At 72.2% G+C, this 57,671-nt stretch carries 44 protein-coding genes (2 of these 44 cut by a window edge); 14 read left to right on the top strand and 30 right to left on the bottom strand.

The genetic code is table 11. The annotated features are described in order from the left end of the window. On the bottom strand, nucleotides 1-1,220 hold the 5' portion of the coding sequence (locus tag EV562_RS30875) for a pitrilysin family protein (RefSeq protein ID WP_133890153.1). The gene continues 130 nt to the left of window position 1, outside the view; only the first 1,220 of its 1,350 coding nucleotides appear in the window; it begins with the start codon at nucleotides 1,218-1,220; its stop codon lies off the left edge, out of view. 358 nt (nucleotides 1,221-1,578) lie between these two features. Between EV562_RS30875 and EV562_RS30870 the strand changes: the two genes are divergently transcribed. After that, nucleotides 1,579-4,035, top strand: a complete 2,457-nt coding sequence (locus tag EV562_RS30870) for a DNA topoisomerase IV subunit A (RefSeq protein WP_133890152.1) — start codon at nucleotides 1,579-1,581, stop codon at nucleotides 4,033-4,035. Here the strand turns inward: EV562_RS30870 and EV562_RS30865 are convergent. Then, the gene (locus tag EV562_RS30865; protein ID WP_133890151.1) at nucleotides 4,032-5,198 is read right to left on the bottom strand and encodes a GTP-binding protein; all 1,167 of its coding nucleotides are present in this window, start codon (nucleotides 5,196-5,198) and stop codon (nucleotides 4,032-4,034) included. The two genes, EV562_RS30870 and EV562_RS30865, sit on opposite strands and share 4 nt — an antisense overlap. Nucleotides 5,199-5,516: 318 nt before the next feature. Here EV562_RS30865 and EV562_RS30860 point away from each other — a divergent pair, with 318 nt between their 5' ends. Together EV562_RS30860 and EV562_RS30855 are read left to right on the top strand one after the other, a co-directional pair. Continuing rightward, nucleotides 5,517-6,047, top strand: a complete 531-nt coding sequence (locus tag EV562_RS30860) for a DUF6082 family protein (RefSeq protein WP_166662075.1) — start codon at nucleotides 5,517-5,519, stop codon at nucleotides 6,045-6,047. A 152-nt stretch (nucleotides 6,048-6,199) separates the two neighbouring features. Next, a complete protein-coding gene (locus tag EV562_RS30855; RefSeq protein WP_133890149.1) occupies nucleotides 6,200-6,436 on the top strand; it encodes a hypothetical protein in 237 nt (78 codons plus the stop codon). Between the two features lie 138 nt (nucleotides 6,437-6,574). On the opposite strand, the gene EV562_RS30850 is transcribed toward EV562_RS30855, so the two are convergent. Further along, nucleotides 6,575-7,771: a citrate synthase/methylcitrate synthase gene (locus EV562_RS30850; RefSeq protein WP_133890148.1), complete on the bottom strand. Its 1,197-nt coding sequence runs from the start codon at nucleotides 7,769-7,771 to the stop codon at nucleotides 6,575-6,577. Nucleotides 7,772-7,893: 122 nt separating this feature from the next. On the opposite strand from EV562_RS30850, the gene EV562_RS30845 reads away from it, so the two are divergent. The 4 genes from EV562_RS30845 (at nucleotide 7,894) to EV562_RS30830 (ending at nucleotide 12,654) form a co-directional block, all read left to right on the top strand. Continuing rightward, on the top strand, nucleotides 7,894-9,171 hold the full coding sequence (locus EV562_RS30845) for a citrate synthase (RefSeq protein WP_133890147.1): 1,278 nt from the start codon (nucleotides 7,894-7,896) through the stop codon (nucleotides 9,169-9,171). Nucleotides 9,172-9,225: 54 nt separating this feature from the next. Then, the gene (locus EV562_RS30840) at nucleotides 9,226-10,170 is read left to right on the top strand and encodes a sucrase ferredoxin (RefSeq protein WP_133890146.1); all 945 of its coding nucleotides are present in this window, start codon (nucleotides 9,226-9,228) and stop codon (nucleotides 10,168-10,170) included. Nucleotides 10,171-10,264: 94 nt separating this feature from the next. Then, nucleotides 10,265-11,977, top strand: a complete 1,713-nt coding sequence (locus EV562_RS30835; RefSeq protein WP_133890145.1) for a sensor histidine kinase — start codon at nucleotides 10,265-10,267, stop codon at nucleotides 11,975-11,977. Continuing rightward, nucleotides 11,974-12,654 (top strand): response regulator, encoded by a 681-nt coding sequence (locus EV562_RS30830; protein WP_133890144.1) that lies wholly within the window; start codon nucleotides 11,974-11,976, stop codon nucleotides 12,652-12,654. Before EV562_RS30835 ends, EV562_RS30830 begins: the two co-directional genes overlap by 4 nt. Before the next feature lie 60 nt (nucleotides 12,655-12,714). Here the strand turns inward: EV562_RS30830 and EV562_RS30825 are convergent, their stop codons facing one another. From EV562_RS30825 to EV562_RS30800, 6 genes are all read right to left on the bottom strand, one after another. Then, the gene (locus EV562_RS30825; RefSeq protein WP_133890143.1) at nucleotides 12,715-14,307 is read right to left on the bottom strand and encodes a cation acetate symporter; all 1,593 of its coding nucleotides are present in this window, start codon (nucleotides 14,305-14,307) and stop codon (nucleotides 12,715-12,717) included. Continuing rightward, a complete protein-coding gene (locus EV562_RS30820; RefSeq protein ID WP_133890142.1) occupies nucleotides 14,304-14,885 on the bottom strand; it encodes a DUF485 domain-containing protein in 582 nt (193 codons plus the stop codon). The genes EV562_RS30825 and EV562_RS30820 overlap by 4 nt, the downstream gene beginning before the upstream one ends. A gap of 69 nt (nucleotides 14,886-14,954) precedes the next feature. After that, nucleotides 14,955-15,638 carry a response regulator transcription factor gene (locus tag EV562_RS30815; RefSeq protein WP_133890141.1) on the bottom strand — a complete coding sequence of 228 codons (684 nt, stop codon included), beginning with the start codon at nucleotides 15,636-15,638 and terminating at the stop codon, nucleotides 14,955-14,957. Further along, nucleotides 15,635-16,789, bottom strand: coding sequence for a histidine kinase (locus tag EV562_RS30810; RefSeq protein ID WP_133890140.1), 1,155 nt, complete (start codon nucleotides 16,787-16,789; stop codon nucleotides 15,635-15,637). Before EV562_RS30810 ends, EV562_RS30815 begins: the two co-directional genes overlap by 4 nt. Further along, nucleotides 16,786-17,310, bottom strand: a complete 525-nt coding sequence (locus tag EV562_RS30805; protein ID WP_133890139.1) for a DUF1453 family protein — start codon at nucleotides 17,308-17,310, stop codon at nucleotides 16,786-16,788. Before EV562_RS30805 ends, EV562_RS30810 begins: the two co-directional genes overlap by 4 nt. 288 nt (nucleotides 17,311-17,598) lie before the next feature. Further along, the gene (locus tag EV562_RS30800; protein ID WP_133890138.1) at nucleotides 17,599-19,722 is read right to left on the bottom strand and encodes a DNA topoisomerase IV subunit B; all 2,124 of its coding nucleotides are present in this window, start codon (nucleotides 19,720-19,722) and stop codon (nucleotides 17,599-17,601) included. 440 nt (nucleotides 19,723-20,162) lie between these two features. Between EV562_RS30800 and EV562_RS30795 the strand changes: the two genes are divergently transcribed. Next, complete coding sequence (locus EV562_RS30795; protein ID WP_007445070.1) at nucleotides 20,163-20,393, top strand: hypothetical protein; 231 nt, start codon at nucleotides 20,163-20,165, stop codon at nucleotides 20,391-20,393. Between the two features lie 111 nt (nucleotides 20,394-20,504). On the opposite strand, the gene EV562_RS30790 is transcribed toward EV562_RS30795, so the two are convergent. The 7 genes from EV562_RS30790 to EV562_RS30760 all read right to left on the bottom strand — a co-directional run bounded on the left by EV562_RS30790 (nucleotide 20,505) and on the right by EV562_RS30760 (nucleotide 31,689). Next, on the bottom strand, nucleotides 20,505-21,362 hold the full coding sequence (locus EV562_RS30790; RefSeq protein ID WP_133890137.1) for a serine protease: 858 nt from the start codon (nucleotides 21,360-21,362) through the stop codon (nucleotides 20,505-20,507). 155 nt (nucleotides 21,363-21,517) lie between these two features. Continuing rightward, the gene (locus EV562_RS30785; protein WP_133890136.1) at nucleotides 21,518-23,050 is read right to left on the bottom strand and encodes an RNA polymerase sigma factor; all 1,533 of its coding nucleotides are present in this window, start codon (nucleotides 23,048-23,050) and stop codon (nucleotides 21,518-21,520) included. 432 nt (nucleotides 23,051-23,482) lie between these two features. Further along, the gene (gene whiH / locus EV562_RS30780; protein ID WP_133890135.1) at nucleotides 23,483-24,370 is read right to left on the bottom strand and encodes a sporulation transcriptional regulator WhiH; all 888 of its coding nucleotides are present in this window, start codon (nucleotides 24,368-24,370) and stop codon (nucleotides 23,483-23,485) included. Nucleotides 24,371-24,531: 161 nt separating this feature from the next. Further along, nucleotides 24,532-26,586, bottom strand: coding sequence for an ABC transporter ATP-binding protein (locus tag EV562_RS30775; RefSeq protein WP_133890134.1), 2,055 nt, complete (start codon nucleotides 26,584-26,586; stop codon nucleotides 24,532-24,534). A 124-nt stretch (nucleotides 26,587-26,710) separates the two neighbouring features. After that, complete coding sequence (locus EV562_RS30770) at nucleotides 26,711-27,469, bottom strand: NUDIX hydrolase (RefSeq protein WP_133890133.1); 759 nt, start codon at nucleotides 27,467-27,469, stop codon at nucleotides 26,711-26,713. A 366-nt stretch (nucleotides 27,470-27,835) separates the two neighbouring features. Then, complete coding sequence (locus EV562_RS30765; RefSeq protein ID WP_133890132.1) at nucleotides 27,836-29,401, bottom strand: DUF4192 domain-containing protein; 1,566 nt, start codon at nucleotides 29,399-29,401, stop codon at nucleotides 27,836-27,838. Nucleotides 29,402-29,529: 128 nt separating this feature from the next. After that, nucleotides 29,530-31,689 carry a DEAD/DEAH box helicase gene (locus tag EV562_RS30760; RefSeq protein ID WP_133890131.1) on the bottom strand — a complete coding sequence of 720 codons (2,160 nt, stop codon included), beginning with the start codon at nucleotides 31,687-31,689 and terminating at the stop codon, nucleotides 29,530-29,532. Nucleotides 31,690-31,978: 289 nt separating this feature from the next. On the opposite strand from EV562_RS30760, the gene EV562_RS30755 reads away from it, so the two are divergent. Then, on the top strand, nucleotides 31,979-32,593 hold the full coding sequence (locus tag EV562_RS30755; protein WP_133890130.1) for a hypothetical protein: 615 nt from the start codon (nucleotides 31,979-31,981) through the stop codon (nucleotides 32,591-32,593). Nucleotides 32,594-32,875: 282 nt separating this feature from the next. Here the strand turns inward: EV562_RS30755 and EV562_RS30750 are convergent, their stop codons facing one another. The 3 genes from EV562_RS30750 to EV562_RS30740 all read right to left on the bottom strand — a co-directional run bounded on the left by EV562_RS30750 (nucleotide 32,876) and on the right by EV562_RS30740 (nucleotide 35,007). Continuing rightward, entirely contained in the window at nucleotides 32,876-33,535 is a 660-nt protein-coding gene (locus EV562_RS30750; protein ID WP_133890129.1) for a hypothetical protein, read from the bottom strand. Nucleotides 33,536-33,603: 68 nt separating this feature from the next. Further along, complete coding sequence (locus EV562_RS30745; protein WP_133890128.1) at nucleotides 33,604-34,305, bottom strand: ribonuclease HII; 702 nt, start codon at nucleotides 34,303-34,305, stop codon at nucleotides 33,604-33,606. A gap of 81 nt (nucleotides 34,306-34,386) precedes the next feature. Next, complete coding sequence (locus EV562_RS30740) at nucleotides 34,387-35,007, bottom strand: TetR/AcrR family transcriptional regulator (protein ID WP_133890127.1); 621 nt, start codon at nucleotides 35,005-35,007, stop codon at nucleotides 34,387-34,389. Between the two features lie 187 nt (nucleotides 35,008-35,194). Here EV562_RS30740 and EV562_RS30735 point away from each other — a divergent pair, with 187 nt between their 5' ends. Continuing rightward, nucleotides 35,195-36,742 (top strand): MFS transporter, encoded by a 1,548-nt coding sequence (locus EV562_RS30735; protein ID WP_133890126.1) that lies wholly within the window; start codon nucleotides 35,195-35,197, stop codon nucleotides 36,740-36,742. Between the two features lie 368 nt (nucleotides 36,743-37,110). Here EV562_RS30735 and EV562_RS30730 read toward each other — a convergent pair whose 3' ends face one another. From EV562_RS30730 to EV562_RS30720, 3 genes are all read right to left on the bottom strand, one after another. Further along, nucleotides 37,111-38,016 carry an ADP-ribosylglycohydrolase family protein gene (locus EV562_RS30730; RefSeq protein WP_133890125.1) on the bottom strand — a complete coding sequence of 302 codons (906 nt, stop codon included), beginning with the start codon at nucleotides 38,014-38,016 and terminating at the stop codon, nucleotides 37,111-37,113. 12 nt (nucleotides 38,017-38,028) lie between these two features. Further along, complete coding sequence (locus EV562_RS30725; RefSeq protein ID WP_133890124.1) at nucleotides 38,029-38,688, bottom strand: histidine phosphatase family protein; 660 nt, start codon at nucleotides 38,686-38,688, stop codon at nucleotides 38,029-38,031. Nucleotides 38,689-38,795: 107 nt separating this feature from the next. Continuing rightward, nucleotides 38,796-39,410 (bottom strand): YdbC family protein, encoded by a 615-nt coding sequence (locus tag EV562_RS30720; protein WP_133890123.1) that lies wholly within the window; start codon nucleotides 39,408-39,410, stop codon nucleotides 38,796-38,798. A 156-nt stretch (nucleotides 39,411-39,566) separates the two neighbouring features. Between EV562_RS30720 and EV562_RS30715 the strand changes: the two genes are divergently transcribed. Continuing rightward, complete coding sequence (locus EV562_RS30715; protein ID WP_133890122.1) at nucleotides 39,567-40,100, top strand: TerD family protein; 534 nt, start codon at nucleotides 39,567-39,569, stop codon at nucleotides 40,098-40,100. A 134-nt stretch (nucleotides 40,101-40,234) separates the two neighbouring features. On the opposite strand, the gene EV562_RS30710 is transcribed toward EV562_RS30715, so the two are convergent. Beyond that, nucleotides 40,235-43,138, bottom strand: a complete 2,904-nt coding sequence (locus EV562_RS30710; RefSeq protein ID WP_133890121.1) for a vitamin B12-dependent ribonucleotide reductase — start codon at nucleotides 43,136-43,138, stop codon at nucleotides 40,235-40,237. Between the two features lie 167 nt (nucleotides 43,139-43,305). After that, nucleotides 43,306-43,854 (bottom strand): transcriptional regulator NrdR, encoded by a 549-nt coding sequence (gene nrdR, locus EV562_RS30705; RefSeq protein ID WP_133890120.1) that lies wholly within the window; start codon nucleotides 43,852-43,854, stop codon nucleotides 43,306-43,308. Between the two features lie 619 nt (nucleotides 43,855-44,473). Between nrdR and lexA the strand changes: the two genes are divergently transcribed. Next, entirely contained in the window at nucleotides 44,474-45,253 is a 780-nt protein-coding gene (gene lexA, locus EV562_RS30700; RefSeq protein ID WP_133890119.1) for a transcriptional repressor LexA, read from the top strand. Nucleotides 45,254-45,384: 131 nt separating this feature from the next. Here the strand turns inward: lexA and EV562_RS30695 are convergent, their stop codons facing one another. From EV562_RS30695 to EV562_RS30680, 4 genes are all read right to left on the bottom strand, one after another. Beyond that, nucleotides 45,385-47,415, bottom strand: a complete 2,031-nt coding sequence (locus EV562_RS30695; protein ID WP_133890118.1) for an ATP-dependent DNA helicase — start codon at nucleotides 47,413-47,415, stop codon at nucleotides 45,385-45,387. A gap of 236 nt (nucleotides 47,416-47,651) precedes the next feature. Beyond that, nucleotides 47,652-48,341 carry a GNAT family N-acetyltransferase gene (locus EV562_RS30690; RefSeq protein WP_133890117.1) on the bottom strand — a complete coding sequence of 230 codons (690 nt, stop codon included), beginning with the start codon at nucleotides 48,339-48,341 and terminating at the stop codon, nucleotides 47,652-47,654. A gap of 29 nt (nucleotides 48,342-48,370) precedes the next feature. Further along, nucleotides 48,371-50,356, bottom strand: coding sequence for an IucA/IucC family protein (locus EV562_RS30685; protein ID WP_133890116.1), 1,986 nt, complete (start codon nucleotides 50,354-50,356; stop codon nucleotides 48,371-48,373). A gap of 377 nt (nucleotides 50,357-50,733) precedes the next feature. Then, nucleotides 50,734-52,053, bottom strand: a complete 1,320-nt coding sequence (locus EV562_RS30680) for an aminotransferase class III-fold pyridoxal phosphate-dependent enzyme (RefSeq protein ID WP_243860267.1) — start codon at nucleotides 52,051-52,053, stop codon at nucleotides 50,734-50,736. Nucleotides 52,054-52,508: 455 nt separating this feature from the next. Between EV562_RS30680 and EV562_RS30675 the strand changes: the two genes are divergently transcribed. Further along, a complete protein-coding gene (locus EV562_RS30675; RefSeq protein ID WP_133890114.1) occupies nucleotides 52,509-53,735 on the top strand; it encodes a hypothetical protein in 1,227 nt (408 codons plus the stop codon). Between the two features lie 224 nt (nucleotides 53,736-53,959). Then, on the top strand, nucleotides 53,960-55,177 hold the full coding sequence (locus tag EV562_RS30670; RefSeq protein WP_133890113.1) for a hypothetical protein: 1,218 nt from the start codon (nucleotides 53,960-53,962) through the stop codon (nucleotides 55,175-55,177). Nucleotides 55,178-55,267: 90 nt separating this feature from the next. Here the strand turns inward: EV562_RS30670 and hflX are convergent, their stop codons facing one another. Together hflX and EV562_RS30660 are read right to left on the bottom strand one after the other, a co-directional pair. After that, nucleotides 55,268-56,761, bottom strand: a complete 1,494-nt coding sequence (hflX, locus tag EV562_RS30665; RefSeq protein WP_133890112.1) for a GTPase HflX — start codon at nucleotides 56,759-56,761, stop codon at nucleotides 55,268-55,270. A gap of 146 nt (nucleotides 56,762-56,907) precedes the next feature. Beyond that, on the bottom strand, nucleotides 56,908-57,671 hold the 3' end of the coding sequence (locus EV562_RS30660; protein WP_243860266.1) for a M1 family metallopeptidase. 796 nt of this gene lie beyond the right edge of the window; the window shows 764 of its 1,560 coding nt (coding positions 797-1,560); the start codon falls outside the window, past its right edge; its stop codon occupies nucleotides 56,908-56,910.

The following is a 57,671-nucleotide window of genomic DNA, read 5'->3' as shown; positions in this document are numbered from 1 at the left end:
ACCTCGAGCACCCGCTGCACGGCGGTGAGGGCGAGCTGCGGGTCGCCGAACAGGACGGCGTACCGGCACAGTTCGTCGGCGCGGCCCGCGACCGTGCCGAGCCGGTCCAGCCACTCGCGCTCCAGCTGGGCCTGGGCGCGCTCCATCTCCTCGGCCGTGGGCCCCTCCTCGGCGAACCGGGCCAGCTCCTCGTCGACGGCGGTCTCGATGACCGGCACCTCGACGTCGCCGGACGTCTTGACGTCCAGCCACCCCAGGGAGGGCGCTCCGGCGAGCCGCAGCAGGCCGAAACCGGCGGCGACGGCCGTGCGGTCGCGGCGCACGAGCCGGTTGTAGAGACGGGACGACTCGCCGCCGCCCAGGACGGTGAGAGCCACGTCGGCCGCGTCGCACGCGCGTGTGCCGTCCTCCGGCAGGCGGTAGGCCGCCATCAGGGCGCGGGCGGGAACCTCCTCCTCGACGACCTCGCGCAGCTGCCCGCCCATGACGTCGGGCAGCGAACCGTCCCGGGGAGGCTGCTTGCCGTCGTGCGAGGCGATGGAGCCGAAGTACTTCTCGATCCAGGCGAGCGTCTGCTCGGGGTCGATGTCGCCGACGACCGACAGCACCGCGTTGTTCGGCGCGTAGTAGGTGCGGAAGAACGCGCGCGCGTCCTCCAGGGTCGCCGCGTCCAGGTCGGCCATGGAACCGATCGGCGTGTGGTGGTAGGGGTGGCCCTCGGGGTAGGCGAGGGCGGTCAGCTTCTCGAAGGCCGTGCCGTAGGGGACGTTGTCGTAGCGCTGGCGGCGTTCGTTCTTGACGACGTCCCGCTGGTTCTCCATGGACTCCTCGTCCAGGGCGGCCAGCAGGGAACCCATGCGGTCGGCCTCCAGCCAGAGGGCGAGCTCCAGCTGGTGGGCGGGCATGGTCTCGAAGTAGTTGGTCCGCTCGAAGCTGGTGGTGCCGTTGAGCGAGCCGCCGGCGCCCTGCACCAGCTCGAAGTGGCCGTTGCCCTTGACCTGTGCGGAGCCCTGGAACATCAGGTGCTCGAAAAGGTGAGCCAGGCCGGTGCGCCCCTTGACCTCGTGGCGCGAGCCGACGTCGTACCAGAGGCACACCGCCGCGACGGGGGTCAGGTGGTCCTCGGAGAGCACCACGCGCAGGCCGTTGGCCAGACGGTGCTCGGTCGCTGTCAGGCCGCCGGAGCCTGCCTGGGCTGTGGCCGTGTGACCCATGGGCATGTACGTCCCTTCGATCGCGGAATCCTTGCTGGAGTCACCGGGTGAGGCACCGGGTGCGTCACGTGGTGAATCACTGGGCGGAACTGCGGAATTCCGCCGGTCCCGCCACTGTATGCAAGCGTGCGGGCCGCCGGTGGAGTTCCCGGCCCTCGTACGCCGAGAGCGAGAAACGCGGTGGGCCGGGCGCGGCAACGCGGTCTGCGGGCGGCCGCGGACGGCGGGCCCGGCCGAGGGCGTACCCTGCGGGCAGCGCCGGGCCGGCAGCCCGTGACGGGTCCTGGTCGGTCGCTGTCAGTGCCGCAGTCCACAATGGACGGCGTCAGATCACCGTTCACGCTTCAGCAAGGAGCCGGCAGCGATGGCCCGCCGTAGTACGAAGACCCCGCCGCCCGACGACCCGTACGAGGAGAAGATCCTCGACATCGACGTCGTCGACGAGATGCAGGGCTCCTTCCTCGAGTACGCGTACTCGGTCATCTACTCCCGTGCGCTGCCGGACGCCCGCGACGGCCTCAAGCCCGTGCACCGCCGCATCGTCTACCAGATGAACGAGATGGGGCTGCGGCCCGAGCGCGGTTACGTGAAGTGCGCCCGTGTCGTGGGCGAGGTGATGGGCAAGCTGCACCCGCACGGCGACGCGTCGATCTACGACGCGCTGGTGCGCATGGCCCAGTCCTTCTCGATGCGGGTGCCGCTCGTGGACGGCCACGGGAACTTCGGCTCGCTGGGCAACGACGACCCGCCGGCCGCCATGCGGTACACCGAGTGCCGGATGGCCGAGCCCGCCGGCCTGATGACGGAGTCCATCGACGAGGACACCGTCGACTTCGCCCCCAACTACGACGGCCAGGAGCAGGAGCCGGTGGCGCTGCCCGCCGCCTTCCCCAACCTGCTGGTCAACGGCGCCTCGGGCATCGCGGTCGGCATGGCCACCAACATGCCGCCGCACAACCTGCGCGAGGTGATCGCGGCGGCCCGGCACCTGATCCGGCATCCGAACGCCGATCTGGACGCGCTGATGAAGCACGTGCCCGGCCCGGACCTGCCGACCGGCGGACGGATCGTCGGCCTGCCCGGCATCCGGGACGCCTACGAGACGGGCCGCGGCACGTTCAAGATCCGCGCGACCGTGTCCGTGGAGACGGTGACCGCCCGCCGCAAGGGGCTCGTCGTCACCGAGCTGCCCTTCGCGGTCGGCCCGGAGAAGGTCATCTCCAAGATCAAGGACCTGGTCGGCGCCAAGAAGCTCCAGGGCATCGCGGACGTCAAGGACCTCACCGACCGCGAGCACGGTCTGCGCCTGGTCATCGAGATCAAGAACGGCTTCGTGCCCGAGGCGGTCCTGGAGCAGCTGTACAAGCTGACGGCCATGGAGGAGTCCTTCGGCATCAACAACGTCGCCCTGGTGGACGGCCAGCCGCTCACCCTGGGCCTGAAGGAGCTGCTGGAGGTCTATCTCGACCACCGCTTCACCGTCGTCAGGCGCCGCAGCGAGTTCCGCCGCGGCAAGAGGCGCGACCGGCTGCACCTGGTGGAGGGCCTGCTCACCGCCCTGGTCGACATCGACGAGGTCATCCGGCTCATCCGCTCCAGCGAGAACTCCGCCCAGGCCAAGCAGCGCCTGATGGAGCGCTTCTCGCTGAGCGACGTCCAGACGCAGTACATCCTGGACACGCCGCTGCGCCGGCTGACCAAGTACGACCGCATCGAGCTTGAGTCCGAGAAGGAGCGGCTGAACGCGGAGATCGAGGAGCTGACCCGGATCCTCGACTCGGACGCGGAGCTGCGCAAGCTGGTCTCGACCGAACTGGCGGCGGTGGCGAAGAAGTTCGGCACCGACCGGCGCACGACGCTGCTGGAGTCGGGCGGCGCCACGGTCGCCACGGTGCCGCTCCAGGTGGCGGACGACCCGTGCCGGGTGCTCCTGTCGTCGACGGGACTGCTGGCCCGCACCGCGAACGGTGAGCCGCTCGTCACCGAGGAGGGCGCCAAGCGCGTCAAGCACGACCTGATCGTCTCGGCGGTGCCGGCCACGGCGCGCGGCGAGGTGGGCGTGGTGACGTCCGGCGGACGTCTGCTGCGGGTGAACGTCGTGGACCTGCCCCAGCTGCCGGAGTCCATGCCGGCGCCGAACCTCGCGGGCGGTGCGCCGCTGGCCGAGTTCGTGTCCCTGGAGGACGACGAGGAGGTCATCTGCCTGACCACGCTGGACGAGTCCTCGCCGGGGCTGGCGCTCGGCACGGAACAGGGCGTCGTCAAGCGGGTGGTGCCCGACTACCCCTCCCACAAGGACGAGCTGGAGGTCATCTCCCTCAAGGAGGGCGACCGCATCGTCGGCGGGGTCGAGCTGCGCACCGGCGAGGAGGACCTGGTCTTCATCACGGACGACGCGCAGCTCCTGCGCTACCAGGCCGCGCAGGTCCGGCCCCAGGGCCGTCCGGCGGGCGGTGTGGCGGGCATCAAGCTCGCCGACGGCGCCAAGGTCATCTCCTTCACGGCGGTGGACCCGGCCGCCGAGGCGGTCGTCTTCACGGTCGCCGGATCACGCGGCACGCTGGACGACTCCGTGCAGACCACGGCCAAGCTGACGCCGTTCGACCAGTACCCGCGCAAGGGCCGGGCCACGGGCGGCGTGCGCTGCCAGCGGTTCCTGAAGGGCGAGGACTGCCTGGCCTTCGCCTGGGCGGGTGCCACTCCGGCGCTCGCCGCGCAGCGGAACGGCACGCCCGCCCAGCTCCCCGACATGGACCCGCGTCGCGACGGCTCGGGCGTGTCGCTGCCGAAGACGGTGGCGGTGGTGGCGGGTCCGGCCTAGAAGGTGTCGTCGCCGAGGACTTCCCCGTCCGGCTCCGCGCGGTGGGGCTCGTCTCCCCCGGGCTCTTCGCCGTCGGGGTCCTCGCCGTCGGTCACGTAGCGCAGGACGCCCCACATGCCGTGCTCGTCGGCGGGTGGGGCGTCGGCGTCCCGGCGGCACGCGCCGAGTTCCTCGCCGAGGGCCGTCGCGTTGATGCCGGTGCCGATGAGGACGAGCTGGGTGCGGTGGACGCCGCCCGCGTCCCCGGCCCGCGCTGCTTCGCCCTCCGTGGCGTCGGCGGACGCCCAGGGCTCCGGGTAGAAGCGCAGGAAGCGTCCCACGGCGTGGACGGCGTACCGGTTCCGCGGGTCGTACGGGCCGAAGTCGACGTAGCCCTTGATCCGGTAGAGCCCCTCGGGCCGGCTGTCGAGGAAGCGCATGAGCCGGCGCGGGTCGAGCGGGCGGTCGGAGACGAACGACAGGGTGTCGTAGGCGGCGTGCAGGTGTCCGGCGTGGGCGCCGCCCTCGGAGTGGTCGTGCAGGTCGTCGAAGGACAACTGCCCCACCCGGTCCTCGCTGGGCCGGCAGTCGTACAGGAAGGCGGGGTCGACACGCCCGTAGGTCGCGGGCACGACGGCGGCACCGTCGCCGAGCGAGTGCACCAGGGCGAGGACGCGCTCGGCGTCGGGAGCCCGGTCGGTCTTGTTGACCACGACCAGGTCGGCCAGGGCCAGGTGCCGGTCGATCTCGGGGTGCCTGGCGCGCGTGTCGTCGAACTCGGCGGCGTCGACGACCTCGACGAGCCCCCCGTAGACCACCCCCGGCTGTTCGCTGGCGAGCAGCATGCGCACCAGTTCCTGCGGTTCGGCGAGGCCGCTGGCCTCGATGACGATGACGTCGATGCCGGCCTCGGGCCGGGCGAGCCGCTCCAGGTACCCGTCGAGTTCGCTCACGTCGACCGCGCAGCACAGGCACCCGTTGCCGAGGGACACGGTGGAGTCGCCGAGGGCGCCCGCGACGGCCATCGCGTCGATCTCGATGGAGCCGAAGTCGTTGACGATGGCGCCGATACGGCTGCCTCCGCTGCGGTGGAGGAGGTGGTTGAGGAGGGTGGTCTTCCCGGAACCGAGGAATCCGGCGAGTACGACGACCGGGATCTGCTGCGACGTCGGGCGCTGCCCCACCGTGCGACCTCTCTCTCACCCACGCGTACGCCGGTCCGCGGCGGCGCGTACGTCCAGGTACGGAATTGCCTGTTCAGGATACGAGCCGGGACAGTCCGCGCGGAGTGAACGATTGTTAGCAGCACTTGATGGGCAGACGTTTTGCATGGCGCCGGACCGTGCGACCCTCGCTTCCCTCCGTGCGCCGCCTCTCCGCCTCCCCGCCGGTCAGCGCCGCTCGGCACCCTGGAGGCGGCAGCACCGCCCATCGCTCGCCGGCCCCCGTCAGCCGACCCGCACTCGACGTCCGGCGGGCGGTCGCCTGATTCGGGGGTTGACATGGTCACACGGAAGAACGTCACGGGGAGGTTCGGCTCCGCCGCGGCCGGGGTGCTGACGGCCGCGCGGCAGCGGCGACTGGCCAGGGCACGTCTGGACGAGCGGGAACTGCGTCTGGAGGAGTCGGCGCTCAGGCGCGAGGCGATGCGGCACCAGCAGCGTATGCACTGGGAGTTGCTGACGAGGGCGATCGACGACCCGTCGCTGGCCGAGGTCATCGACACGTACGACAAGAGCATCCCGGCCGCGCGGCGCCGTCAGTTCCTCTACGCGAACGCCTGGTACACGTACCTGTACCACTGCTACCGGGCCGGCCTGCTGGACCGGGAGGAGCTGTACCGCACCCTGCGCGAGTTCTTCCAGAGCCCCGTCTTCCGGGAGTACTGGGGCGCGTCCGCGCACATGCGGGCCTCCCTCAACGAGGCGTCCGAGGAAGCCCGTCTCGGCCGCATGGTCGACGGCCTCGTCCAGGACCTCGACGAGGCGGACACCGACGAATGGTGGGTCGTGGGGACCCCGCCGACGGACTGACGGCGCGGGCCGCGGGCTCGGCCGCGCCGGTCGATGCGCCCCGCGCCCCGCGACACGACGGAGTGTTTTTCGGCCGTCCCGTCACGTCTGCCTCGTGGACGCCAGTAGCGTGTGCTCACCATCACTCCGGAGACTCATAAGGACCGGTACCTTTGAAGATCGTGCGCCGCATCGGTGTGCCTCCCAGCGCCCGGGGCAGTAACTCGGGATCCACCTGCCCCGACGTGTTCGAACTGAGCGACGGCAACTTCGCCGTCATCGGCACCGAGGCCACCGAGGCGCTGGAGCGTGAGCTGCCCGCCGACGCCGCCCGGGCCGACTACGAACGCATCGTGGTCATCAGCCGGGAGACCCTCATCCGGGCGAAGGCGGACATCCCCGACGCCTGACGTCACCCCTTGTCCGTGGCCGTACCCACCGCCGACCGCACACGGACCACCACCGGCGAGCAGCCCGGCACCCCGTCCTCGCTCGACGCTCCCCCGACCAGGCCTGGCGCCCGAACGGCACCAGGCCGCTCGTCTTCCTCAGGCGACCGCGGGCACAGCGGCCGGCGCCCCCGGCCCCACGTACCGTGCCACCGGCCGGATGATCTTCGAGTCGCGCGCCTGTTCCAGGATGTTCGCGCTCCAGCCCACCACCCGCGCCGCCGCGAAGGTGGGCGTGAACATCTCGCGGGGCAGGCCGCACAGCTCCATGACCACCCCCGCGTAGAACTCGACGTTGGTGTGCAGCTCGCGCCCCGGCTTCAGTTCCGCGAGGATCGCCTCGACCTGCCGCTCGACCTCGACGGCGAACTCCACGCGGGGGCCGCCGAACCGCCGCGCCACGTCGCGCAGCATCCGCGAGCGCGGGTCCTCCGTGCGGTAGACCGCGTGGCCGAAACCCATGATGCGGTCGCCGGCGAGCACCCGTTCGCGGATCCACGCGTCGATGCGGCCGGGCGTGCCGATCGCGTCCAGTGTGTCCAGTGCCCGGCTGGGGGCGCCCCCGTGCAGGGGGCCGGACAGTGCCGACACGGCACCGGCCAGGCAGGCCGCGACGTCCGCTCCGGTGGAGGCGATGACCCGCGCGGTGAAGGTCGACGCGTTGAACCCGTGGTCGATGGTGGAGATCAGGTACTGCTCGATCGCCCGCGTGCGCTCCTGGTCCGGTTCCTCACCGGTCATCATGTAGAGGTAGTTCGCGGCGAACGACAGGTCCTCGCGGGGTTCCACCGGCTCCAGCCCCCGCCCCAGCCGGTGCAGCGCGGTCAGCAGCGTCGGTACGGCCGCGGCGGCCGCCAGCGTGTCCTGCCGCCGCCGGTCGGCCGACAGGTCGTACACGGGGCGGAAGCCCAGGGCGGCACCCAGCAGGGACAGGCCCGTGCGCATCCCGGCGAGCGGTCCGGAGCGTCCACCGGCGGCGGCGATGGCGGGCAGCGCCGCGCGCACGGCGTCGGGGAGCCGCCGCAGCGCCGCCGTCTCGGCGGCGAAGGCGGCCGCGCGCCGCGCGTCGGGAAGCTCCCCGTGGATCAGGAGGTGCCAGACGTCCTCGAAGCCGCGGCTCTGCGCCAGCTCGACGGCGGAGTACTGCCGGTAGTGGTAGAAGCCTTCGAGCCCTCGCACGTCGCCGACCTCGGTGTCGGCCACCACGACCCCGGCGAGCCCGCGCGGCACCTCGACGAGCTGTGCGGCGGGCCGTGCGGCTGGCCGTGCGGCGGCTTCGGTCCTGCGTGTGGACATGATTACCTCCTCGAACTTGACTCAACTGTCCACACTTGACTGATAACCTGTCAATATTGATTGGATCAATATAAATTCTCCATGACTCAACACAGTCGGCTCCGAATCGATACGGTGACCCCATGCGCGACCAAGAGCCCGAGCATCCCGCCGACGGCACCGAGCGGCGCCTGACCACCAGGGAGACGGCCGACCTGCTCGGGGTGAAACCCGAGACCGTCTACGCGTACGTCAGCCGGGGCCAGCTCGGCAGCCGGCGCGCACCCGGCGGCCGGGGCAGCACCTTCGACGCCGACGAGGTCCGGGCCCTCGCCCGGCGCAACCGGCGCGACGGAGCCGCCCCCGGAGCCGCGGCCACCGGCCAGGAGCTGACCGTGCGCACCCGGCTCACGCTCATCGAGAGCGACCGGTACTACTACCGGGGCGTCGACGCGGTCGAACTGGCCGCGCGCCACTCCTACGAGGAGGTGGCCGAGTGGCTCTGGACCGGGCGGCTGCTCACCGGCGCCGCCTTCTCGGCCCCGGAACCCTCCGTGGCCGTCGCCCGCCGTGCCGTCGACGCCCTGCCCGCACACGCCGGCCCCGCCGACCGGCTCCGGGTGGCGGCGATCGCCGCGGCGGTCGCGGACCCGCTCCGTTTCGACCTGTCCGAGGACGCGGTACTGGGCACGGCGCGCGTCCTCATCCCCTCCCTCGTCGCCGCGCTGCCGCCCGTGCCGCCCGTGCCGCCCGACGGAGACGACGGGGCCCCGATCGCCCACCGCCTGTGGAGCAGGCTCAGCGGGCACGAGGCCGACGAGCCGTCCCTGCGCGCCCTCGACACGGCGCTCTGCCTCCTCGCCGACCACGATCTGGCGGCCTCCACGCTCGCGGTGCGCGTCGCCGCGTCGGCCCGCGCCCACGCCTACGCCGCCGTGTCCGCCGGGCTCGGCGTGATCGAGGGACCGCTGCACGGCGCCGCCGGGGGGCTGGCCCACCGGATGCTGCTGGAGGTCCTCGACCAGGGCAGCGCGGCTCCGGTGGTCGCGGCGGAGCTGCGGGCCGGCCGGCGCGTTCCGGGACTCGGCCACCGGCTCTACCCCGGCGAGGACCCACGCGCGCGTGCCCTGTTCAGGCTGCTCGAGGACATCCCCCGGGCGGCGCCCGCGCTCGCGGCGGCCCGGGACGTCCAGGCCACCGCCGCCCGCCACACCCCGCTGCACGCCAACGTCGACCTGGCGCTCGCCGTCCTCACGGCGTCGTCCGGGATGGCGCCCACCGCCGCCGAGACGATCTTCGCCGTGGCCCGTACGGCGGGCTGGATCGCCCATGCCCTGGAGGAGTACGGGGAGCGCCCGCTGCGGATGCGGCCGAGCGGGCTGTACTGCGGGCCCAGGCCGCCGCGTCCTCTGCCGGAGTAGCGTCCGGGCGCGGCCGGAAGTCGTCGCGGCGCAAGTCAGGTTAGGCTCACCTCTGTGAGTACGTGCTCAGTCGTCTCCCGGGACCTCGACGAGCCCGTTCCGGGCACCGCACCCGTCGCGAGGACCTGGTTGCTGCTCGAACAGCCCGGGCCGTGGGGCGCCAAGGCGCTCACCGCGAGCCACCTGGACCCCTCGCTGGGCCGCGCCCTGGACGCGGCGGCGAAGGGGACGGGGGTGCGCGTCGCCCTCATCCGCCGTCCCGGTCGCCACGCGGACCAGGGTGCGCCGGCCGAGCGCAGGGTGTACGCGGCCCACACCGTGCCGGGCGGCGTGTGGCTGCACGGCGCCACGATCGAGGACCCCCGCCGCCTGCTCGATCTCGACCTCGCGGCACTCGGCCGGGGCGATCACCGCACCTTCGACTCGGTGCTGGGCGGCGCCCCGCACACGGGCGATCCGCTCGCCCTCGTCTGCACCAACGGGAAACGCGACCGGTGCTGCGCCCTCCTCGGCAGGCCCCTGGCGGCCGAGCTCGCCGCGTCCGGAGCCGACGGCGTCTGGGAGGTGACCCACCTGGGCGGCCACCGCTTCTCGCCGACCGTGCTCGTGCTGCCGCACGGTTACGTCTACGGCCGGGTCCAGGCCCACGTCGTCAAGGAGATCCTGCACGGGGCGCGGGAGGGCCGGATCGTCGTCGAGGGCTGCCGCGGGAACTCCGCCTGGGAGCGCCCCGGCCAGGCGGCCGAGCTGGCCCTGCGGTCGGCCGTCGGCGAGGACGCGGCCCAGGCGCTGACCGTCGTACGCACCGACGGCGCCGCACCACGCTGGGAGGTGACCCTGGCCCATCCGGACGGCCGCCGGTGGCGGGTCACCGTCGTCCAGGGAGCCTCGGAGCCGCCGCGCCCGGAGAGCTGCGGAGCGTCGGTGCTGGGCGCACCGGCGCGGATGGAGGTCACCGCGGTGCGCGCGCTGTCGGCGCCGGCCGTACTGGCGAGCTGACGCTGCGGGCGCGGCCCGAGGTCCGGGCGCCGCCGGCGATAGATGCGCCACACCCCCCTGGGGCGGGCCACGCCTCCCACGTACCGTCGTGGCCATGAGCTCCACTCCCCCCGTCCGCCGACGGCGCCTGGGCCTGCCGCGGCGGGTGTTCTCGCAGGTGCTGCTGATGCAGCTGGCGATCGCGGCCGGTGTCGCCGTGCTCGCGACCGGGCTGTTCCTCGCGCCGCTCGGTGACCAGCTGGACGACCAGGCGATGCGCCGGGCGCTGGCGATCGCGCAGACCACCGCTCAGCAGCCGCAGGTCGTACGGGACCTGCGGACCACCCGTCCGTCGGCGGACGGACCGGTGCAGCGGGAGGCGGAACGGGTCCGCGAGGCCACCCGGGCGGAGTACGTCGTCGTGATGGACCGCGAGGGCGTGCGCTGGTCGCACACCGACCCGGAGCGGATCGGTCAGGTCGTCTCGACCGACCCGGGCCAGGCCCTGTCCGGCCGCGAGATCATGGAGATCGACGACGGCACGCTGGGCCGCTCCGCCCGCGGGAAGGTGCCGCTGCGCGACAGCGACGGCGAGATCGTCGGGGCGGTCTCGGTCGGCATCGCGTACGACAGCGTCCGGGCGCGGCTGATCCACGCCATCCCCGGCCTGTTCGCCTACGCCGGTGGCGCGCTGGCCGTCGGCGCCCTGGCGTCCTGGCTCATCTCGCGCCGGGTGCAGCGGCAGACCCGGGACCTGGCCTTCTCGGACATCGCGGGGCTGCTGGCGGAGCGCGAGGCCATGCTGCACGGCATCCGGGAGGGCGTCGTCGCCCTCGACCGCGGAGGCCGGGTGCGGCTGCTCAACGACGAGGCGCAACGCCTGCTGGGCATCGGCGGCGAGGCGGTCGGCCGTTTCCCGGACGAGGCACTCGGTGCGGGGCGCACCGCCGACGTCCTGGCCGGCCGGGTGACCGGCACCGACCTGCTGACCGTACGCGGCCAGCGGGTCCTGGTCGCCAACCGGATGCCCACCGACGACGACGGCGCCGTCGCCACGCTACGCGACCGCACCGAGCTGGAGCAGCTCGGCCGGGAGCTGGACTCCACGCGCGGCCTGATCGACGCCCTGCGGGCGCAGGACCACGAGCACGCCAACCGCATGCACACGCTGCTGGGGCTGCTGGAGCTGGAGATGTTCGACGACGCCGTGGAGTTCGTCGGAGAGGTGGTGGGCGACCACCGGGTCACCGCGGAACAGATCACCGAACGGATCCAGGACCCCCTCCTCGCCGCCCTGCTGGTCGGCAAGGCCACCGTCGCGGCCGAACGCGGGGTGGCGCTGTGGGTCTCGGACCGGACGCGGCTGCCGGACCGTCTGGTCGATCCGGGAGGGCTCGTCACGATCGTCGGCAACCTGGTCGACAACGCCCTCGACGCCGCGGCGGGGACGTCGCACGCGCGCGTGGAGGTGGAGCTGCGTGCCGAGGGGCGCGCCGCCACGCTGACGGTGCGCGACACGGGACCCGGCATACCGGTGGACCACCGTGAGCTGGTGTTCACGGCGGGCTGGTCCACCAAGGAACCTCCGGCACACCGCGAACGCGGGATCGGGCTGTCCCTGGTGCGCCGCCTGGCCGAACGGCAGGGCGGAAGGGCCACCGTCGGCGAGGCGTACGGCGGGGGCGCGGAGTTCGTCGTGGCACTGCCTGAGGCCCTGACGGAACCCGGCCCGGAGCCAGCCCCCACGGTCCCCGCGCCCAGCGGCCCCGCGGCCACCGCCGCCCCTACCGCCCCCGCCCCCGCCCCCGCCGAGGAGGAGTCCCGATGATCGAGGTCCTGGTCGTGGACGACGACACGCGGGTCGCGCGCGTCAACGCCGCGTACGTCGAGAAGGTGCCCGGCTTCCACGTCGCCGCCGAGGCGCACAGCGCGCTGGAGGCACTGGACGCCGTGGAGCGGCTGCCCCGCCTGGACCTGATCCTCCTGGATCACTACCTGCCCGACCGGACCGGTCTGGAGGTCGTCCGGGAGATGCGGCGACGAGGCCTGCAGACCGACGTGATCATGGTGACGGCCGCACGGGACGTGTCGACCGTGCAGGCGGCGATGCGCCAGGGCGCCCTCCAGTACCTGGTGAAACCGTTCGCCTTCGCCGGTCTGCGCGCCAAGCTGGAGGCGTACGCGGAGCTGCGCCGCACACTCGACGGCGGCGGTGAGGCCGAACAGGCCGAGGTCGACCGGATCTTCGGCGCCCTGTCGGCACCGTCCGAGCCGGGGCTGCCCAAGGGGCACTCCCCCACCACCGCCGAACTGGTACGCCAATGCCTGCTGAAAGCCGACGCACCGCTCTCCGCCCAGGAGATCGCCGAGCGGACCGGGGTGAGCCGCCAGACCGCGCAGCGCTATCTGAAGCTCCTGGAACGCACCGGCCGGGCCGTACTGACCCTCAAGTACGGCGAGGCGGGCCGCCCCGAGCACCGTTACGCGTGGGTGACCCGCGCCTGAGCCCCCCTCGGGCACCGCAACCGTCGAGACCGCCGGGGCGGCGGCACGCCGAGGGCGGCCTCACGCGGCCCCCGCCCCGGTGAGCGACCGCACCTCGGTCTCGGCGTGCTTGGCCTCGTCCGGGATCTCCGGGGAGGTGACCGTGCCCAGCCAGCCGGCGACGAAGCCCAGCGGGATCGAGACGAGACCGGGGTTCTGCAGCGGGAAGCACTGGAAGTCGACGCCCGGGAAGAGCGACTGGGGGCTGCCGGAGACCACCGGGGACAGCAGCACGAGCACCACGGACGGCACCAGGCCGCCGTAGACCGCCCAGACCGCGCCCCGGGTGGTGAAGCCGCGCCAGAACAGCGAGAAGAGCAGCACCGGCAGGTTGGCCGAAGCGGCCACGGCGAAGGCGAGGCCGACCAGGAAGGCGACGTTGAGATCGCGGGCGAGCAGCCCGAGCCCGATCGCGACGGCGCCGATACCGACCGCGGCGACCCGCGCCACGGCGACCTCGCTGCGCGGCTTGGAGTGGCGACGCCGCAAGGACGCGTACAGGTCGTGGGCCACGGATGCCGACGACGCCAGGGTGATGCCGGCGACCACCGCGAGGATGGTGGCGAACGCGACGGCGGCGACGACGGCGAACAGGACCGTCCCGCCGGTCGAGTGCGCGCCGCCGCCCAGGTCCAGGGCGAGCAGCGGTACCGCCGTGTTCCCGGCGGCGTTCGACGCGCGTACGGCGTCTGGGCCGATCAGGGCGGCGGCGCCGAACCCGAGGACGATCGTCATCAGGTAGAAGCCGCCGATGAGGCCGATCGACCAGACCACGGACCGCCTCGCGGCCCGTGCGGTGGGCACGGTGTAGAAGCGGGACAGGATGTGCGGAAGCCCGGCGGTGCCCAGCACCAGGGCGAGACCCAGGCTGATGAAGTCGAAGCGGGAGACCCAGTCCCCGCCGTAGGCCAGGCCCGGCGCGAGGAACGCCTCTCCGTGGCCGCTGCGCTCGGCCGCCGTGCGCAGCAGCCGGTCGACGTCGCCGTGGAAGCGCACCAGGACGAGCGTGGTCAGCGCCACGGTGCCGCCGAGCAGCAGGACCGCCTTGACGATCTGGATCCAGGTGGTGGCGCGCATCCCGCCGAGTGACACGTAGATCACCATGAGGGCGCCGACGCCGATGACGGTCCACGTCCGCGCCGCCTCGGACGTCCCGCCCAGCAGCAGCGCGACGAGGCTGCCCGCACCCACCATCTGCGCCACCAGGTACAGGACGGAGACGGTGACCGAGGAGGTCCCCGCCGCGATCCGGACCGGCCGCTCCCTCATCCGGGCGGCCACGACGTCGGCGAGGGTGAACCGCCCGCAGTTGCGGACCAGTTCGGCGACCAGGAACAGCACGACGAGCCAGGCCACGAGGAAGCCCACCGAGTAGAGCATGCCGTCGTAGCCGTAGAGCGCGATCAGCCCCGAGATGCCGAGGAAGGAGGCGGCCGACATGTAGTCGCCGGAGATGGCAAAACCATTCTCCATCGGCGAGAAGAGGCGGCCGCCCGTGTAGAACTCCTCCGCGGACCCCTGCCGACGGCGGCCGGCCCAGGTGGTGATGCCGAGCGTGACGGCTACGAAGGTGCTGAACAGCAGCAGTGCCAGGGTCTGGTGGTCTCCCGTCATGACGCACCGCCTCGTACGCCGCGTGTCAGTTCCTGGGTGTCCCAGCGCAGTTCGAGTGCGGGCCGGTCCCTGCGCAGCCGGGCGTGCCGTGCGTAGGCCCAGGTGAGCAGGAACGTGGTGAGGAACTGCCCGAGCCCCGCGACCATCGCCACGTTCACCGCACCGGCCACCGGCCGGGCCATCAGGGCGGGCGCCGTGGTGGCGGCCACCACGTAGGCGACGTACCAGAGGAAGAAGGCGATGACCGCCGGCACGACGAACCTCCGGTACCGGCTGCGGACCTCCTGGAAGGCCGCGCTGCGCTGGACCTCCAGATAGACGTCGGCGGCCGCGCCCCGGGACGGCTCCGCGGCGACGTCCCGGCGCATCGACGGCAGCGTCGGCTCGGGGGCCCCGGGACCGGCCGATTCTCCCCATCCCGAGGCGAGCGCGTCGTACCACGGGTCGTCGTACCGCAGGTCGGCGTACCCGCCGTCCGGGGCCGTCTCGGCAGGGGCTCTGCCCGGTACGGCGCGATGGTCGGCCGCGCGTTCGGGACCGCCCCCGGTGCCGCGGAGCCGATCGTTGCTTGACTGCATGCCCAAGGATGGACAGAACGGGAAGAGCCCCGACACATCTTCCTCACGCACTTCACCCCATCAGGTGATTCATCCCCTTGGTGGCCGCACCAGCCCCTTCCCGTAGGCGTAACGCACCGCCTGCGCACGGTCCTTGACGCCGGTCTTGGCGAACAGGTTGTTGATGTGGGTCTTCACCGTCGCCGGTGAGACGTGCAGCCTGCTCGCGATCTGCCGGTTGTTCAACCCTTCGGCGATGAGGACCAGCACCTCGGTCTCCCGCGCGGTGAGCCCGTCCGAGGAATCGGGAGGCCCCGCCGGCCGGGGCTCGGACTCGGACAGGCGCTCCAGCAGCCGCCGCTGGATGCCGGGAGCAAGTCCCGCGTCCCCGGACAGCACGCCGTGCACCGCCCGGACGATCTCGTCCCCGCCCGCGTCCTTGGTGAGATAACCGCGCGCGCCCGCTCGCAACGCGGGGAACACGGACGCGTCGTCCGCGTACGTCGTGAGCACGACCACCTGCGTCGCGGGGTGTTCGGACCGGATCCGGCGAGTGGCCTCCACACCGTCGCATCTGGGCATGCGCAGGTCCATCAGGACCACGTCCGGCGCGAGTTCGGCGACGAGCCGCACAGCCTCCTCGCCGTCTGCGGCGGCGCCCACGACCTCCACTCCGGGGAGCAGTCCGAGCAGCATCACGATCCCCTCCCGCACCACGGTCTGATCGTCGGCGACCACTACCCGCGCGGGCCTCTGCTCGCCTTCCTCCGTCATACGGGCACCTTCAACGTCACCACGAACCCCTCCTCGCCCGGACCTGCCGACAGCGAGCCGCCCAGCAGCTCGGCACGCTCCCGCATGCCCAGCAGACCGTACCCACCTCCGGTGCCGGTGCCTTCGCCGGACGGACCCCCCGAGTCCCGGACGTCCAGCATCACTTCGTGGGCGCCGTACTCCAGCCGCACCCGCACCCGGGCGCCGGGGGCGTGCCTGCGGGCGTTCGTCAGCGCCTCCTGGGCCACTCTGCGCACGGCTTGCGACGCCTCGGCCGGCAGCGGTCTGCGATCCCCCGTAATGGTGACGTCCGCCGCGCCCTCGGCCATGTCGACGAGCTGGGCCAGGAAGTCCTCCAGCGGCGTCAGATCGCCGCGGAGCGCGGAGAGCGCCTGCCGGGTCTCGGCGAGTCCCTCCCGGGCCATCCCGCGTGCCGCCACCACCCGGTCCAGGATCTGCCGGCGGTCGGCGCCCCGCTCGATCAGCAGCCTGGCGGCCTCCAGATGCACCAGCTGCGCCGAGAGGCTGTGCGCCAGCACGTCGTGGATCTCCCGGGCGATACGGGCCCGCTCCGCGAGTGCCGCGGACTCGGCCTCGGCCGCCCGGGCGGCCCGCTCCTGGGCCAGCAGGCGCTGCGCGCTCCCCCGCGCCTCGGCGTCGAGCCGCAGGACGTATCCGGCGAGGACCAGGCCGGCCATCGTAGCCACCGTGGCCGGCCATGCGTCGTCGCTGACCACGGCGTAGCAGGTCATCGCCACCGAGATCACGGGCAGCGCCGCCGCGACGGGCATCCGCTCCAGGGCCATGACGGCACACCCGCACCAGATGACCAGAGCGGGGACGTCGAAGCCGACGGACCGGGCGCCGACCGCGATCACCAGCAGCACGGCGACCAGGGCGAGGGACGGCCACAGGCGATGCGCGAGCGTGGTCCGGAAGAAGGCATACGCGGCGCACACGGCGGCCAGCAGGCCGACGACCGCCGCGACCGAGCCCCATCCGTGCAGACGGCTGCTGGTGAAGGCGCCCCACAGCAGCGTCCCCAGCACGACCAGGCGCACCCCCCTGGCGAGCAGGCGCCGGGGGCGGGAGACTCCCTCGTGCAGGAGCGCCTCCCTGGACGGCCACCTCGTCCAGACGTTCTCCGTCACGCGGGCTCCTTCCGGGCCGGCCGGGACAGGCGGCCACGGTACGCGGGGCCCGGCGCACCGGCCGGACGCGCGGCCTGGACGCGCCAGGCCAGGACTGCGGAACGGACCAGCAGGGTCGCCGCGAGGGCGAGCAGCAGGGCGGAGCTGTCCTGCCGCACCCCCAGGGCCGCTCCGACCCCGTAGAGACCGGCGCGGAGCACGATGCCCGCAGTCCACACGGCGACGCTCGCCCGGCTGCCCCTGCCCCACACGCCTCCGTCGGACTCGACCCATACGCGGGTGGTCCAGGCCCAGCCGGCGCCGGTGACCAGGCCGATGAGCAACTCGGCGGCCAGCAGCAGCACGGCAGCGGTGTGGTGATGGGCGTCGATCACGCCCGGCTCACGCAGCGCGACGATGCCCAGCACCACGGGCAGCACCCACCAGCGCCGGTCGGTGTCGATCCGGCTGGCGCGGAACTGGCGGACGATCACCAGGACGGCCGCCGCGGTGACGGCCAGCACATCGACGAGCCCGGACATCGTGCCTCCCTGAGCGGAGAAGGTGATGCCGGCAGCGGTCCCGCCGGCGTCTTCGACGTTACGGAAGCGGCGAGGTCACGGGATCGGAGCCCGGGTGGATCATGGGTGGAGACCGGGCCTTCGCACGACTCCACCCTGGGGTGGAGTCGTGCGAAGGCCCGGGGCGATGGTCCGGGACGGCAGTGCAAGGGCCCGGAACGGTGGTCCGGGACGGCAGTGCGGGCGTGGGCCCCTACGCCGGACCGGGCCCGGTGTCGCTCCCGGGCCCGGTCCGACGGCTGAGCATCCTCACGCGTCGATGCGCGACCGGTCCAGCGTGGCCGCGGAGCTGGAGATGAACTCCTTGCGGGGCGCGACGTCGTTGCCCATCAGCAGATCGAAGACCTGCTCGGCGGAGTCCAGGTCGGTGAGGTTGATCCGGCGCAGAGTGCGGTGACGCGGGTCCATGGTGGTCTCCGCCAGCTGGTCGGCGTCCATCTCGCCCAGACCCTTGTAGCGCTGGATGGAGTCCTTGTACCGGATGTTCTTGCTCTGGAACTCCATGAGCTTGTCGCGCAGCTCCCGGTCCGAGTACGTGTAGACGTACTTGTCCTGGCCCTTCTTCGGCTGGATCAGCTCGATGCGGTGCAGCGGCGGCACCGCGGCGAACACCCGTCCCGCCTCCACCATGGGCCGCATGTACCGGTGGAACAGGGTCAGCAGCAGGGTGCGGATGTGGGAGCCGTCCACATCGGCGTCGGTCATCATGATGATCTTGCCGTAGCGGGCCGCGTCGATGTCGAAGGTACGGCCCGACCCCGCTCCTATGACCTGGATGATCGCCCCGCACTCGGCGTTCTTCAGCATGTCCGTCACGGACGACTTCTGGACGTTGAGGATCTTGCCGCGGATCGGCAGCAGCGCCTGAAACTCGGAGTTCCGGGCGAGCTTGGCCGTGCCCAGGGCGGAGTCGCCCTCGACGATGAACAGCTCGCTGCGGTCGACGTCGTCGCTGCGGCAGTCGGCGAGCTTCGCGGGCAGCGAGGAGGACTCCAGGGCCGTCTTGCGGCGCTGGGCGTCCTTGTGCTGGCGGGCGGCGATGCGGGTGCGGGCCGCGGCGACGGCCTTCTCCATGACCACCCGGGCCTGCTGGGCCGCGTCACGCTTGGTCGAGGTCAGGAACGCCTTCAGTTCCCTGCTGATCACGGTGTTCACGATCCGGCGGGCGGCCGAGGTGCCGAGGACCTCCTTGGTCTGGCCCTCGAACTGCGGCTCGGCGAGCCGGACCGTCACGACCGCCGTCAGCCCTTCCAGCGCGTCGTCCTTCACGATGTCGTCCTCGGCGACGCGCAGCATCTTCTTGGCGCGCAGCACCTCGTTCATCGTCTTGGCGACGGCCTGCTCGAAGCCGGCGACGTGGGTGCCGCCCTTCGGCGTGGCGATGATGTTGACGAACGACCTGACGGTGGTGTCGTATCCGGTGCCCCAGCGCAGCGCGACGTCCACGCCGAGGTCGCGGGTGACCTCGCTGGGCGTCATCTGCCCGTCCTCGTCCAGGACCGGGACCGTCTCCTTGAAGCTGCCCTGTCCGCTGAAGCGGAGGACGTCGCAGACCGGCCGGTCGCCGGCCAGGAACTCGCAGAACTCGCTGATGCCACCGTCGAAGCGGAACGACTCCTCGCCCTTGCTGCCCCCGTCGCCCAGACCGAACTCGTCGCGCACGACGATCGTCAGTCCGGGCACCAGGAACGCGGTCTGGCGGGCCCGCTGGTGCAGCGTGTCCAGGGAGAGCTTCGCGTCCTTGAGGAAGATCTGGCGGTCCGCCCAGTACCGCACGCGCGTGCCGCGGCGGTTCTTGGGAACCTTCTTGACCTTGCGCAGTCCGCTGCCGGGCTCGAACCTGGCGTCCGGTCCGGTCTTCGCGAAGGTGCCCGGGACGCCCCGCCGGAAACTGATGGCGTGGGTGTGCCCGCCGAGGTCGACCTCGATGTCCAGGCGGGCGGACAGGGCGTTCACCACGGAGGCGCCGACGCCGTGCAGACCGCCGGAGGCGGCGTAGGCGCCGCCTCCGAACTTGCCGCCGGCGTGCAGCTTGGTCATGACGACCTCGACGCCGGACAGGCCGGTCTTGGGCTCGATGTCGACCGGGATGCCCCGGCCGTTGTCCCGGACCTCCACCGAGGCGTCGTCGTGGAGGATCACCTCGATGTGGTCACAGTAACCACCCAGGGCCTCGTCGACCGAGTTGTCGATGATCTCCCACAGGCAGTGCATCAGGCCACGGCTGTCGGTGGATCCGATGTACATGCCCGGACGCTTGCGTACGGCCTCGAGCCCCTCGAGGACGAGCAGGTGCCGCGCGGTGTAGTTGGATCCGTCCCGGTCTGCTCCTGCCAGCAGCGCAGTGGACGGCACGGATGTCTCGGCGGTCACGCGGTTCGCTCCTCGCTGAATTTCAGATGGGGCCCCGCTGGGTAAGGGCGCGGCTCGGTTCACCGGTCAGAGGGTACCGAGGCCTGGTAGAGCCGTTGTAACGCCACCCTCGTCTCCGACTCACCCTAGTCCAGGGTCGCATGCCTGTTCGATCCCTCGATGGGGTGAAGTACACATCACGTTCCCTTCGAGGCATGAACCATTTAGGCTCCGGGCACGTCCTCATGAACAAACCGGCAACCCAGCCGGCCGGACCGACACTGACCGACAGCGCGAACCCGTACGACACAGAGACACGCAATACGGCACATTCGCCGCCAATCGGCAACAGCCGGCCCCTCGGAAAGTTTTTTCGAGGAAAAGCCACGAGCGGGAACGTTTTGGGGCTGGTTGGATGTTGACCCTGGTACGACAGCTCGTCGAGCTAGAGAAGAGGCGACGTGACTACTGTTCTGACTTCCGCAAGCCCGCTGACGGCCGCCGATCGCTGCGACCGCTGCGGCGCCCAGGCATACCTGCGCGTCGTCCTGCTGAGCGGCGGAGAACTGCTCTTCTGCGCCCACCACGGGCGCAAGTTCGAGCCGGAACTCAAGAAGATCGCCGCTGAGATACAGGACGAGACGGAGCGGCTGACGGCCGTTCCGGCATCTTCCGCCGAGGAAGAGCGCTGACCCGACGCGCCCGACGACGAGCCGAATCGGCTGAGGCCGATGAACGGGCGGCCGCCTCCGGATCCCGGATGCGGCCGCCCGTACTCGTGCCCGGCAGGCTCTCAGCGGCCCTCAGGCGCCCTCGTGCTGCCGTGCGGCAGTGTCGTCCCAGCCCAGCGTCCGCAGCACCGCCGAGACGCGCGTGTAGACGCCGGGGCTGCCCGGTCGCCCACAGCCACTCCCCCAGGACACGAGGCCGATGAGCCTCCCCTCGCCGACCAGCGGCCCTCCGCTGTCCCCCTGACAGGCGTCGCGGCCGCCTGCCTCCTGCCCGGCGCAGAGCATGGAGCTCGCGAGGTACCGCCCGTCGTCGCTCCCCGGATACGCGCGCTCGCAGGACGCGTCGGGCAGCACCCGCACGCGGGCCGCGTGCAGACCGTTCGCGTAGTCGCCGGCTCCCGAGGTGTCGCCCCAGCCGTAGACGAGAGCCGCGGTGCCGGCCGTGTACGCCCGGTCGCCCTCTGCCGCCATCCCCAGGACGGAGCCCGCGGGAAGCGCCTCGGAGAGAGTGAGCACCGCGAAGTCGCCGGCGTTGCTGCTGTCGTCGTGCTCCGGATTGACCCAGACGGAGCGGACGGGGATCTCCCGGCCCTGGTCCGAGAGCAGATCGGTCCGGCCGGCGATGACCCTCAGGTCGTCGACCTCCTCCGGCGGAGACCCGAGCACCTGCTCGCCCAGACAGTGGGCTGCCGTGAGCACGGTGGTCCGGCCGACGGCCACTCCCCCGCAGAACTGCCCCGCCCGGCTACCTCCGAACCGGTCACGACTGGCCAGGGCCACGGTCCACGGACTGTCGGACACCTCGACCGGGAAACCCCCGACGACGATGCTGTCGGCGGCGGCGGGGACGGCGGTCCCCAGCGGTATCGCGGTCGCGGCGGCCGCCAGCACCAGCGGCCGGGCCAGTGTCCGGGCAAAGAGACGACGCATGCGGGCTCCTCACTCACAGGTGGTCACGAGACACCCAGAGTGATCCAGTACGCCGTGCCGCGCACCCGCTGCCCCAGCGCGAAGGCCCGGTTCCGCACCTGGCGGGACCGGGCCTCGTCGCTCGTACCGTGGTCGCCCCTACGGGCTGCCGCGACCTAGTCGAGGTAGTCGCGGAGCACCTGGGAGCGCGACGGGTGGCGCAGCTTCGACATGGTCTTCGACTCGATCTGGCGGATGCGCTCGCGCGTGACGCCGTACACCTTGCCGATCTCGTCGAGGGTCTTCGGCTGACCGTCGGTGAGACCGAAGCGCATGGAGACGACGCCCGCCTCGCGCTCGGACAGGGTGTCGAGAACGGAGTGCAGCTGCTCCTGCAGGAGTGTGAAGCTGACCGCGTCGGCCGGGACGACCGCCTCGGAGTCCTCGATGAGGTCACCGAACTCGCTGTCGCCGTCCTCGCCCAGCGGGGTGTGCAGCGAGATGGGCTCGCGACCGTACTTCTGGACCTCGATGACCTTTTCCGGGGTCATGTCGAGCTCCTTGGCCAGCTCCTCCGGGGTGGGCTCGCGGCCCAGGTCCTGGAGCATCTGGCGCTGCACACGCGCGAGCTTGTTGATGACCTCGACCATGTGCACCGGGATACGGATGGTGCGGGCCTGGTCGGCCATCGCGCGGGTGATCGCCTGGCGGATCCACCAGGTGGCGTACGTGGAGAACTTGTAGCCCTTGGTGTAGTCGAACTTCTCCACCGCGCGGATCAGACCGAGGTTGCCCTCCTGGATGAGGTCCAGGAAGAGCATGCCGCGGCCGGTGTAGCGCTTGGCCAGGGAGACCACCAGACGGAGGTTGGCCTCCAGCAGGTGGTTCTTGGCGCGGCGGCCGTCCTCGGCGATGATCTCCAGTTCGCGCTTGAGCTTCGGCGCGAGCTTGTCGGAGTTCGCCAGCTTGTCCTCGGCGAACAGACCGGCCTCGATGCGCTTGGCGAGTTCGACCTCCTGCTCGGCGTTGAGCAGGGGGACCTTGCCGATCTGCTTGAGGTAGTCCTTGACGGGGTCGGCGGTGGCACCGGCCGCGGCGACCTGCTGCGCCGGAGCGTCGTCCTCGTCCTCGTCGGACAGCACGAAGCCCGCGTTCTCGGTGCCCTCGGGCTCCTCGGTCGCGGCCTTCGGCTCCTCGGTCGCCTCGTCCTCGAGGAGCTCGCCGTCTTCCTTCTTGGCGGTGGTCTTCTTGGCCGCCGTCTTCTTGGCGGTCGCCTTCTTCGCGGTCGCCTTCTTGGCGGTGGCCTTCTTGGCCGCCGTCTTCTTGGCGGGAGCGTCTTCCTCGACGGCGGGCTCGGCGGCGGGCGCCGCCGGGGCGGCGGGGGCGGCCGCCTTCCTGCTGGTCACCGGCTTCGCGGCGACCGTCTTCGTGGCGGTGCGCTTGGCGGGACTCTTCGCTGCGACGCTCTTTCGGGTGCGCTTGGGCTCTGCGGCACTGACCATCAGCGTCACACCCTCTTCCTCGAGGATCTGGTTGAGGCTGCGCAGTACGTTCTTCCACTGAGTGGCCGGAATCTGGTCAGCTTCGAAGGCCCGACGCACGTCATCGCCGGCGATCTGCCCCTCAGCCTTTCCCCGCTCGATGAGCGCCATGACAGAGACGGACTCGGCGATCTCCGGCGGGAGCGTACGGGATGTGCTGGCCGACACGAACAACCTCTCGGAACGTTGAAAAACGGCTTCCGGCCCCGTCCACGGCGGACGGGAGCCGACCACCGGCTTGGGATGGGCCGACGGTGCGGGCGGGCCGGGAGATGCACAGCGCCGTGAACGACGGCTGTATTCCCTCCGCGGCTGTCACCTCTTAGGTCATCGTGTTGTTCCCAAGAGCGTTACGCCCAATCCGCGTGGCCCGAGTCACACCCCGTAAGCAATCAAAACCGGTCAGATACGGATGAAAAAGGTCACCAGCTCATGGCTTCCGGGCACCGTGCACCGCGGGAAGGCTCAGCCTCTCATCACACCGTCGGACCCCGCGAGACCCTGAGCGGGTCCGCGGGGTCCGACGGGGACGGCGTCGGCCGGCCACTGCCACAGGAGGGGTTCGGCGTGACCGGAACGCGCCGTCGCGGCGGAAAGCGGTCAGTGCTCGCGCGGGGCGGGCACCACGCGTTCCACCTCGGGGTGGACGGTCAGAAGCTGGCGCATGGCCGCCTCGGCCGCGGAGCCGTCGCCGGTGGCGAGGGCGTCGACGATTCTGCCGTGCTGGGCGAGCGACGCGTCGTTCGGCCGGTCACAGCCCGTGACCGGTCCGCCGGAGACGTGGAGGGCGGCGGAGACGATCCCGGACAGATGGTCCAGCATCCGGTTGCCCGCGACCTGGATGAGCAGGGTGTGGAACTCGGCATCGGCACGGGAGAAGGTGAGCGCGTCCCCCTGCCCCATGGCGTGCCCCATGATCCCGACCATGTCCGACAGCCGCTGCTGGACGTCCTCGCGGCCGTGCCCGGCGGCCAGGCGCGCGGCGAGCGGCTCGATCGTCCAGCGCAGCTCGTTCAGCTCGCGGCGCTGGTCGTCGCGCTGCGGTCCGAAGGCACGCCATTCGATGATGTCCGGGTCCAGGAGGTTCCAGTCACTGACGGGGCGCACCCGGGTGCCGACGTTGGGGCGAGCACTGACCAGCCCCTTGGCCTCCAGGACGCGGAGTGACTCGCGCACCACGGTGCGGGAGACCTCGAAACGCTGCCCGATCTCCTCGGGCACCAGCGGCCGGTCGGCACCCAGGTCGCCCGAAACGATCATCTGGCCCAGCTGCTGGACGAGTTGCCCGTGCAGCCCGCGTCCGCGGTTTCCCGTGGAGCGTCGGCCCACGCGGCCCAGCTCGGGCTCCACTCCTTCCCAGGAGGGCGCTCCTACGCGGTCGACGGCGGGCGTCTCGGCGTACGGGTAGCGGTCGAGTTCGCCCGGGTTCACGAGGCCGGAGTCGGCGGAACGGGCGGCGGTCATCATGGTGTGCGCAAGGGTACTCACGCATCCTTTGTCGGCGCGGATCCCAACTCCCTTGAGGTCTTTGGTGAAAAGCACACGAAAGGGTGATCGCTCACCCCGTCGCAATTGACGCCTTATCGGAAAGAAATGGGCTTTCCCCGGGGAGTTGCGCGCACGGTCGGAACGACAGGGTGAGACAGAGGTCATCGGACCCTGCTGCGCAGGGTCATGAACAGATACGCGCAGAGCAGGGTGGTCAGCGACAACGTCATTGCGCCGCCCACGGGTTGAGAGACGAGAGTCAGCAGCTCCACCACGTACCGCTCGCCTCCGAACGGCCACTGGGTCAGGAGGATCTCGCGCACGCGCAGCGGGAGGCCGGTGGCCGTCCGTACGGACGGGCCCTCCCAGACCTTCTGTACGAGCGGTACGACGAGGACCGGAACGGCGACGACCGCCGCCAGCCCGGCGGTGGTGGACCGGAAGATGCCCGCGGCGAGCACGCCGGACCAGGCGCACCCCACGACGAGCCCGAGCCAACCGGCACTCAGGGCGGACCAGTCGGCCGGGACCTCCGAGAACTCCGGCCCGTAGAACAGGCGCAGCACTTGGGCGTCACAGCCCACCGTCAGGGTTGCAAGGAGCAGCGCCACGGCCGCGGAGACGAGGAGTTTGGCGGTCAGCAGCCCCATACGGCGGGGCACGGTGCCGCGGTCCGCCGCCAGCGCGGGGTGGCGGAACTCGTCGCCGAAGGCGAGGGCGCCGAGCAGCCCGGCGCCCAGCGCCGCGGGCGGCAGCGGGAACTCCCGGGGCCAGGCGGCGAGGAGCCGCGGCTGCGGGGTGTGTCCGATCCGGGCCAGCACCACGGCGGTGGCGGCGGACACGAGGAGCACCAGCGCACCGACGACGAATCCGGTGCCGACGCCCGTCGCACGACGCAGTTCGTAGCGCAGCGGCCGCAGGGGGCTGGGGGCGGAACGGACGGAGATGGGAGGCGGAAGCGTGTCCACCGGCTTCCCTCGCCTCGCCGGCCCCGGCGTGAGAACGGCGAACGGGCGCGGGGTACGGTGCGGGCCCGCGTCGGGGGCGGTGGGCTCGGAGGGGTGCGGGTGACGGCCGGGGGCCGGGGCGTTCCGGGGCCCAGGGGCCCTGTGGAGGGCGGCCCCGGCCGCGGGGCCGCCGGGATCCTCTTGGGTGGTGGGCGCCTGCCGGGGACCGTCGAGGGGCCGGGTGCCGGGGTGCGGCTGTGCGGCGCCGGCGTGAGACACCGGGGGGCCGGCGAGCGTCGGGCGGGGCGCGCTCGGCGTCCCGGTGCCCCGCGCACGTTCGCCGGACGTCTCCCGTCGCTCCTGGTTCCGGGCGGCGGGGACCTCACCGGCGCCGGGGCCCATGTCGCCCACCTCGTCGGCCAGTCGGTGCACCAGGATGCCGTGCCGGAAGGCCGTCTCACCGACGTCGGCGCACGTACTGCCGTACACCGCGAGCCGGTTGCCGCCCTCGCGTACCACCTCGACGGAACGGCGTGCCGTGCGGGCCTCCTTGGTCACCAGAGCGGCGAGGCGGGCCGCGTGCGGGCTGCGGACGACGACGCGGGGGCGCAGCCGGGTGCGGGAGAACTCCGCCGCCTCCTGGTCGGCGACGACTCTGCCCCGCTCCAGCGTGACGACGTGGTCGGCGCCGCGCGCGGCCTCCTTGGGGTCGGGCGTGGTGAACAGGACCGTGCCGCCCTGGGCGGCGTGGGCGCGCAGCGCGTCGTGCAGAAGCCGTGCGTCGGGGGCGGAGAGAGCGCAGGCGGGGTCGTCGAAGACCAGGGTGTGCGGGTCGGGCACCAGCGCGCAGGCCAGGCCGAGGCGCCGGTCCATGCCCCGGGAGAGGGTGCCGAGGCGTTCGTCGCGCAGGTGCGCGAGTCCGGCCGACTCCAGGACCTCGTCGGCCCTGCGTACGGGGACACCGGCGGCCGCGCACAGCATGCGGAGATGGCCGCGCACGGTACGCGCCGGGTGGCCCGGGACGTCCCCCAGCAGCACGCCTACCTCGCGGGAGGGGTGGGCGATGCGGTGCAGGGGGCGGCCTCTGAAGTGGGTGAGGCCACGGCCGCGTTGCAGCTCGAGCATGAGTCTGAGGACCGTCGTCTTGCCGGCGCCCGATGCTCCGAGCAGTGCGGTGACGCGGCCCGCGCGCGCCTCGAACGAGACGTCGTCGACGGCGGGCGGAAGCTCCTTGCGGGGGTTGCTGGTCAGTCCGAAGGCCTGGATCACCCGAAGCAAGATAGCGTGCTATATCCGGTTTTTCGGGCACCGCACGACCTGCCGGGGCGGGGGCGGCACCCCGTCGTGGATCCCTCGCAGGCCACCGGCACCGGGATTCCGCCCGGCTTCGGCGTCAGACCTCGGGGCGCAGCATCGGAGGGTTGAGGAGGGTCGCGCCACCGGCGCGGAAGAGCTGGGCGGGACGGCCGCCCTGGCGGGTGGTCGTCCCGCCGGTGGGCACGAGGAAGCCCGGCGTGCCCGTCACCTTGCGATGGAAGTTGCGGGGGTCGAGCGCCACGCTCCACACCGCCTCGTAGACGCGGCGCAGCTCACCGACGGTGAACTCGGGCGGGCAGAACGCGGTGGCCAGCGACGAGTACTCGATCTTGGAGCGGGCCCGCTCCACCCCGTCCGCCAGGATCTGGGCATGGTCGAAGGCGAGCGGTGCCACCGCCTCGCCGGTGGGACCGTAGCCGCTCTGTTCCAGCAGCTCCTCGACCGGCGCCCAGCGGGCGTTGCTGGCGTCACCGCCCGCCCGGGGTGCGGGCAGGTCGGGGGCGAGTGCGAGGTGGGCCACGCTGACCACCCGCATCCGGGGGTCGCGTCCGGGGTCGCCGTAGGTCGCGAGCTGCTCCAGGTGTGCGCCGCTGTCCTCGGCCGGGGCGGCCGGGTCGTGGACGCGCAGCCCGGTCTCCTCGGCCAGCTCCCGCGCCGCCGCCTGCGCCAGGTCCTCGTCGGCCCGTACGAACCCGCCGGGCAGGGCCCAGCGGCCCTGGAACGGCGACTCGCCCCTGCGTACGGCCAGCGCGCACAGGGAGTGGCGGCGCACGGTCAGCACGACCAGGTCCACAGTGACGGCGAAGGGCGGAAAGGCTGACGGGTCGTAGGGCATGCGGCGATCTTAGTCGTCTGCCTGACGATAAACACTCCCTTCGCGGGCCGCTTCGGGTACTGATCCACTTCCCCCCGCTCCGCGATTACCGCTTGCCCCGGCCGACCGCGCGAGGACGCGTCGTCCCAGGTCAGCATCGCGACGGCCGGTGGGCCGCCGGCGGGAGGGCCGACGGGCGGCCAGGAGGCGGCAGGCCGGCCTCCAGCGGCGGCCGCGATGTCGGCCGGGCAAGCGGTGGACGCGGCACGAACGGTCGCCGCGTGCGACGGCGGAAGTCCTGCTGGCGGTGGGCCACTCACCCGGACACGTATCCGGTGACCCACGGTGCCGACTGCGGAGACGGCCCGCACCGTGCGACCAACCGTGTCAGGAGCCCTCACTGTCACCACCGGTCCCGCGCTCTCCCGCGCGCCCTCCTTGCGGGCGCACTTCCCGCTGCCCGCCCGCGGCCGGCCCCGGACCGTGAAGGCGGCTCCGGCCCGTCCGTGCGGCCCCAGGGCGGCCGGCCGGGGAAGGGGTGCGGGGGCGTGCGGTCCCGGCGCCCGGTTCGTGCGCCCGCACCCTCGCCCCGCGCCGGGCACCGTCCGCCGGGGCGAGGGTGCCGGCACGGCGCCGGCGGCCCGGCGGCAGAGCGGCCGCGGGCTCTGCGGGCTGAGGTCCGGCGCAGTCCGGGCCCGTGGGCGCTTCGCCGGGTCCGGCCTCGTCCGCGGTGCCGTCTCCGGTGCGTCCGCCCTCCTCCCGCCCCTCGCGCAGGCACTGGCGGATCGACTCTGGATCGAGGCCCTCGTTGCACGCCTGGTGCAGGAGCCGGGCGAAGAGGTAGTCGGGGTCCGCCCCGAGGGCCATGGCCAGCGCCTCCCGCGCTTCCAGTTCGTCACCGGTGGACCAGGCGACCCAGCCCGCGAGGGTGAGGGGCGCGGCCGCGTGCTCGCCGTACGGCCCGACGCAGCGGCGGGCCAGGGCCCGCCAGAGGCGCAACGCGGGTGCCGCCTCGTCACCCTCCATCCACGCGGCCGCGCGGTCCCGTGTCGTACGGTCCTGCAGGCCGAGGATCAAGGCCGCCGCCTCGTCGTGCCCGAGCAGGTGGTCGTCGCGGAGGTCCTCGGCCGGGACGCCGGACACGGGCGGGGCCCCGGCGAGGCGCCGCATGACCCGCTCCGCCGTCTCCAGGGTCTCCTCGGCGACCTCCGAGCGGCCGCCCGCGTCCAGGATGCGGGAGACCAGCGTCGTGGCGGACGCGTCGAGGGCGGCCGTCTGCTCGGCCACCGCCCCCTCCTCCCACGGAAGCAGCCTGGCGCGCAGCTCGCCGAGCGAGCCGCGTACCTGGATACCGGCGTAGGTCGCCGCCGCGGCCAGCACCGAGGTACCCGGCAGTCCCATGGGGAGCCCGCCGGCCGGGCAGCAGGCCTCCTCGTCGCAGCAGTACGACCAGAAGCGCCCGGCCGAGATGCACAGCGCCTCCACGACGGGCACGTCCAGGGCACCGCACTCGACGCGCAGCTTCTGGGCCAGCGGCCGCAGCCGCTCCATCACGTCCCGTCCGGTCTCGCCCGGACCCGGTTCCTGGCACAGGTAGGCGACCATCTGCTCGGGGCGCACCCCTCGCCGCTCGCTCCCGGTCACCAGGCCGTGGACCAGTTGTCCGGCCGCGCCCGCCCAGTCGTCCGGGCAGGCCGGGATGCCGAGTCGTGCGCGCCCGCCGAAACGACCCCGCCCGTCCTTCTCGCGCAGGGCGGCCAGGACGATGCTGTCCTCGGGGCGGTACCCGAGCAGGTACGGCAGGGCGTCGGCGAGCTCGGCGGGGGTGCGCAGGGTGACCTGGTGCTCGTCCGCGGGGCCCCCGTACGGGGCGTGGTCCGCCCGGGACGACTCCGAGGCTTCCGTGATGTCACCGTTGTCGGAGGATCCAGTCGTTTCGCTGTGGTTCGTCATGGCTCGACGATCTCGCGGATCGGCATGTTCCGCTTTGCCCTGTGGATAACTGTCAACAGGACCATGTCATCCCCCCTCATCACCGCGGGGCCTAGCTCAGGCAGGGCCGGCGACCCGAGGCCCCTCGCCTACCCCGCCAGGGCGAGGACGAGTGGGAGCACCTCGGCGGCACCGGCCCGGCGCAGCAGGCGCGCGCCCACGGCCAGGGTCCAGCCGGAGTCGGTGTAGTCGTCGACGAGGAGGACGGGGCCGGGGGTGCCCGCCAGGGCGGCGGCGAGATCGCCGGGCACGGTGAACGACTCGGCCAGGGCGCGCAGCCGCTGGGCGGAGTTGCTGCGGTGGGCGGCGTGCTCGTCGGCCTGCGGGGTGTGGGCGAGGGTGCCCAGCAGCGGGAGCCTGCCGACCCGCGCCACCCCCTCGGCGAGCGAGGAGACCAGCTGGGGGCGGCTGCGGGAGGGCATGGCGACGACGCCCACGGGCCTCGCCACCGCGTCGGGAGAGCCGTCGGCCCAGCCGCCCGGTGAGCGGGCCCAGTCGGCCAGCACCGTCACGACGGCGGCCAGCACGTCGTCCGGGACGGGGCCGTCCGCCGCCTGCGCCGCCAGCAACGGGCGCAGCCGGTTGCCCCAGCCGATGTCCGAGAGCCTTCCCAGCGCCCGCCCGGTCATGGCCTGCTGACCTGCGGGAATACGGCCCTTGAGGTCCATACCCACCGCGGCGAGGCCGGTCGGCCACATCTTGCGCGGCTCGACCTCCACGCCCGGCCGGTCCAGCTCCCCCGTCGCCGCCGCGAGGGAGGCTGCGGAGACGGCGGGGTCCAGCCAGGGCCCGGCGCAGGTGTCACAGCGCCCGCACGGGGAGGCCTTCTCGTCGTCCAGCTGCCGTTGCAGGAACTCCATCCGGCACCCGGTGGTGGCCACGTAGTCCCGCATGGCCTGCTGCTCCGCCTGCCGCTGCCGGGCCACCCACGCGTACCGCTCCGCGTCGTACACCCACGGCCGGCCCGTGGCGGTCCAGCCGCCCTTCACGCGCTTGACCGCGCCGTCCACGTCGAGCACCTTGAGCATCGTCTCCAGCCGCGAACGGCGGAGGTCCACCAGCGGCTCGAGCGCCGGCAGGGACATCGGCCGCCCCGCCTCCTCCAGCACCACCAGCGTGCGCCGCACCTGCTCCTCGGGCGGGAAGCCCACCGAGGCGAAGTACGCCCAGATCGCCTCGTCCTCCCGCCCCGGCAGCAGCAGGACGTCCGCATGGTCCACACCACGTCCCGCGCGCCCCACCTGCTGGTAGTAGGCGATCGGGGACGAGGGTGATCCCAGGTGCACGACGAAGCCGAGGTCTGGCTTGTCGAAACCCATGCCGAGGGCCGAAGTGGCCACGAGCGCCTTCACCCGGTTCGCCAGCAGGTCCTCCTCGGCCTGCAACCGGTCGGCGTTCTCGGTCTTCCCCGTGTAGGAGGCCACCGGGTAGCCGCGCTGCCGCAGGAACGCAGCCACCTCCTCGGCGGCCGCCACCGTCAGCGTGTAGATGATCCCGGACCCCGGCAGATCCCCGAGCCGCTCCCCCAGCCACGCCAGCCGGTGCGCCGCGTCGGGCAGCTCGAGCACGCCCAGGCGGAGACTCTCCCGGTCGAGCGGTCCCCGCAGCACCAGGGCGTCCCCGCCCCCCGTGCCCAGCTGCTCCGCCACGTCGGCCGTGACCCGCGCGTTGGCGGTGGCGGTGGTGGCCAGCACGGGGACCCCGGGCGGCAGCTCGGCCAGCATCGTGCGCAGGCGCCGGTAGTCGGGGCGGAAGTCGTGACCCCAGTCGGAGATGCAGTGCGCCTCGTCCACCACGAGGAGACCGGTCGTGGCCGCGAGCCTCGGCAGCACCTGGTCGCGGAAGTCCACGGAATTGAGGCGTTCCGGGCTCACGAGAAGAACGTCGGTCTCGCCCCGCTCGACCTCGCCGTAGACCGTTTCCCACTCCTCCGGGTTGGCCGAGTTGATCGTGCGCGCCCGGATCCCCGCCCGCGCGGCCGACTCGACCTGGTTGCGCATGAGCGCCAGCAGCGGCGAGATGATCACCGTGGGCCCCGCGCCGCGCCGGCGCAGCAGAGCGGTGGCGACGAAGTACACGGCCGACTTGCCCCAGCCGGTGCGCTGCACCACGAGAGCACGCCGGTGCTCCTCCACCAGGGCCGCGACGGCCTGCCACTGATCCTCCCGCAGCCGCGCGGAACCGTCCCGGTCGCCGACCAGCTCGGCGAGGACGGCGTCGGCTTCGGTACGCAGTTCCACGTGGTCCATCCCCCCATGCAACCCGATGGCACCGACAATCGGCGAATCAGGAGGGGGTGGCGGCGCGCGCCGCGTCCCATGCGTCACCCGGCACCACTCCGGGTAGGGATATAGAACGCACATCGGCTGATATGGGTCCTCGGTCCCAATTGCTCGTTGCCGCATCTGAGTTCGACAGGAAGAATTGAAGTCCGCTCCCCGCAGGGCCCTTCCGAGTCTCCGGCAGGGCATCGCTGCGGTGCGCGCTCCCCGAATCCGACCCTGCCCGCAGTGTGGGCGCGTAGCCGAAGGGAGGAACGTGACCTTCGGATTCGCTCCGTCCTCGGCGGCCTCGTTTTCACCGTCCGCCGCTTCCGCCACTCGCATGCTCGAACCGGCGGAGTGGGCCGCCGCCGGTATCCCGCTGCTGCGCAATCCGCGGGAGATCGTCAGCGGGCTGCACGCGCGCCACCGCCCCGAACCGGCGACGGCGGTCGTGGCCGTGCTCGACCCGGACGAACGACTGCGCGCCAGCGCCTCGTTCACCAGCCGCCGCTCCCCCGCCGACGGATGGCTCTTCCGCAACGCCCTGCTCTCCCAGTTGCGCCGCGTCATCCCGCACGACCTGCGGCGCCGCACCCCGGTGCGCACCGCCGTGCTGCTCTACTGCCGTGAGGGCGACGCGCGTTGGACACAGGAGGACGGTGCCTGGATGTGGGGGCTGCGGGACGCGTGCACACTGCACGGGCTGCGCTGCGGCGCGTACATCACGCTGACCGGGGACGGCTGGCAGGTGCTCGGCGAGGGCCGCGGCGGGCGTCGGCCCAACGCGGCGTCGGCACCGGAGCCCTTCGCCACGGCGGAGGCTCCACCCCCGCCGCCGCGCACCGGAGGCGTCGCCTCGGACGTGCTGCGCCGCGCGGCGGCCCGCTGAACCCCACGCGAGCGACGGGCCCGGGGCCGGCCCGAGCGGCGACGCGCAGACCCGCACACGAGCCGCCTGGACGGCGATACACGACCCGCCATGACCGGCCCCCACCCGGTCGGCGAACCGGCCTGCGCGCGAGTGAACCCCGTACGCAGTCCCCGGATTGCGTCGGACGCGATCGGGCGCGCCGAAACCGCCACCGTGCGTTTCCGCAGTCCCGGAGTCCCGCAGTCCTGCGGCCTGCACCCCGTGGCGCACCGGCGCCCCGTCCCACCGGACGGGGAGGGCTCAGACGCCCGCGCCCAGCACCGAGTTGATCCGCTGCGGGTCGCCGCAGACGATCAGCAGGGCACCGGCCCGGGAGTGGGCCGCGGCCAGGGCGGTGACAGCGGCGGCCTCGGGGCCTCCGTTGAGCGCGACCACGACCACCGCTCGCGACGCGGCACGGTCGGCGAGGGCGGCGTCGGTGTAGAAGACGTCGTCGCCCGCGTCGTGCTGCGCCCAGTAGGCGGCATCGCCGAAGGACAGTTCGTGTGCCGCCCACGGGTGCGGGTCACCGGTGGTGATCACCAGCACGTCCCCGGGAGCGCGCCCCGAGTCCAGCAGCAGGTCCACGGCCTCTTCGGCGGCGTCGAGCGCACCGTCGGGCGTGGCCGGGACCAACTGGACCTGCGGGGCGGCCGGGGTGGCGGCAGCGGGGGCCGGGACAGCCGGACTCGCGGGTGCGGGCACGGCCGCGGGTGCGGGCTTGGCCGCGGCGGTGTCGCGCGGCGCGCGTTGCGCCGGCGGCGCCGGCCGCACCGGGCCGGGACGGCCGGGGCGCGGCGGAGCCGCGGGGCGGGGACCGGGTACGGGGCGGGGGGTCGACGCGGTGCGGCCACTGGCCGGAGTGGCGCGGGGACCCTGGGCCTTCTCGTGAATCTGAGGCTCCTCGGGAATGAGAGGCATGAGCTGATATTTATCAAACACTGGTGCGGCTCGCGTCGGCGGGTGGCACCTGCCTGCGAGCGCAACGGTCAGAAGTCGAAGCCGAGCTGACCGTTCATGGCCGGAACGCTTGCGTCCGTCCAAGTGCGGACCTTCTTGAGGTGCCGCCACTGGGGCAGCGCATCAAGATACGCCCACGACAAGCGGTGGTGCGGGGTGGGGCCCCGCTCCTCCAGTGCGGCCTTGTGCACGGGCGACGGATACCCGGCGTTGTCCGCAAAACCGAAGTCTGCATGGTCGACACCCAGTTCGGCCATCATTTTGTCGCGCTGAACCTTGGCAAGCACCGAGGCCGCCGCGACGGCGACGCAGGACTGATCGCCCTTGATCACCGTACGGACCCGCCAAGGCGCCCCGAGATAGTCGTGCTTGCCGTCGAGGATGACGGCTTCGGGCCTGACCGGCAGGGCCTCCAGGGCCCGCCCCGCCGCCAGTCGCAGCGCGGCGGTCATACCCAGCGCGTCGATCTCCTCCGGCGAGGCGTGCCCCAGGGCATAGGACGTGACCCAGGTGTGCAGCTCAACGGCGAGTTCGGTGCGCCGCTTGATGGTGAGGAGCTTGGAGTCGGTCAGGCCGGCCGGGGGCCGGCGCAGTCCGGTGATCGCGGCACAGACGGTGACCGGACCGGCCCACGCACCGCGCCCCACCTCGTCGACACCGGCAATGATCTTCGCTCCGGTCGTGGCGCGAAGGGAGCGCTCGACGGTGTGAGTAGGGGGTTCGTACGGCATGACGCCCTTAGCCTACGCCGCCGCGAACCTCCGGCGACACCCCGGTCCCCGAACGCGTCCGGGGCTGCTCGGCGGCCTGGTTCAGGGGCCGTCGGGCCGCAGCAGCGGGACCATCAGCTGGTCGATCATTTCCTCGAGCTCGCGGTCCGTCCATTCACTTGCACAAATCTTCGCGCGATACATCATCATCGCCGGGATGGCATCGAAGACGTACCCGTTGGCCGCGTCATGCCGCACCTCCCCCCGCGCCATTCCCCGGTTGACGACCTCGCGGATCATCGCGAGGGTCGGCTCCACCACACCTTTGATGATCACCGCGTGGAAACGCTCGGCCTGCGTCGTGTCGCATTCGTGAATCACCGAACGCAGCGCGAAACCGGGCCGGGAGTACATCGCGTCGCGCGCCCTGCGGCACAGCTCGACCAGGTCCTCGCGCACGCTCCCGAGGTCGGGGACCGTGTCGAAGTCCGGCAGCCCGGACCGCAGCGCGTCCGCGACGAGGTCCTCCTTCGAGGGCCATCGCCGGTAGACGGCCGCCTTGCCGGTCTGCGCGCTCGCGGCCACGCCCTCCATCGTCAGGCCGTTCCAGCCGACGGTGCCCAGCTGGTCCAGCGCGGCTTCGAGGATGGCGCGCTCCAGGACCGCACCTCGCCGGCGGGAGGGCGTCTGGGCGGAGGCGGCCACCCAGTGCGAAGCAACCATGTCGGAGGCCTCCAGAAAAGCGGTGAAAACGGGTATTCGGGGATAAGGCGTTCATCGCGCGCCCGCAACGGGGGACCGGACGCACGACGGCTCGCTAAGTGAACGGTTGCGTTCACTGTCTTCGAGTCACTAACGTTGAAGCAACAGTGAACGCGGGCGTTCACTAAGTCATCGTGGGGGACACATAGTGACAACCTCTTCTCTGTCCAAAGACCAGAAGCCGGGAGCGGCCCGCCGGGAGGGGCATCCCGGCATCGCACTCGCCGTCATCGCGGCCTGCCAACTCATGGTCGTACTCGACGCGACGATTGTGAACATCGCGCTCCCGCACATCCAGAGCGCGCTCGCGTTCAGCACCACCGACCTCACCTGGGTCGTCAGCGCGTACACGCTCACCTTCGGCGGGCTGCTGCTGCTCGGCGGCCGAGCCGGCGACATCCTCGGCAGGCGTCGGGTCTTCATGACCGGCATCCTGCTGTTCACCTTCGCCTCGCTGCTCGGCGGCTTCGCCCAGGAGCCCTGGCAGCTGCTGGCGGCGCGCGTCCTCCAGGGCATGGGCGGCGCCATCGCGTCGCCCACATCGCTGGCCCTGATCACCACGACCTTCCCCGAGGGACCGGAACGCAACCGGGCCTTCGGTGTCTTCGCCGCCGTCTCCGCGGGCGGCGGCGCCATCGGCCTGCTGGCGGGCGGCATGCTCACCGAGTGGCTCGACTGGCGCTGGGTGCTCTTCGTCAACGTGCCGATCGGCCTGTTGATCGCCGTGCTCGCACCGCTCTACATCAGCGAGTCCGAACGCCACTCCGGCCGCTTCGACATAGCCGGCGCCGTGACTTCCACGGCAGGCATGGCGTCGCTCGTCTACGGCTTCATCCGGGCCGCGGACAAGGGCTGGCGGGACAACCTGACCATCGGCTCCTTCGCGGCGGCCGCGGTCCTGCTGGCGGCCTTCGTCTTCATCGAGCAGCGGGCCAAGGAACCGATCACACCGCTGAAGATGTTCGCCGACCGCAACCGCTCCGGCACGTACGTGATCATGCTGTGCCTGGCCGCGGCGATGTTCGGCATGTTCTTCTACATCGTGCTGTTCGTCCAGAACGTGCTCGGCTACACCCCCATCGAAGCCGGCCTGGCCTTCCTGCCGGTCACGGTCGTGATCGCGCTGGGTGCGGGCCTGTCGCAGCGGTTCCTCCCCGTCTTCGGTCCCAAACCCTTCATGGTCGCGGGCTCGACGCTCGCCGCGATCGGGCTCGGCTGGCAGGCCCTGATCAGCTCCGACAGCTCCTACGTCGGCGGCATCCTGGGACCGATGCTGATCTTCGGTTTCGGCATGGGGCTGAACTTCGTGACACTGACGCTGACCGCCGTCTCCGGGGTCGCCCAGCACGAGGCGGGCGCCGCGTCGGGGCTGCTCAACGCGATGCAGCAGGTGGGCGGCTCGATCGGTCTGGCCATCCTGACCACGGTCTTCGGCACGGCCAGCAGGGACGAGGCCAAGACACAGGTGCCGGACTTCCTCGCCAACGCGTCGCCGGAGCAGAAGGCGGAGTTCGCGCGGACGCACCAGCTGCCCGCTCCCTGGTCGCACGAGGTGCTGGCCCAGGGCATCAGCGCGGCCTTCATCCCCGCTGCCGCCATGGCCGTACTCGCCCTGGCCACGGCATGGCTGGTGATCCGGGTGCGCAAGAGCGACCTGGAGGCGCTGTCCGGCACGGCCGGGCCGGGCATGGGCTGACCCCACGCAACCGCGGGACGGGCGGGAGCCACCGGCGGGCGGCCCGGACGCCCGCCGCAGCCCGGCCCGCGGGCACCCGGTCACCCCGGCGCTCCGCCGCCCGTACGGGTGCGCGGACCGTCCGAGGAGCGGCAGAAGCACGGACAGCACTACGACGGAAACCCGGACGACGGACAGCCCGACGATGGATAGCCCGCCGACGGACAGCAGCGCGGCGAGCACCGACGGCGCCTCCATGTCCCACCCCACCCCCTCATGACCCCCGAGCCCGCCGGGCACCGATGCCCCGCGCGGCTGCTGTCATGACAACGCGGGGACTGTCACGGAGAGTTCCCGGAGCGCACGGAGAGTCGCGACGTGCGGTCTCGTCAGGCCGCCGCCGTCATCCAGGCGGGCAGCGCCTCGACCCGTCCCACCCACTCGGGCGGGGGTGCCCCCGCCCGGCCGGACGCGACGACCCCGCCCACGATGGCGCAGGTCGTGTCCACGTCTCCGCCGACCTGGGCGGTGGTCCAGAACGCGGTCTCGTAGTCCCCGAGCGCCCGTGCCGCGGACCAGAGCGCGAAGGGGACCGTGTCGTGCGCGGTCGTACGCCGGCCGCAGCCCAGGACGGCGGCGACCGTGGCCGCGTCGCCGTAGTCGAGCATGTCCCGGGCGCGGCGCAGTCCGGCGCCCACCGCGCTCTTCGGCACCAGCGCGATCACCCCGTCGAGGAGCGCGTGCGCGGGAGGCGGGCCGGCCGGATCCGCGGCCAGCGCGGCGGCGGCCGCGACGGCCATGGCGCCGACCACCGCTTCACGGTGCTGGTGGGTCGGGTAGGCGGAGATCTCCGCCTGGTGGGTCGCCTGTTCCGGGTCGTCCGCGTACCAGGCGCCCAGCGGCGCGATGCGCATGGCGGCGCCGTTGCCCCAGGAGCCCTGTCCGTTGAACAGCGCCGCGGCCAGCTCGCGCCAGTCGCCACCCTCCCGGACCAGCCGCAGCAGCCGGTTGACCGCGGGACCGTACCCCCGGTCGAAGTCGTGGTGCCGGGCGAAGGAGAGCGCCAGCGCATCCTGGTCGACGCGGTGGTGGGCGGCCAGGACGGAGACCACGGAACAGGCCATCTCCGTGTCGTCCGTCCACTGCCAGGTGCCGGGCGGCAGCTCGCGGCGTCCCAGCAGCGGATAGTTCACGGGGACGAAGAACTGCGAGCCCAGCGCGTCCCCGACCGACAGTCCGCGCAGGCTGGAAAGGGCGCGGTCCAGGCGCCCGGCGGGAGAAGATTGAGCGGTCATCGCCCTGCCACTCTATCCGGTGATCCCGTACGGTTCCGGATCTCGCCAGCGTTCGAAGGGCCGGTCAAGGGTGTACTTGCCGTCCTCACCGAGAACGAGCATGCGCATCTCGGCGTTCCCCGGATTGGACAGCGACTCGAACTCCGCGACCGTCCAGTGGAACCACCTCATGCAGAACAGCCGCATGGCCAGCCCGTGGGTCACCAGCAGCACGTTCGGCGGGTGGTCGGGGTCCTCGAAGCTGCGGAACAGGCTCTCCAGGAAGCCGCCGACCCGGTCGTACACGTCGGCGCCGGACTCGCCCTGCGCGAAGCGGTAGAAGAAGTGTCCGTAGGCGTCCCGGTAGGCCTTCTGCAGACGTACGTCGTCGCGGTCCTGCCAGTTGCCCCAGTCCTGCTCGCGCAGTCGGGGCTCCTCCCGTATCCGTATGCGGTCCGGGTCGAGGCGGAAGGCGCGGAGGGTCTCGTGGGTGCGGCGGTAGGGGGAGACGTAGACGCTGATCCGCTCACGGCCGAAGATCTCGCGCAGCCCTCTGCCGGTCTCCTCGGCCTCCGCCCGGCCGCGGTCGGTGAGGGCCAGCGCGTGGTCGGGTTCGCGCTCGTACACGGTGTCATCGGCGTTGCCGATCGACTCGCCGTGCCGGACAAGGACGATGCGCCGTGGTCGTGCCATGCCAGAACCCTAGATCGAGACGGGCGGAACCCAAGACTCGTACGGCCCCGTACGGCGTACGTCACACAGATTCCACACCTGGCGGAAGCCGGGGGCGGCCCCCGGTCTCAGACGGTCCAGGAGGGTTCGAGCCGCACGATGTCACCCGTCAGCGCGGCGATGTCGGCCTCCGTCTGGGCGCGCAGCGCGAGCCGCTCCACCCGCTCGGTGCGGTACTTCCCGTGCTCGGCCGCGGACAGCCACATGGACAGGACGAGGTACTCGTTGTGGCCGTCGCCCGGGGATTCGCCGAACAGGCCGCGGATCATGCCGGGCGAACCGGCCATCGCCGGGTTCCAGACCTTCTCCTGCATGAGGACGTAGTGCTCGGCCCGCTCCTCGTGGACCCGGCACAGCGCCACCCGCAGCAGGTCGGCGTCGGTGAAGCGCGGCTCGAATCCGGTCTTCACGTCGAACCGGTGGTCGAAGAGCCTGACCTGGGCGTCCTTGAAGGTGCCCACTTGGGCCGCGGCCAGCCTGTCGTGGGAGCGGGCCATGAAGGAGTCGTAGAAGGCGCGGCTCTCCCAGAAGGCGAAGACGTGCGCCACGTCCGGCCGCTCCCGGCTCCAGCCGCCCCCCTGCCCGCGAAATCCCGGCTCCCCCGGAAGCCCCGCCCACTTCCGCTGCCCCCGCTCGAAACCGCGGCGGTCCACCACGGTGCAGCGAATCCACTTGACCAGCACCGCGCCATGGTAAGGCCCCGGAACGTGGTACCGGTCGCTCTCCGGGCGAACGCTTGCCCGCACCTGTGTCCAGGTGCGTGGCAGGATGGACAACCGGCCGCCACCGCCCGGCAGTTCGGGGGCCGGGCAGGGCGGGGGACCTGGGAAGGGGAGTCTGTGAACGGTCTCAGCAAAGGCATGCGCAAGGTCGAGGTCGCGCTGCGGTGGGACCCGAGTCCGGCGGGAGCGCCGGCCGCCGACCTGGACCTCGTCGCGGGGACCTATGCGGCGGACGATCCGTACGGCGCTCCGGCCTACCTGGTGCACTTCGACAGCCGCTCGCCCGACGGCACGATCTATCTCAACCGGGACAGCAAGGACGGCAAGGGCTTCGGTTTCGACGAGGTCATGACGCTGGAGCTGGAGCGGCTCGACGACCGGTACGCGCGCGTGGTGGTGGGCGTCGCCATACAGCAACGCTCCGAGGACCGGACGTTCGCCGACGTGTCGGCCCCCGGCCTGCGCATCCGCGAGGGGTACACCGACCTGGCCACCGAGGACTTCGGCGGCGTCCTGGGTGCCACGGCGGCGACGGTCGCGGAGTTCGTCCGGGACGAGACGGGCGCGTGGGAGTTCCGGGCCGGAGTGCGCGGGTTCGACGGGGACCCCGCGACCTTCACCCGGGTGATGGGCGCGGCACGCCGCCCCTGAGGGCCCACGGAAGCGGAGAGGGCGCCGACCCGTGGTCGGCGCCCTCTCTCATGTGTGGCTCAGTGCCCTCGGCGGCCGACGCTCGACGGAGTGTCGGCCGCGGCACCGCCCGCGTTCGGCGGGCGGTGCCGGCTTCAGCTGCAGCCGCTGGTCGAGCCGCAGCCCTCGCAGATGTAGCAGGAGCCCGCGCGCTGCATCTTCGTGCCGCAGGAGAAGCACAGCGGGGCGTCGGCCTGGATGCCCAGCTGCATCTCCACCAGCTCGGCGCTGGTGTGCGCCTGCTGCGGAACGGGCTTGGCGGCCTCGGACTCGGCCTTCGGCGTGGCGACCGCCTTCAGCTCCTGGGCGCGCGGCGCCGACTGGGCCAGGCCCTCGACGTCCATCTCGTCGTCGGACGGCTCGTAGGAACCGGTCTCCAGGTGGCGCTGACGCTCCTCGGCGGAGTGGATGCCGAGCGCGGAGCGGGTCTCGAAGGGCAGGAAGTCCAGCGCCAGGCGGCGGAAGATGTAGTCGACGATCGACTGCGCCATCCGCACGTCCGGGTCGTCCGTCATGCCGGCCGGCTCGAAGCGCATGTTGGTGAACTTCGAGACGTACGTCTCCAGGGGCACCCCGTACTGGAGGCCGACGGAGACCGCGATGGAGAAGGCGTCCATCATGCCCGCGAGGGTCGAGCCCTGCTTGGACATCTTGAGGAAGACCTCGCCCAGGCCGTCGTCCGGGTAGGAGTTGGCCGTCATGTAGCCCTCGGCGCCGCCGACCGTGAAGGAGGTGGTGATGCCGGGACGACCCTTCGGAAGGCGCTTGCGAACCGGGCGGTACTCGACGACCTTCTCGACGGTCTCGCGGATGGCCGCCTCGGTCTTCTCGGTGATCTCCGCCTTCTCCGTGTCCTTGACCGACTTGGTCTTGGCGGAGAGCGGCTGGCCCACCTTGCAGTTGTCGCGGTAGATGGCGAGCGCCTTGACGCCCATCTTCCACGCCTCGAAGTAGACCTCCTCGACGTCCTCGACGGTCGCCGACTCCGGCAGGTTGACCGTCTTGGAGAGGGCCCCGGAGATCCACGGCTGGATGGCGGCCATCATGCGGACGTGGCCCATCGCGGAGATGGAGCGCTCGCCCATCGCGCAGTCGAACACCTCGTAGTGCTCGTGCGCGAGACCGGGCGCGTCGATCACGTTGCCGTTCTCGGCGATGTGGGCGACGATCGCCTCGATCTGCTCCTCCTGGTAGCCCAGGCGGCGCAGGGCCTGCGGGACGGTGCCGTTGACGATCTGCATCGAGCCGCCGCCGACCAGCTTCTTGAACTTGACCAGGGCGAGGTCGGGCTCCAGGCCGGTGGTGTCGCAGGACATCGCGAGACCGATGGTGCCGGTGGGGGCGATGACGGACGCCTGGGAGTTGCGGAAGCCGTTCTTCTCGCCGAGGCGGAGCACGTCCTGCCAGGCCTCCGTGGCGGCGGCCCAGATCGGCGTGTCGAGGTCGTCCATGCGGACGGCCCTGGCGTTCTCGTCGGAGTGCTGCTTCATGACCCGCAGGTGCGGCTGCGCGTTGCGCGCGTAGCCGTCGTAGGGGCCGACGATCGCGGCGAGTTCGGCGGAGCGCCGGTACGACGTGCCGGTCATCAGGGAGGTGATGGCACCGGCCAGGGCGCGGCCGCCGTCGGAGTCGTAGGCGTGGCCGGTCGCCATCAGCAGCGCGCCGAGGTTGGCGTAGCCGATGCCGAGCTGCCGGAAGGCGCGGGTGTTCTCGCCGATCTTCTGGGTCGGGAAGTCCGCGAAGCAGATGGAGATGTCCATCGCGGTGATGACCAGCTCGACGACCTTGGAGAAGCGCTCGGCGTCGAAGGACTGGTTGCCCTTGCCGTCGTCCTTCAGGAACTTCATCAGGTTCAGCGAGGCGAGGTTGCAGGACGTGTTGTCCAGGTGCATGTACTCGCTGCACGGGTTCGAGCCGTTGATGCGGCCGGACTCCGGGCACGTGTGCCACGCGTTGATGGTGTCGTCGTACTGGATGCCCGGGTCGGCGCAGGCCCAGGCGGCCTCGGCCATCTTGCGGAACAGCGCCTTGGCGTCGACCTCCTCGATGACCTCGCCGGTCATGCGGGACGTCAGGCCGAACTTGCCGCCGTCCTGCACGGCCTTCATGAACGTGTCGTTCACACGGACCGAGTTGTTGGCGTTCTGGTACTGGACGGACGTGATGTCGTCGCCGCCCAGGTCCATGTCGAAGCCCGCGTCGCGCAGGGCGCGGATCTTCTCCTCCTCCTTGACCTTGGTCTCGATGAAGTCCTCGATGTCGGGGTGGTCGACGTCGAGGATGACCATCTTGGCCGCGCGGCGGGTGGCGCCGCCGGACTTGATGGTGCCGGCCGAGGCGTCGGCGCCGCGCATGAAGGAGACCGGTCCCGAGGCGTTGCCGCCGGAGGAGAGCAGTTCCTTGGAGGAGCGGATCCGGGAGAGGTTCAGGCCGGCTCCGGAGCCGCCCTTGAAGATCATGCCCTCTTCCTTGTACCAGTCGAGGATCGACTCCATGGAGTCGTCGACGGACAGGATGAAGCAGGCGGAGACCTGCTGCGGCTGGGGCGTGCCGACGTTGAACCACACCGGGCTGTTGAAGCTGAAGATCTGGTGCAGGAGGGCGTAGGCCAGCTCGTGCTCGAAGATCTCGGCGTCGGCGGGCGAGGCGAAGTACTTGTGGTCCTCACCGGCCTTCCGGTACGTCTTCACGATGCGGTCGATGAGCTGCTTCAGGCTCACCTCGCGCTGCGGGGTGCCCACGGCACCCCGGAAGTACTTGCTGGTGACGATGTTGACCGCGTTCACCGACCAGAACTCGGGGAACTCGACGCCACGCTGCTCGAAGTTGACCGAGCCGTCGCGCCAGTTGGTCATGACGACGTCACGACGCTCCCAGGCCACCTCGTCGTAGGGGTGGACGCCGGGAGTGGTGTGGACGCGCTCGACGCGGAGTCCCTTGCCCGCCTTGGTGCCCTTGGCGCGGGAACTCCGTGCCGGACCGCTCGCCGTCTCTGTCATGCCGCCTCCCTGTACGGGCGAAAACGCCCTGAAGTGCCACGATTGTTCCCGTGGCACGGTGTTCTGTCTGGTGTTGCGGGCATCTCCTGCACCGCCCGCAACAGGTCTTTCTGGTTCGCCGCCGTCCAGCCGGCCCCGGGCGCCGAAGTCCGGGTCCGGCCCGCCTGTCAGTCGGCGGCGCCTGCGGGCTCGGGGACCTGTCCGGCCCCCGCGGGCCCGCGGTCGTCCTCCTGGCTCCCCACGCCGGTGTCGTCCTCCGGGCCGGCCGGCCTCGTCGTCTCCCTCAGTTCCGTGATCGCGGCCTCGAAGTCCTCGAGCGAGTCGAACGCCCGGTAGACCGAGGCGAACCGCAGATAGGCGACGAGGTCGAGCTCCTGCAACGGGCCGAGGATGGCCAGCCCCACGTCGTGGGTGGTCAGCTCGGCACTTCCGGTCGCCCGCACCGCCTCCTCGACCCGCTGGCCGAGCTGGGCGAGCGCGTCCTCGGTGACGGGGCGGCCCTGGCAGGCCTTGCGCACGCCGTTGATGACCTTGGTGCGGCTGAACGGTTCGGTGACCCCGGACCGCTTCACCACCATGAGCGAACAGGTCTCCACGGTGGTGAACCGTCGAGAACAGTCGGGGCACTGGCGGCGCCTGCGGATCGACGTGCCGTCGTCGGTCGTACGGCTGTCGACGACACGGCTGTCGGGGTGCCTGCAGAAGGGGCAGTGCATGGACTCCGAACCCTCCTCACAGCAGACTCAACAGCCTCGAAAGGCCCTTCAGGTCCCTCGAAGCAGCCCCCAGCATAGGCGATCGCAGCGGGCTCGAAGACCCGGGGGACCACAACTTGTGGGCTGCTGATGCAATCCAACCACTAGATGTGGGGATTGGCTCATACATACACGCCGTGCACGCGTGTCGCAGCTCTCCGTACGCGCACAGGTGTGCGCCCGCCTCGGGGCTTCACGGAGACGCCGCGCCCGCACCCTCGCCGCGGGGAGGTGCACGACCCCCGGTACCCGAACCCGTACAGCCGTATCCCTCCTCGCGCATGCGGAGATACCGTGGGCGCCGCGGGGAGGGGGCGTGGGACTACCGCAACAGAGGGGAGACCGGCCCCGTCGAACGGGAAGCCGGATGGCAGACTGGAGCGACATCCCGCAGGTTGTCACCACGGCGGTGAAGAGTACAGCAATAGACCCTTTTGTCCGCCAGGCGCCACGGTAGCCATACACCCGAACATGCAATACGAGCGAGCGATTCCCGTTTTTTCACTCGAACGTGTGTTTGGCGCAACCTTTCGAAAGCTACTACCGTTGTGCAGCAGGGAGACCATCGAGAGGGGCCGACGTGACCACCACCGCCGACAGTGCCACCATCACTGCCCAGGAGCGCCCCCAGGGCCGCCCTGAGCCGGTGCACGCGATGAACGACGCCGCGAATCCCGAGGGGCACAAGCGCTCCCTGCCCGGGCGACCTCCCGGCATCCGGGCGGACAGCTCGGGGCTCACCGACCGCCAGCGCCGCGTCATCGAGGTCATCCGCGACTCGGTGCAGCGACGCGGGTACCCGCCGTCGATGCGGGAGATCGGCCAGGCCGTCGGCCTCTCCAGCACCTCGTCCGTGGCCCACCAGCTGATGGCACTGGAACGCAAGGGCTTCCTGCGCCGCGACCCGCACCGCCCCCGCGCCTACGAGGTGCGCGGTTCCGACCAGGCGGCCTCGGTGCAGCCCACGGACACCGCCGGCAAGCCGGCCGCGTCGTACGTGCCGCTCGTCGGGCGCATCGCCGCCGGTGGTCCGATCCTCGCCGAGGAGTCCGTCGAGGACGTCTTCCCGCTCCCCCGGCAGTTGGTCGGCGACGGCGAGCTGTTCGTCCTCAAGGTCGTCGGCGACTCGATGATCGAGGCCGCGATCTGCGACGGCGACTGGGTCACGGTCCGCCGCCAGCCGGTCGCGGAGAACGGCGACATCGTGGCCGCGATGCTGGACGGCGAGGCCACCGTCAAGCGCTTCAAGCGCGAGGACGGCCACGTCTGGCTCCTCCCGCACAACGCGGCCTACGAGCCGATCCCCGGTGACGACGCGACCATCCTCGGCAAGGTGGTGGCCGTACTGCGCCGCGTCTGAGCGCCACGGCGGGCGGGTACGCGTGAAGCGACCCGCCGACCCGACCGGGCCCCGGAACCTCTGCGCCGGTTCCGGGGCCCCGCGCTGTCCGGGGCCGGGTGGACCGGCGCGGGGCGGTGTCTTCGGTGCCTTCAGTCGCCCTGGGGCTGCTCCGCGCTCTCCGTCCGTGCCGCGCCCTCCGTCGACTCGGCGGTCTCGGCCTGCTTCGCCTTCGCGTCGATCGCGGCGAGCGACTTGCGGACCTGGTTGCGGTCCGTGGTGAACCAGAAGTCGGGCAGGGACGCCTTCAGATAGCTCCCGTACCGGGCCGTCGCCAGCCGCTGGTCCAGGACCGCGACCACCCCGCGGTCGCCTGACGCCCGGACGAGCCGGCCCGCGCCCTGGGCCATCAGCAGGGCGGCGTGGGTGGCGGCAACCGCCATGAAACCGTTGCCCCCGGCCTCCTCCACCGCCTTCTGGCGCGCGCTCATCAGGGGGTCGTCCGGGCGCGGGAACGGGATCTTGTCCATGACGACCAGCTGACAGCTCGGCCCGGGGACGTCGACGCCCTGCCACAGGGACAGCGTGCCGAAGAGACAGGTCCGCGGGTCGGCGGCGAAGTTCTTGATCAGCTCGCCGAGAGTCTCCTCGCCCTGGAGCAGGATCGGGTACTCCGGGATCCGCGAGCGCAGCTCCTCGGCGGCGAGCTGGGCCGCGCGCATCGAGGAGAACAGCCCCAGCGTGCGGCCGCCCGCCGCCTGGATCAGCTCGGTGAGCTCGTCGAGCATGTCACCGCGGTCGCCGTCCCGGGCGGGGCGGGCCAAATGCTTGGCGACGTAGAGGATGCCCTGCTTGCGGTAGTCGAAGGGGGAGCCCACGTCGACGCCCTTCCACTGGGGAACGTCGTCGCCCTCGGTGCCCTCGGGGGCCAGCCCGAGCGACGCCCCGACACCGTTGAAGTCACCGCCCAGCTTCAGGGTCGCGGAGGTCAGGACCACCGAGCGGTCGGTGAAGAGCTTCTCCCGCAGCAGGCCCGAGACGGACATCGGAGCGACCCGCAGGGAAGCCCCGAACCGGTCGTGGCGCTCGTACCAGACGACGTCCCACTCGGAGCCGTTGGTGATCCGCTCCGCCACGTCGTGCACGGACTCCACGGAGGCCAGTGCCTGCTTGCGGACCGCGTCCTCGTCCTGCACGGACTTGTCCCGGGTGGACCCGATGCCCGAGATGACCGTGCGGCAGGCGTCCCGCAGCGCCATCAGGGCGTAGCCCAGGTCCTCCGGGATCTCCTCGAGGCGGCCGGGCAGCGCCAGCTCCATCAGCCGTTCGAAGCCCTCGGCGGCGGTCTGGAGCTGGTCGGCCGCCTTCTCGTTGACCAGCTTCGCGGCGCGGCGCACCGCGCGGTTGACCTGGCCGGGGGTCAGCTCGCCGGTGGCGACGCCGGTGACCCGGGAGACCAGCTCGTGCGCCTCGTCGACGACCAGCACCTCGTGCTGCGGCAGGACGGGGGCGCCCTCGATGGCGTCGATCGCGAGCAGGGCGTGGTTGGTGACGACGACGTCGGAGAGCTTGGCCCGCTCCCGGGCCGCCTCGGCGAAGCACTCGGCGCCGTATGCGCACTTCGAGGCGCCCAGACACTCCCGGGAGGACACCGAGACCTGTGACCAGGCGCGGTCGGAGACACCCGGCGTGAGGTCGTCACGGTCACCGGTCTCGGTCTCGTCGGCCCAGTCGCGCATCCGCAGCAAATCCTGGCCCAGCCTGCTGGTGGGGGCGGCCGCCTCGAACTGGTCGAAGAGGCCCTCTTCCTCGTCCTGCGGCACACCCTCGTGCAGGCGGTGCAGGCACAGGTAGTTCGACCGGCCCTTGAGCATCGCGAACTCCGGGCGGCGGCGCAGCTGCGGGTGGAGCGCGTCGACCGTGCGGGGCAGGTCGCGCTCGACGAGCTGGCGCTGCAGGGCCAGGGTCGCCGTGGCCACGACCACCCGCTCCCCGTGTGCCAGCGCGGGCACCAGGTATCCCAGGGACTTTCCGGTGCCGGTGCCGGCCTGGACCAGCAGATGGGAGCCGCCGTCGATGGCTTCCTCGACGGCTTCGGCCATGGCCACCTGGCCGGGACGCTCCGTACCGCCGACGGCGGAGACGGCGGCGTGCAGGAGTTCGGGGAGTGAGGGCTTCGTCATAGCGCGACCACCCTACGGCCCAGGACTGACAAACGGGTGGCCAAGGCTGATGCCGCAGGCGGGAGCGGCGCCAAGGACGGGCGGGGCTGCGGGGACGGGCAGGGCATCGGTGGCTCCTGTACGGGCGGCGGCCGGCGGTGCGGGCGGCGGCCGGCCGCGGCGGTGTGGGAGGCGGCCGGGAGCGGCGGAGTGGGAGGCGGCCGGCTGGCGGAGTGGACGGCGACGGTCGCGGTGCGTCAGGAGGGCCCCCGCGCCGCCCGTTCGCGGACCATCAGGGCGGCCCGCTTGCCGGGCAGGTCCACCACGGCCGTCTGTCGGAACCCGGCGCCGAGGAACGCCGCGACGGACGTCTCGTTGCGGACGTCGGGTTCGGCGAGCACGCGCGTGCAGGCGGGGCGCGCCGCGAGGATCAGGTCTGCGACGGTCCTGAGCAGCTCGGTCCCGAGGCCCCTCCCCCGGTCGGCCTCGTCGCCGATCAGCACGTGGACCCCGGTGTCGTGCGGCCGGACCGGGCAGTACCGGGCCAGCGGGTCCAGGTCGGCCCGGTAGATCTCCCAGTAGCTCATCGGCGCCCCGTCCAGCGTCCCGACGCACGGGACGCTGCGTCCGTCCCCGGCCAGCTGCGCCCGCAGGTGTTCCTCGGTCACGCTCGGCGGTCCGGCCAGTTCCCAGTACGCGGCGACGACGGGGTCGTTCATCCAGCGCGCGACGAGCGCGGTGTCCCGGGCGAGGTCGACGGGCATCAGCCGGAGGACGCCTGCGGTGGTGACGCCCGGCCCCCAGTCGGCGAGGCGGTCGAGGAGATCGGAAGGTCCGTGTTCCGCTGCCCGACCGGCGTCGTTCCCCGCGCCGCGGAAGAGGGCGACGAACTCCTCGGGCAGTTGGAGGTCCAGGGTGTCCTCGGTGCTCGTGTCGGTGGGATTCACAGTGTCGCTCCTTCGGCAGGGCGGCCCGCTCAGGCGTGCAGGGGGTTGGCGATGGTGACGTAGACGGACTGGGTGTCCACCGGGCCGACGAGTTCGTCGAGGCCGTGCAGCCGGGTGAGCAGGTTCGCCTTGCAGCGCAGCACCGGCGAGTCGAGGAGGTGGGCGGGGAGCGGGCTCGCGGGTGCCGCGGCGCTCGCGGCCTGCTCGACGAGGAAGCGGCGGAAGGCCGCCAGCAACGTCCTCTCGTCGGCGAGGGACTGGGAGCCGAAGGCACCGATGAGGCCGAACACGTTGTTGACGGCGAGGTAGTAGGCGAAGCGCTCGTCGGTGACGTCGTCGGCCACGAACGTGTCGCTGTGCTCTCCGATGCCGGGCAGCCGGGCGTCGAGTTCCGCGCGCCGGGAGGCGCGGAAGTAGTAGCCCTGGTTGTCGCGGTAGCGGCCACCGGCGGGCCAGCCTTCCGCGTCCAGCAGCACAAGCGTGTTCTGCTGGTGCGCCTCCAGCGCGATCCCCGCACGGGCGTCCAGCCACAGGACGGGGCGTACGACGTGGTGGAGGTAGCGCAGGAACCACTCGACGGCGACGGCTCCGCGCGGTCGGCCGGTCCGCCCGGCGAGCCGGGTGAGGATCCCGGCCAGCCGGGACCGTGCGGGGAAGCCCGACGCGGCATGCCCGCACCCGCCGTGCCCGGACGTCCCCCGCCCGCACACGCCGTCCTCCGCGGTCCCGGCCCCCGACGGCCCGGGGTGCGGCTGCGGTGCGACGAGCGAGGCCACGCAGGAGACGTCGTCGGAGGGCCGGAACGGGTTGTGCCGGACGACCACGTCGAGCCCTCGCACGGGCGTGCCGTCCGGTGCGTCGACGGCGAGCCAGGCGGGGTCGCGGACGATGTCGAAGTCCGGGTGGGCCGCCCGCCACCGGCGGGACAGCCCCCGGCGCAGCAGACGGTGCACCTCGACACCGCGGTGGAGTTCCTTGCGGAGGTTCTCCCGGCGGGAGTTGGTGATGTGCAGGGCCAGCGAGAGCTTGAGCATGGCGGGAGCGCCGCTGCGGTGCACGGTGCGCACGGAGGACGTGGGGTGCCACGCCGGGCCGTGCGCGCCGAGGTCCCGGAGCAGGCCGGTGTCCAGCAGTGCGGCCGTCTCAGGCCGGTGCAGCACCGCGCGGAACTGCCAGGGGTGCAGGGGCAGAAGGGCGTACCCGTGCGGGGGCGCCGGGCCGTCCGCGGCGAGGCGCGCGGTGAGCACGGACGCGGTGACGGGGCGCCCGCGCTCGGTCCAGGCGGAGTCGGCGGCGAGTACGGAGGGGGCGACGGCCAGCCAGTGCAGGGGGAAGGCGCCGCGCAGCTCCGGGGAGTACCTGCGTGCCTCGGCATCGGTGAGACCGGCACGGCTCTTCGGGGCGGGGTGCAGCGGGTGCCCGAGCAGAAGCGCCTGTTCGGCGGCGAGGAAGAGGTCGGGCCCGTCGCCGTCTCCCGCACCGTCGCGGCGAGCGCCGGGGTCGGGCGCGGGCCGTTCCGCGCGGTCCCGGAGGAACACGGCGGTGCGGCGGACGGAGTCGGCGACGCGCGCGACGAGGTCGAGCCCCTCGGGTTCCGGGGCGCCGACCGTCTCCCGAGCGAGCAGCGCGGCCAGCGTGACCGCGTCCACGGGAGGTGCCGAGACGGGGGCACCGCTCAGCCGCGGGGCGCCGAAACGGTGACCTCCGGTCGGGGACCAGTAGTGGACGGGGACGACGAGGGCCGTGCCGGAGGCCGGGAGCGGGAGGTGGAGGATGCCGTTGCCGGGGGCGGACGCGTCGGTCTCCCTGGCCCAGCAGCGGAGGAGGTTCTCCGTGGCCGTGGCCTGGGCGGCGGCGTAGGGGTCGAGGAGAGCCCCGGGCCCGGCCCCGTGCGAGGGGGAACCGGCCCCCGGCTGCCGCGGCCCGGGGAAACGTCCAGGCGCGACCGACCGGGGCTCGGCTTCGGACGGGGCGCCCGTCCCTGGGGTCGGCCCGAGGCCGCCTCCTGCTCCCACTCCGGCATCGGCTCCCCGTCTCTCCCCCGAAGTTGCCCGCGCGTCCACATCCCGGTCGGGGTCCACACCAAAGGCGGTGCCCGCCCCCGCACCCGCCGTCCTGACCACGGCCGGGACGGTGGCGGACCCCGACGAGGTGCCGGGCGCCGCGTCCGTCGGGACGGCGGGCTCCGGGGAGGGCAGGCGCCCGGCGTCCGGGAGAGCGACGGACGCCGGACCGGCCGGACGCACCGGAGCAACCGGCGTCCCGGGCGTGAACGCGGCCGTGAAGACCGGCGGTTCGGGCGTGAACGCGGCCGTGGAGACCTGCGGTTCGGGTGCGGAGTCGGTGGGCAACGCGGGTTCTCCTGGCGGGTGGTGTCTCCGGACGGGGGGCCTCATCGCGGGGTGTGCTCCCCGGGCGAGGCGGCAGCCCCACCGTCGCGCCGGCGGTCCACCGCCTGTACGGCGTCCGCGAGTCGGTCCAGCACGGCCGACATCTGCTCCTCGGTGACGATGAGCGGCGGCAGCAGGCGTACGACGTTGGCGTGCGCTCCCGTGACGTCCACGATCAGCCCGCGGCGCAGGCACTCCTGCCGGACGGCGGCGGCCAGTTCGGCAGGAGAGGCGGGGCGGGCACGGTCCGCGGGGCCTTCGGGCGCGCCGTCCGGTGCCACCAGCTCGATACCGGCCAGCAGGCCCCGGCCGCGTACATCCCCGAGGCACGCGAACTCCCCGGCGAGCGCGCGCAGTCGGGTGAGCGTGCGGCCGCCCAGCTCGGCGGCGTGTTCGGCGAGGCGGTGTTCGCGGACGTGGGCGAGGGTGGCCGCGCCCGCGGCGAGGGCCAGTTGATTGCCGCGGAAGGCACCGGCCCCGGGCGGCGCACCGGCTCGCGGCCGTCCGGTGCCGTCCGCACTGTCCGTGCCGTCCGCAGTGTTCACGCCTCCCCCGTCACCCAGGTCGTCGCGGTGGACCACCGCGGCCAGCGGCAGGCTGCCGCCGATCGCCTTCGCGAGGACCAGCACGTCGGGCGTGACCCCGCTGTGCTCGAACGCCCAGTAGGCGCCGGTCCGGCCGACCCCCGTCTCGGTCTCGTCGACGATGAGCGGGACGGCCCGTTCGGCCGTGCGGGCGCGCAGACGCCGTACCAGGGCGTCCGGTGCCGGGAACACCCCGGCCTCGCTGCGTACCGGGTCCAGGAGGAGACCCGCGGGCAGGTGCTGGGCCGTCTCCCCCAGGTCGGGGAGTGACGCGTGGTCTCCGGCGGCCACCACCCGGGTCCGTCCGGTGGCGGCGCGGACCAGTGCGGTGGCGATGGTGACCGGGTCGGCGCCGGCCGGGCCGCAGAACCGCACGCGCGCGTGGTCGGCGAGTCCGGGCGGCAGCGTCCGCAGCAGCTCGGTGACGAAGGCGTCCTCGACCGGCGTGGTGAGGCCCATGACGTGCAGGGGGGCGCCCGAGTCGAGGACCGCGCGGATCGCCTGCAGGACCACGGGGTGGTTGTGGCCGAGGGCCAGCGTGCCCGCGCCGGAGACGCAGTCCAGGTAACGGCGGCCGTCGGCGCCCTCGATGGTGAGTCCCCGCGCCCGGACCGGTACGACCGGGAGCGCCCGCGGGTAGGTGCGGGCGGCCGGTTCACGCCCCGGCTGACGCCTCGAAGCGCCCTCCGTCGCGGTCGAGGCGCCGGCTTGCCCAGCGCCCTCCCGCCCCGTGTGCACCCATGCCGTACGCGCCCGCCCGGCTGCCCTCACCCCGGCCGGCCCGGCGTTCCCGCCTCCGGCCGCACCACAGTTCCCGTACGGGGACCCCGCCACGTCTTGTCGCCCTCCCGCTGCCCGGACGCGGTGCGGCGTGCCGGGCACTCCCGGGCCGGGGGGCCGCGTCCGGACAGCGGGCCCCCCACCGCTACCAACCGCGGACCGTTCGCCGGGTTACGGCCTGTCCGAAGATCGTTGCCGGGCCGGGGACCTTGCGGCCCGCCGCTGCCACGCGGTCCGGCCTTCCGGTCCGGCTGACGCCGCGTGCCAGGTCAGGCGGCTGTGTCCGAACCGTTGCCGTTCCGTCGGAAGTCCCCCACAGCGACCGCATAGTGTGTGGTGCCGTTCCCGAAGTCGCCGTCGTCCGGCGACCGGTCGCGGCATCACGTTCGTTCACATCAGGGGGAGTCACCACCATGCGATCCATACGGCCGTCGTTCACCACGCGCGGACGCGGAAGGCGCGGAGCCTCCTCCGCGGCCGCCGCCGTGGCGCTCGTCTCGGCGCTCGCGCTCACCGCCACGGCGTGCGAGGACGGCGACCCCGAGGCGGGCGCCGACGCCTCGGCCTCGGCGTCCGCCGCCGCAGACGACGGCAACGGCGGTATCCGGATCCCGGAGCACGTCAAGGACAAGCTCAAGGAACACGGGATCGACGTCGACGACTGGAAGAACGGCGCCTGGAAGAACTGGAACAAGGACGACTGGCTGCGCGAGGCGCAGGACTTCGTCAACCCGATCATCGAGGGTCTGTGGAACCCGGACCGGATGCGGGAAGCCGAGGAGCCGGACCAGGGGGTCGAGGAGAACGACATCTCCGGCGACCAGGGCGTCACCGATCCGGAGCCCGCCCCCGTCGAGGCCGAGGCCGTCCCGGCCAAGTACCACGACAACGCCGCCACCGCGGGCAAGCTCCTCTTCGACTCCCCCAAGGGCTCGATGGTCTGCTCGGCGACGGTCGTGAAGGACCCGGCCCACCCCGGCAAGTCCAACATGGTCTGGACGGCCGGTCACTGCGTGCACGCCGGCAAGAGCGGCGGCTGGTACCGCAACATCGCCTTCGTGCCGTCGTACAACGACGCGAACGAATCGATCGAGGAGCTGGAGAAGGCCACCAAGGAGGAACTCGCTCCGTACGGCGTGTGGTGGGGCGACTGGGCGCAGACCTCGGACCAGTGGATCGAGCAGGGCGGTGCGACCGGCGGTGACGGCGCCCCGTACGACTTCGCCGTGATCCATGTGACGCCGGAGAAGGGCGGCGACGGCAAGTCGCTGGAGGAGACGGTCGGCGCGGCGCTGCCGGTGGACTTCGACGCGCCCGCCGTGCCGGACGTCAAGAGCATGAAGGCGACCGGTTATCCGGCCGCGCCGCCGTACGACGGTCAGAAGCTGTTCCAGTGCCAGGACAAGCCCGGGCGGCTGTCGATCAGCGCCACCGACCCGACGATGTACCGCGTCGGCTGCACCATGACCGGGGGTTCGTCCGGCGGTGGCTGGGTCGCCGCCGGTTCCGACGGCAAGCCCGCGCTGGTCTCCAACACCTCGATCGGCCCGATCACGGCCGGATGGCTGGCCGGCCCGCGCCTCGGCGAGGAGGCCAAGGGCGTGTTCGACTCGGTGAGCGACAAGTTCGCCGGCCAGTGACCACGCAACGCCTGCGCTGAGCAGTACGGACGGCGGGGTGCGTCAAGCCTGAGGCCGGCACCCCGCCGCGCGCCCCGTGACGTTCCCGCGCACGTTCCATCAGGTCATCGGCCCTGCGCACGCCTCACAGGGTCGTCGTCGGCCCTGCGCAGGCTTCCTGGGGCCACAGGCAATCACCCATACGTTCATCGACACTCACGCGTTCCGACGGGGGTCCTCGCACCATGCGTTCCACATCTGTGTCCGCCGCGCCACGGCGCGGCCGGCGTACCGCACTCACCGCCGCCTGCCTGGTCGCCGCACTGGCGCTCACCGCTACCGCCTGCGGCGGGCCGGAGGACGACGAAGCCGACGCCGAGCCGGGCGGTGGTACCTCCCAGGCCGCCGGCACGGGCGACGCCGGCAGCGGAAAGGGCGGCCTGCCGACCGGCCTGGCGGACCGGCTCAAGAAGCACGGCATCGACGTCGAGCAGTGGAAGGACGGCGGCTGGAAGAACTGGGACAGGGACGCCTGGCTCAGTGAGGCCGAGGACTTCGTCAACCCGGTGATCGAGGGCCTGTGGAAGCCGGACCGGATGAAGTCCGCCGAGGAGGCCGACAAGACCGTCACCACCAAGGACGCGGCCGCCGACCAGGGCGCCACCGATCCCGAGCCGGCACCCGTCGAGGCCGTCGCCGAGAAGAAGCCGTACCACGAGAACGCCGCTCCGGTGGGCAAGGTCTTCTTCGACTCCCCCGAGGGCTCGATGGTCTGCTCAGGCACCGTGATCAAGGACGTGAACCACCCGGGCAAGTCCAACATGGTGTGGACGGCGGGCCACTGCGTGCACGCCGGCGGCAGCGGCGGCTGGTACCGCAACATCGCCTTCGTCCCGTCGTACAACGACTACGGCAAGTCCGAGGCGGAGCTGGCGGACGCGACGACCACCGAGATGGCTCCGTACGGCACCTGGTGGGCCGACTGGGCGTCGACCTCGGACCAGTGGATCCGGGGCGGTTCGGAGAGCGGCGGCGACGGGGCCGCGTACGACTACTCGGTGCTGCACGTGAAGCCCGAACAGGGCAGCAAGTCGCTGGAGGAGACGGTCGGTGCCGCCCTGGCGGTGGACTTCTCCGCTCCGTCGGCGACGGAGGTGTCCAGCATGGGCGCCTGGGGCTACCCGGCGGCGGCGCCGTACAACGGCCTGGAGATGTTCAAGTGCGTCGACCGGCCCGGCCGGCTGTCGCTGAGCCCGTCGCTGCCGACGATGTACCGCATCGGCTGCACCATGACCGGTGGCTCGTCGGGCGGTGGCTGGTTCCGGGTGGTGGACGGCGAGACCAGGCTGGTCTCGAACACCTCGATCGGCCCGCTGGAGAACACCTGGCTGGCGGGGCCGCAGCTGGGCCGGTCGGCCGAGGCGATGTACCAGAACATGAGCAGGACCTACGGCGGTCAGTGAGCCGCAGGTGACGACCGAGGGCCCGTCCCCTGCCGCGGCAGGGGACGGGCCCTCGGTCGTGCTTCACGGCCGCGCGGGGCGGCCGGGGGCTCAGGCGAGCGGTGCCGGAACGTACGGCGTGAGCTCCGCCGCCAGCTCCTCGTGCACCCGCACCTTGAGCAGGGTGCCCTCCGGGGTGTGCTCCTCGGAGATCACCTCGCCCTCGTCGTGGGCGCGGGCGACCAGCTTGCCCTGGGTGTACGGCACGAGCGCCTCGATCTCGACCGAGGGACGCGGCAGCTCGTTGTCGATCAGCGCGAGGAGCTGGTCGATGTTCTGACCGGTGCGCGCCGAGACCGCGATGGACCGCTTCTCGACCCGCAGCAGCCGCTGGAGCACCAGCGGGTCGGCCATGTCGGCCTTGTTGACCACGACGATCTCGGGTACGGCGGTGGCGCCGACGTCCCTGATCACCTCGCGAACGGCGGCCAGCTGCTCCTCCGGGGCCGGGTGCGATCCGTCCACCACGTGCAGGATCAGGTCGGAGTCGCCGACCTCCTCCATCGTGGAGCGGAACGCCTCGACCAGGTGGTGCGGCAGGTGCCGGACGAAGCCGACGGTGTCCGCGAGGGTGTACAGGCGGCCGCTCGGCGTCTCCGCGCGGCGCACCGTCGGGTCGAGGGTGGCGAACAGCGCGTTCTCCACCAGCACGCCCGCGCCGGTGAGGCGGTTGAGCAGCGAGGACTTGCCGGCGTTGGTGTAGCCCGCGATGGCGACGGAGGGCACCTTGTGACGCTTGCGCTCCTGGCGCTTGATCTCGCGGCCGGTCTTCATCTCCGCGATCTCACGGCGCATCTTCGCCATCTTCTCGCGGATCCGGCGCCGGTCCGTCTCGATCTTGGTCTCACCGGGACCACGGGTGGCGAGGCCGCCGCCCTTGCCACCGCCCATCTGCCGGGACAGCGACTGACCCCAGCCGCGCAGCCTCGGCAGCATGTACTGCATCTGCGCGAGCGCCACCTGCGCCTTGCCCTCTCGGGACTTGGCGTGCTGGGCGAAGATGTCCAGGATCAGGGCGGTGCGGTCGATGACCTTGACCTTGACGACGTCCTCGAGGTGGATCAGCTGCCCCGGGCTCAGCTCACCGTCGCAGATGACGGTGTCCGCGCCCGTGTCGAGGACGACGTCCCGCAGCTCCTCGGCCTTGCCGGAGCCGATGTAGGTGGCGGCGTCGGGCTTGTCCCGCCGCTGGACGACACCGTCGAGCACGAGCGCGCCCGCCGTCTCGGCGAGGGCCGCCAGCTCGGCCAGCGAGTTCTCCGCGTCCTGCACGGTGCCCGAGGTCCACACGCCGACGAGCACGACCCGCTCCAGACGGAGCTGGCGGTACTCGACCTCGGTGACGTCCTCGAGCTCGGTTGAGAGCCCCACCACACGGCGCAGGGCCGCGCGGTCGGAGCGGTCGAACTGCTCACCGTCCCACTGCGAGTCGTTCTCTCGGTTCCGGGCGACGTCCTCTTCCATCAGGGCATCGGCCCGAAGGCCCTCGGGATAGGTCTGCGCGAGACGCTTGGTGTCCTGGGAGGGGGAAGAAGAGGAGGTCATTGGATCCTTACGTAGCCGGGAAACGGTGGGCGCGGCACATCCGCCGCGACATCCTGTACAACGTGCGGGCCGCCGGGGAGATTCCCGTGGCCCGTACCGCGCCGTCCCGAAGATGGTCGCACGGCACGGGCCGTCTCGTCACCGGCTTATTCCCCGTGCGCCTGGTGCGAACCCTTGGCGGGGGCCTTGGCGGAGTGCTTCGCGGGGGTCTTCGAGGCGTTCTTGGTGGCGGGGGTCTGCTTCCAGTCCGGGTGGCCGGGCATCGGCGGGGTCTTCTCGCCGTACAGCCAGGCCTGGAAGAACGCGCCCAGATCGCGGCCGGCGGTCTCGGATGCGAGCCGGACGAAGTCGGCGGTCGTGGCCGTGCCGTCCCGGTGCCGGGCGACCCACGCGCGTTCGAGACCTTCGAAGGCGGGCCGGCCGATCTCCTGGCGCAGCGCGTAGAGCACGAGCGCGGCGCCGTCGTACACGTTGGAGCGGAAGATGCCGGTCTTGCTGCCGTTCTTCGGCGGCTTGGGGGCGGCGGGCGGGCCGCCCGCCGTGCGCCAGCGGTCGGAGGCGCCGTAGGCGGCCTTCATGCGGGTCGCCAAAGGCTTGTCGGCGGTCTCCTCCGCGTACAGCGCCTCGTACCAGGTGGCGTGTCCCTCGTTGAGCCACAGGTCGGACCAGGTGGCCGGGGCGACGCTGTCACCGAACCACTGGTGGGAAAGTTCGTGGACCATGATCGACTCGACGTACCACCGGGGGTAGGCGGGCTCGGTGAACAGCTCCCGCTCGAAGAGGGAGAGCGTCTGCGTCTCGAGTTCGAAGCCGGTGGTGGCGTCGGCCATGAGCAGGCCGTACGTCTCGAAGGGGTAGCGGCCGACCTTCTCCTCCATCCACGCGATCTGTCCGGGGGTCTTCTCCAGCC

Origin of the sequence: Streptomyces sp. BK208, from assembly GCF_004364245.1 — a bacterium.
GTDB lineage: Bacteria > Actinomycetota > Actinomycetes > Streptomycetales > Streptomycetaceae > Streptomyces.
This window is presented reverse-complemented; position numbering and strand designations above follow the sequence as displayed.

Bases quoted from the DNA above. Each gene is read 5' to 3' on its own strand.
- EV562_RS30870 (WP_133890152.1), top strand. From the start codon at position 1,579: ATGGCCCGCCGTAGTACGAAGACCCCGCCGCCCGACGACCCGTACGAG.
- EV562_RS30860 (WP_166662075.1), top strand. From the start codon at position 5,517: ATGGTCACACGGAAGAACGTCACGGGGAGGTTCGGCTCCGCCGCGGCC.
- EV562_RS30850 (WP_133890148.1), bottom strand. From the start codon at position 7,771: ATGTCCACACGCAGGACCGAAGCCGCCGCACGGCCAGCCGCACGGCCC.
- EV562_RS30845 (WP_133890147.1), top strand. From the start codon at position 7,894: ATGCGCGACCAAGAGCCCGAGCATCCCGCCGACGGCACCGAGCGGCGC.
- EV562_RS30835 (WP_133890145.1), top strand. From the start codon at position 10,265: ATGAGCTCCACTCCCCCCGTCCGCCGACGGCGCCTGGGCCTGCCGCGG.
- EV562_RS30830 (WP_133890144.1), top strand. From the start codon at position 11,974: ATGATCGAGGTCCTGGTCGTGGACGACGACACGCGGGTCGCGCGCGTC.
- EV562_RS30825 (WP_133890143.1), bottom strand. From the start codon at position 14,307: ATGACGGGAGACCACCAGACCCTGGCACTGCTGCTGTTCAGCACCTTC.
- EV562_RS30820 (WP_133890142.1), bottom strand. From the start codon at position 14,885: ATGCAGTCAAGCAACGATCGGCTCCGCGGCACCGGGGGCGGTCCCGAA.
- EV562_RS30815 (WP_133890141.1), bottom strand. From the start codon at position 15,638: ATGACGGAGGAAGGCGAGCAGAGGCCCGCGCGGGTAGTGGTCGCCGAC.
- EV562_RS30805 (WP_133890139.1), bottom strand. From the start codon at position 17,310: ATGTCCGGGCTCGTCGATGTGCTGGCCGTCACCGCGGCGGCCGTCCTG.
- EV562_RS30790 (WP_133890137.1), bottom strand. From the start codon at position 21,362: ATGCGTCGTCTCTTTGCCCGGACACTGGCCCGGCCGCTGGTGCTGGCG.
- EV562_RS30770 (WP_133890133.1), bottom strand. From the start codon at position 27,469: ATGCCCTACGACCCGTCAGCCTTTCCGCCCTTCGCCGTCACTGTGGAC.
- EV562_RS30765 (WP_133890132.1), bottom strand. From the start codon at position 29,401: ATGACGAACCACAGCGAAACGACTGGATCCTCCGACAACGGTGACATC.
- EV562_RS30760 (WP_133890131.1), bottom strand. From the start codon at position 31,689: ATGGACCACGTGGAACTGCGTACCGAAGCCGACGCCGTCCTCGCCGAG.
- EV562_RS30750 (WP_133890129.1), bottom strand. From the start codon at position 33,535: ATGCCTCTCATTCCCGAGGAGCCTCAGATTCACGAGAAGGCCCAGGGT.
- EV562_RS30745 (WP_133890128.1), bottom strand. From the start codon at position 34,305: ATGCCGTACGAACCCCCTACTCACACCGTCGAGCGCTCCCTTCGCGCC.
- EV562_RS30740 (WP_133890127.1), bottom strand. From the start codon at position 35,007: ATGGTTGCTTCGCACTGGGTGGCCGCCTCCGCCCAGACGCCCTCCCGC.
- EV562_RS30730 (WP_133890125.1), bottom strand. From the start codon at position 38,016: ATGACCGCTCAATCTTCTCCCGCCGGGCGCCTGGACCGCGCCCTTTCC.
- EV562_RS30725 (WP_133890124.1), bottom strand. From the start codon at position 38,688: ATGGCACGACCACGGCGCATCGTCCTTGTCCGGCACGGCGAGTCGATC.
- EV562_RS30710 (WP_133890121.1), bottom strand. From the start codon at position 43,138: ATGACAGAGACGGCGAGCGGTCCGGCACGGAGTTCCCGCGCCAAGGGC.
- nrdR (WP_133890120.1), bottom strand. From the start codon at position 43,854: ATGCACTGCCCCTTCTGCAGGCACCCCGACAGCCGTGTCGTCGACAGC.
- EV562_RS30695 (WP_133890118.1), bottom strand. From the start codon at position 47,415: ATGACGAAGCCCTCACTCCCCGAACTCCTGCACGCCGCCGTCTCCGCC.
- EV562_RS30675 (WP_133890114.1), top strand. From the start codon at position 52,509: ATGCGATCCATACGGCCGTCGTTCACCACGCGCGGACGCGGAAGGCGC.
- EV562_RS30670 (WP_133890113.1), top strand. From the start codon at position 53,960: ATGCGTTCCACATCTGTGTCCGCCGCGCCACGGCGCGGCCGGCGTACC.
- hflX (WP_133890112.1), bottom strand. From the start codon at position 56,761: ATGACCTCCTCTTCTTCCCCCTCCCAGGACACCAAGCGTCTCGCGCAG.